This window comes from Acidovorax sp. 56, assembly GCF_002749705.1.
Classification (GTDB): domain Bacteria; phylum Pseudomonadota; class Gammaproteobacteria; order Burkholderiales; family Burkholderiaceae_C; genus Acidovorax.
In genome coordinates this window covers 343,157-400,827 of the sequence record NZ_PEEV01000001.1, presented here as the reverse complement: position 1 = coordinate 400,827, position 57,671 = coordinate 343,157, and the positions used below count along the sequence as shown (strand labels likewise).

Genomic DNA, 57,671 nt, shown 5'->3' with positions numbered 1-57,671 from the left:
GCCACCGGCAGGCTTGCGGCCCGAGGGCGCGTTGCGGGGCGGCCCGGGCATGAGCTGCGAGACGATGCCCCGGTTGCTGCTGGCAGGCTTGGCTGCAGACTCAGCCCCCGCCTGGGCCGGGGTAAAGCGCAGCGCGGTGTTGGGCACCAGCAGCACGTCGTTGCGTTCGGTCGAGGTGATGGTGGCTGCCGCCGTCATGCCTGGGCGCAGGCTCAGATCGCTGTTGTCCACGTCCAGCCAGGTGATGTAGGTCACCACGTTGTCCGTCTTGGTGGAGCCAAAGGACACGCGGGTCACCTCGGCCGGGTAGCGGCGTGAGGGGTAGGCGCTGACGGTGAAGCTGGCCTTTTGCCCCACGGTGAGCGAACCCACATCGGCCTCGTCCACGCTCACATCCAGCCGCAGGCGCGTCAGGTCTTCCACCACGGTGAACAGCGTCACGGCTTGCAGCGATGCGGCCACGGCGTTGCCAGGCTCTACGCTGCGGGTGAGGACCACCCCGTTGATAGGCGAGCGGATGGAGGCCTTGGACAGGCTGGTTTCGTCGGTGGACAGCGCCGCTTTGGCGTCATCGACCGAAGCGCGGGCGCTGAGCTCGTCGGCTTTAGCACGGTCCAGCGTGGCACGCCCGGCGTCCAACTCGGTGGCCGATGGCACCTTGCCACCGGACAGGCGCGCCACCTCTTGCAGGCGCGCAAAGCCAGCCTCGGACTCCTTGGTCGTGGCCTGGGCTTGGGCCAGCTTGGCCTGCGCAGAGGCAAGAGACGCCCGCGAGCGCAGCACCTGCGCTTCGAGCTTGGCAGTGTCCAGCTCCACCAGCACCTGGCCTTTTTTGACCTTGTCGTTCACGTCCACCAGCACGCTGCGCACCGTACCCGACAGCTCACTGCCGATGGTGACCGTTCGGGTGGGGTTCAGCGTGCCATTGGCAGCCACGTTGAGCGTGAGATTGCCGCGCCGCACCTCTTCGGTCACGAAGCTGGGGGCCGCGCTGGCGGCCTTGCTGGCTTGCCAGGCATACACACCACCTGCCGCCACCAACAGGCCCACCACGCCCAGCCACACCGTGGTGCGCTGCCACCAGCGGCGCCGTGGCGCACTGCCCAGCAAGTCGTTCAGGCCATTTGCCGCCGTGGTCTGGGGTGCGGCAGGTTGAGGGGAAGATGAATTCACAGAAGCGTCAGGATGGTTCATGGAATGGGAAAAATCGGGTCATCAAAATGGGAAGGACGTGGGCCAGGGAGCCATGCACTGGCAAGTGCTTGGGGTGCTGTAACACCGGCACGCCAGACAAGGCAGGGCCAGTGCGAGCCCCGCCACGGCTACTGCCAGCCGCCGCCCAGGGCCTTGTACAGGCGCACATGGTCGGCCGCCACGCTGGCCACGGTGGTTGCCACGCTGTCTTGCGCAGACAGCTGCGTGCGCTGGGTCTCCAGCACGGTGGCAAAGTCGATCAGGCCGCTGCTGTAGCGTTGTTGCGCCATCAGCGCGGCGTTGGCAGCGGCATCTGCGGCAGCCTGCAGGCGCGCCAGGCGCTCGTTATCGCCCTGCAAGGCCACCAGGGCGTCCTCTACGTCTTTGAGCGCCGTGAGCACGGCAGCTTCGTAGCCCACACGCACCTGCTCCAGTGCAGCTTGCTGCGACCGCACCTGGGCTTTGGCCGCGCCGCCATCGAACAGCGAGGCAGACAGACTGGCCGCCAGCGCGCTGGCGACCGAATTGCCCCCCGTCAGCGTGCCCAAGGTCAGTGCCCGCAGGCCCAAGGAACCGCTGAGCGAAAAGTCAGGGTACCGCGCCGCATCGGCCTGGGCCACCCGCGCCACCGCCGCCGCCACGCGGTGCTCTGCGGCCCGCACATCGGGGCGCTTGCGCAGCGTTTGCGCGGGAATGTCCAGCGCTAGGTCGTTCGGCGCCGTGGGCACCGGCGCGGTGGCCGCCAAGCGTGCATCCAGTGCAGCAGGCGCTTGCCCGGTCAACACCGCCAGGCTGTGGCGCGACTGCGCCAGGCTGCTTTGCAGCGCGGGCACCTGGGCGGCGGTCTGCTCAGCCGCAGCACGGGCCTGCTCGGTCACCAGCGAGGTGGTCAGCCCCGCCTGCAGCCGCCACTGGGCAATCTGCAGCGTTTCTTGTTGGCTGGCCAGGTTGCTGCGCGCAATCTGCAGGCGCTGCTGCAGGCCGCGCAGCTCGATGTAGTTCACCGCCACCTCGGCGGCCAGCGACACCTGCACATCGGCCAGGCTGGCCTCTGCGGCGCGGGCATCGGCCTCGGTGGCCGTCACCCCGGCGCGCAGGCGGCCAAACACATCGGGCTCCCAGCTCGCGTCAAACCCGGCGCTGTAGCTGTTGCCCGTGCTGCCAGAAGCGCGGCTGCGCTGCGCCGAGGCCGAGGCACCAATCTGCGGCAAGGTGCCCGCCGTCTGCACATCCACCAACGCCCGCGACTGCTGCAATGCCGCCTGTGCACTGCGCACCGAAGTGTTGGCGGCCAACGCTTCGGTGATGAGCGCCGTCAGCTCCGGGTCACCCAGCCGCCCCCACCACTGCGCCAGTGGTGTGGCCGCAACCCCTGCACTGGCAGCAGACCACCCGGCAGGCACGGGCACCGCTGGTACATCAGCGCTGTGCGGTTGCAGGCTGCTGCAACCCGCCAGCACCAGGGCCAACCCCAGAGCAGGCAACGCCATGGCCATGCGGCGCGGGCTGGGGCCTGACAACGCTAGTGAATGGGAACGGAAAGGCTTCATGGATGTATTTGACAATCATTCTCAACAACATCCATTGTCCCGGTTTCCGTTGTCGCCCTGAAGGCGCTTGTGTCAACCTTTGGTAAAGAAATGGGGGCACTCAACCCTCTGCCCTGCAGCACCGCGCGGGGCATGCTGCGCACAAGCCAAATACCGAAGAATCATTTGGTTTGGCAACCAACCCATGCCAGCTCTAATCCAAGCCGCGACTGGCCGACGACCCCCACCCGGTACTCCGTAGGCGACACCCCCACCTGCGCCCGGAACACCCGGCTGAAATACGCCCCGCTGCTAAAGCCCCACGAGAAGGCAATCTCGCTGATGGTGCGGTGGCGGCAGTCGGGATTGCGCATCTCATCCATACACGCCTGCAAGCGGCGGCGCAGGATGTGTTCGGCCAGGGTTTCATCGGCGTCGGCAAAGGCGTTGTGCAGGTGGCGCTTGCTGCAGTTCAGCCCTTGGGCCATGCGCTCAATGGTCAGCGCCGGATCTCGCAGGTGCTGTGCGATGTAGGCGCGGATGCGGTCTTTGAAGGCCTCTTGCAGCACGACGCCAGGGCCCTGCCCGGCCAGCTCTTGCAGCGACAGGCAGACCAGCTCGCCAATCAGCCGCCCGGCGCCGCGTGCGGCCTCGGGGGTCATGCTGGGCAGCTCGTTGTAGGTGCTGCGCATGGCGTCCAGCGCCACGCGCGAGATGCCCGCGTGGCCGCCCACCACACGGCCCATTAGCGTGGGCAGGTGCAGGCCACGCTCGGCCAGCTGGCTGGTGGGCACCCTCACGATGAGGTGGCGGCTGCGCTGGGGGTTGGCCACTTCGTAGCTGCCCGTGGTGTCGTAGATGGCCCAGCCACCGGGCTGCACCACCGCCTGCCGCCCGTGCTGTTGCACCAGGGCCTGCCCCTGCCAGGGGGCGACGATTTTGAGGTAGTGCTGCGCGCCTGCACGGGCTGTGCGTGGGCGGCGAATGACGCGGTGGCGGTTGGCCTCCAGCTGCGTCAGCACCACATCCCCCGCCCAGGCGGTGTGCAGGTGGCCGTCAAAGCCGGTGTCGCCGTACAGATCAGACTCCAGCCCATCAAACAGCGTGGCCATCCAGTCGCGCCAGGCCAGCGCGGCCTGCTGCGGCGGCAGGTTGTCGGTGGTGAGGCGGGTCGCTTCGGCCATAGGGGGATAGGGGTCCTGGGGTGCGGGCCATTATGGGTGGCGGACCAAGACCCTGCGCTGCGCAAGTGGGTTGCTGGGGGTTATCCCTAGGCGGTGTGCGCTCTCGGTCAACACCGCTGTGCACTGTGGGTCAAGCGAACGCAACGTGTGCTGGCTAGCATCCACAGGGTGCGTGGCATGGGCCGTTGATCGATCCATCGCCACGGTTTTACCCCCACAGGAGACACCCCATGAGCCCCATTTCCATGCTGATTGGCGGGCAGCCCCGTGCTGCGTCCAACGGCGCCACGTTTGAGCGCCGCAACCCGCTGGACCACACCGTGGCCACCACGGCGCCTGCCGCCACCGTGGCCGATGCCGTGGCGGCGGTAGAGGCTGCAGCGCAGGCCTTCCCCGCCTGGGCCGCCCTGGGGCCAGGCGCGCGCCGCACCCTGCTGATGAAAGCCGCCCATGCACTGGAAGCCAAGGCCGATGCCTTTGCCCAAGCCATAGCGGCAGAGACAGGCGCATCCGGCATTTGGGCAGGCTTTAACGTGCACCTGGCTGCCGACATGCTGCTCGAAGCCGCCGCCATCACTACGCAGATCAATGGTGAGGTGATTCCCTCGAACGTGCCGGGCTCGGTGGCGATGGCGGTGCGCCAGCCTGCGGGCGTGGTGCTGGGCATTGCGCCGTGGAATGCGCCGGTGATTCTGGGCGTGCGCGCCATCGCCACGCCACTGGCCTGCGGCAACACCGTGGTGCTCAAGGGCTCAGAGCTGTGCCCCGCCACGCACGGCCTGATCATCGAGGCGCTGCAAGAAGCCGGACTGCCGCCGGGCGTGGTCAACTTTGTGACCAACGCCCCCGCCGATGCGGGCGCTGTGGTGGAGGCCATGGTGGCCCACCCGGCCCTGCGGCGCGTGAACTTCACCGGCTCGACCAAGGTGGGCCGCATCATTGCGCAGACCTGCGCCAAGTACCTCAAGCAGGCGGTGCTGGAGCTGGGCGGCAAGGCACCGTTTGTGGTGCTGGACGATGCGGATGTGGACGCCGCCGTGGCTGCGGCCACGTTTGGCGCCTTTGCCAACTCGGGGCAGATCTGCATGTCCACCGAGCGCATCGTGGTGGACGAGAAAGTGGCCGACGAGTTTGTGGCCAAACTGGCCGCACGCGCCACCAGCCTGCCGCTGGGCGATCCACGCAAAGGCCCGGTGGTGCTGGGCTCGGTGGTAGACCAAGCCACCGTCACCCGCTGCAATGCACTCATCGACGACGCACTGGCCAAAGGCGCCATGCTGGTGTGCGGCGGCAAGGCAAGCAGCACGCTGATGCCCGCCACGCTGCTGGACCATGTGACCCCCGCCATGCACATCTATCGCGAGGAGTCCTTTGCGCCCGTGAAGGCCATCGTGCGGGTGAACGGCGTGGAAGCAGCCGTGGCCTGTGCCAACGACAACGAGTTCGGCCTCTCGGCCGCCGTGTTTGGCCGCGATGTGGCGCGCGCCTGGCAGGTGGCCGGGCGCATCGAGTCCGGCATTTGCCACGTCAACGGCCCTACGGTTCATGACGAGGCACAGATGCCCTTTGGCGGCGTGAAAGCCTCGGGCTACGGCCGCTTCGGTGGCAAGGCGGGGATTGATGCCTTCACCGAGCTGCGCTGGATCACGGTGCAGACAGCCCCACGCCACTACCCGTTCTGATATTGGGTGTTTTTGGGCTCTAGCGCTTGATAAATAAGCGCTAACAGCTATATTTTTAATAGCAAAACTCCAGTAGCGAAGCTGATCAAGCCGCAGGGGCGGTGATCGCATCCAGCGGCCAGCGCGGCTTCACGTCAAAGGCGTAGGCGGTGTTGGCCTGCTGCTGCCCGGCCTGCAGGCGCATGGCGGCGGCCATGGCGATCATGGCGCCGTTGTCGGTGCACAAGTGCAGCTCGGGGTAGTGCACGCGCACGCGGTTTTTCTCGCAGGCCGCATTGAGCTGCTCGCGCAGCAGGCGGTTGGCGCCCACACCGCCCGCCACCACCACGCGCTTGAGGCCCGTTTGCTTGAGGGCGGTGAGGGTCTTTCGCACCAGCACATCGACGATGGCCGCCTCGGTGCTGGCGGCCAGGTCGGCCTTGCGGGCTTCCAGGTCTGCGCCCAGCTTTTTGGCCTGGGTCAGCACCGCGGTTTTGAGCCCGGCAAACGAGAAGTCCAGATCGCCGCTGTGCAGCAGTGGCCGTGGCAGCTTGAAGGCCGCTGCATCGCCCTGCTGCGCCAGGCGCGACAAGGCAGGCCCGCCGGGGTAGCCCAGGCCCATGAGCTTGGCGGATTTGTCAAACGCCTCGCCCGCCGCATCGTCAATGGTTTCGCCCAGGATTTCGTAGCGCCCCACCCCGTCCACCCGCATGAGCTGCGTGTGGCCGCCCGACACCAGCAGCGCCACAAACGGAAACTCGGGCGGGTCGGCACTCAAAAAGGGCGAGAGCAAATGCCCCTCCAGGTGGTGCACGCCCAGCACCGGCTTGCCCAGCGAAGCCCCCAGCGCACAGGCCACGCCCGCGCCCACCAGCAAGGCCCCCGCCAGGCCGGGGCCCTGGGTGTAGGCCACCACATCCACGTCGGTCAGGGTCTGCCCGGCATCGTGCAGCACCTGGGTGGCCAGCGGCAACACGCGGCGGATGTGGTCGCGGCTGGCCAGCTCGGGCACCACGCCGCCGTAGGCCTGGTGCATTTCGATCTGGCTGTGCAGCGCGTGGGACAACAACGCAGGCACGCCCGTGCCCGATGAACGCACCAGCGCCACGCCGGTTTCGTCGCAAGAAGATTCAATACCCAGGATCAGCAAACTCATGCCCCGAGTGTAAGAGCCTGCCCACGGACATGGCGCCAGCAGGTTTGCGGGCCGCTGCCACCTTGCGCTTACCAGCGGTCAGAGCGCATGCGCAATTCCCAGTTGCCGCCGCGCAGCTCGTACACGCCCACGGCGCCGTAGCGCTGCTCGCCCTTGTCGTCCCAGCTCATGGTGCCGATGACGGGGGCGTAGCCGTTGATGGCGTGCATGGCTTTGGTGATCTCTTTGGGGTCGGCCGACTTGGCCTTCTGGATGGCTGCGGTCAGCACATAGGTGCTGTCGTAGCTGTAGTGGCCGCCGTAAGCGGGTGGCTTTTTGTAGGCAGCCAGGTACTTTTCGAGGAACGGCTTGCCCGTGGTGAACTCCTTGGCCTCCAACACGGGGGAGGTGGCGTAAAGCCCTTCGACCAGGCCTGCGCCCTTGAGCATGTCGGTGGTCTTGATGGTGTCGCCGCCCAGCAGTTGCACCTTGGTGTGGCCCACCTTTTGCAGTTCTTTGAGCAGTGCCAGGGCCTGGAAGTCGTTGAGGGTGGAGACGATCACCTCCACCCGGGCGGCCTTCAGCTCGCCCGCCAGCGCCTCAAACGCCACGGTCTTGTCGTCAAACGACTTGCGCACCACGACTTCCTTGTTCTCGGCCTTGAGCTGGGCGGCAGCGCCGTCGGCCAGGCCCTTGCCGTAGGGCGTTCCGTCGTCCAGCGCAGCGTAGCGCGAGGCGCCCAGTTGGGTGGCCGCAAACGAGCCAATGGCGCGCGCCTGCAAGGTGTCGTTGGCCACCATGCGAAAAGAGGTGTCAAAACCCAGCTGTGTGAACTTGGGGTTGGTGGAGATGGCGATCTGCGGGATGCTTTTGCCCGCGTAGATGGGTGCCGTCTCGATGCTCACGCCCGAGTTGAGGTGGCCGATGACCGCCACCACCCCGGCATCCACCAGCTGCTGGGCCACCTGCTTGCCCGTGGCCGCGTCGGCCTTGTCGTCCACCGCCACCACTTCCAGCTTGACGCGCTTGCCGTCCACCATGAAGCCGTCCTTGTTCAGCTCTTGCACGGCCAGGTTCACGCCGTTGAGCAAGTCTTGCCCCAGCGCCCCCAGCGGGCCGGTCAAGGGCTGGGCTACGCCAATCTTGAGGGTGTCTGGCACCTTGCTGCACCCGGCCAGCACAGCGGCTGCGACCAGGGTGGGCAGCAGGGCCAAGGCCACCGGGAAACGGCGACGCGCAATGTGATTCTTCATGCAGTGGGCTCCTGAATATGAAATGAATGATCAAGTGACCGGAGGTATAGAAGAGCAGCCGGGCCCCGCACCATCGGGTATGCCCTGCCAGGGTTACATTTATTAGCAAGTTTCAGGCCCTGTAAGCCACGGCAGCGCACCCCTTTGGCCACTGCACCGCTGCAGTGCACCAAAAAATGGCGTAAATCTTGCTTAAAGTAGCGGTATGAATGAGGCATTACGTATCGTGGTGGTCGCCCCCGACCTTGCCGTGACCGACCCGGATGACGAGCACGCCCTGCTGCAGGCAGAGCGCTCCCGCGCGCTGCGCATTGGCCTGCTGGAGAACAACTTCAACCTCATTGCCACGCTGCCCGCCGACGTCTTCCTGAGCGACCGGCTGGCCCAGTTGCAGCCCGACCTGATCATCGTGGACGCCGAGAGCGAAGCCCGCGATGCGCTGGAGCATGTGGTGATGGCCACGCGCGATGCCCGCCGGCCCATCGTCATGTTCACCAACGATGAGGACACCTCGCACGTCAAGGACGCGGTGGCCGCAGGCGTGTCGGCCTACATCGTGGCGGGGCTGGCGCCGCAGCGCATACGCCCCATCTTGGATGTGGCGATGGCGCGCTTTCAGCACGAGCAGGCCTTGCGGGCAGAGCTGGCCGACGCCAAGACCGAGCTCAAGGACCGCAAGACCATCGACCGCGCCAAGGGCCTGCTCATGCAGCGCCAGGGCCTGAGCGAACAGGCCGCCTACGACAAGCTGCGCAAGACGGCCATGGACAAGGGCCTGAAGCTGGTGGACGTGGCCCAGCGCATGCTGGACGTGATGGACCTGCTCGGCTGACGGCGAGCACCGCCCCGCCCTTCGCACCGCACCACGCCACACCACCCCGCAATGGGGCAGCACCACACCGCAGCAGCACGCCCATGGAGCGGCCACGGCTCTGCGAAGGAGCAGCGATGGTGCAACGCACAAATCGCGTGCAGGCCTGCGCCATGCCACAGGTGCACAACAGGCATACCCCTTCAAGCCAAATCATGCTGCAGCGCTTTATCTACAAGCGCGAGAAGCTATCAAATAAATAGCAAACGCATTCTTTTCAAAGCTGGCACACCGCTTGCATTAGCTCCTGCATAGACCAATGAAGGTCTTGTACTGGCGGCAGGCACCCAACGGCGGGTGAATGCAGCCAAGGAGCCCCAGGCTCCACCCAGGACAAAGGCGTCCCCACCCTTGCAACGTGCTGCCCCGGCGGCCGTGCAAAGCGTGAGGACGCCTTTTTTGTTTTCTTCACCGACTTGCCCTTGAGGGATGTGCCATGACCGATTTGTTGAAAACCAGCCTCCACCGCCGCACCGTGCTGCAAGCGGCTACCGTGGGCGCCGTGGGTGTCAGCCCCGCACTGCGTGCGCTTGTCCACGCCCAGGGGTCGGATGCGCCTGAGAAGAAAGAGGTCAAGATCGGTTTTATCCCGCTGACCGACTGCGCCAGCGTGGTGATGGCCTCGGTGCTGGGCATCGACAAGAAGTACGGCGTCACCATCATCCCCACCAAGGAAGCCAGCTGGGCCGGTGTGCGCGACAAGCTGGTCAACGGTGAGCTGGACTTTGCCCACGTGCTGTATGGCCTGGTGTATGGCGTGCACCTGGGTGTGAGCGGCCCCAAGAAAGACATGGCCGTGCTGATGAACCTGAACCACAACGGCCAGGCCATCACGCTGTCTAAAAAGCTGGCGGACAAGGGCGCCGTGAACGGCGCCGGGCTGGCCAAGCTGATGGCCAGCGAAAAGCGCGAATACACCTTTGCCCAGACCTTCCCCACCGGCACGCACGCCATGTGGCTGTATTACTGGCTGGCCGCGCATGGCATTGACCCGATGAAGGACGCCAAGGTCATCACCGTGCCCCCACCGCAAATGGTGGCCAATATGCGCGTGGGCAACATGGACGGCTTTTGCGTGGGCGAGCCCTGGAACCAGCGCGCCATCATGGACGGCATCGGGGTCACGGCCAGCACCACACAAGCCATCTGGCAAGACCACCCCGAGAAGGTGCTGGGCACCACGGCAGAGTTTGCGCAGAAGTACCCCAACACCGCCCGCGCCGTGACAGCCGCCATCCTGGAAGCCAGCCGCTGGATCGACGAGGGCCTGGCCAACAAGAACAAGATGGCCGAAACCATTGCGGGCAAGGCCTATGTGAACACCAGTGTGGACGCGATCAACCAGCGCATCCTGGGCCGCTACCAGGACGGCATGGGCAAGAGCTGGGACGACCCGAACCACATGAAGTTCTATAATGACGGCGCAGTGAACTTCCCCTACCTGTCTGACGGCATGTGGTTCCTCACCCAGCACAAGCGCTGGGGCCTGCTCAAGGACCACCCCGACTACGCGGGCGTGGCCAAGGCCATCAACCGGATCGATCTGTACAAGCAGGCCGCCACTGCGTCCAAGACCCCCCTGCCCAAGAGCGACACGCGCAGCCACAAGCTGATCGACGGCGTGGTGTGGGACGGCAAGGACCCCAAGAAGTACGCCGACGGCTTCAAGATCAAGGCCTGAAGCCCCCCTTCATCGCAACACCCACGCCCCGCCCTCCCCCACGTTGAAACCAGGAGATCGCCATGGTCAGTGCTGTTTTTCACACCCCGCTGGACGCCGCGCCCCACGCGGACAAGCCCGCTACAAACTCCATAGCGCCTAGCGCTTTATCCATGAGCGCTACAGCCCCAAACACCTCTAAGCCCATGGCCTCGGCCCCCACCAAGGCCAATGGCCGCGACATGGCGGCGTGGTCACGCAACTTCTGGATGGCGGTGCTGCCACCCGCCTGCGGCGTTGCGCTGCTGTTGGCGGTCTGGTCGATGGTGTCCGTCTCCACGGGCAAGAGCATCCCCAGCCCGCTGGAGACCTGGGGCCAGGCGGTGGAGGTGTTCAGCAACCCCTTCTACCGCAATGGCCCCAACGACCAGGGCGTGGGCTGGAACGTGCTGATGAGCCTGCAGCGCGTGGCCGTGGGCTTTGGGCTGGCGGCGCTGGTGGGCATTCCGGCCGGGTTTGTCATCGGGCGCTTCAACTTCCTGTCGCGCATGTTCAACCCGCTCATCAGCCTGCTGCGCCCCGTGTCGCCCCTGGCTTGGCTGCCCATTGGCCTGCTGGTGTTCAAGGGCGCCAACCCGGCCGCCATCTGGACCATCTTCATCTGCTCCATCTGGCCCATGGTCATCAACACTGCGGTGGGCGTGCAGCGCGTGCCGCAGGACTACATGAACGTGGCACGTGTGCTGCAACTGTCGGAGTGGAAGATCGCCACCAAGATCCTGTTCCCTGCCGTGCTGCCCTACATGCTGACCGGCATCCGCCTGGCCGTGGGCACCGCATGGCTGGTGATCGTGGCGGCCGAGATGCTCACGGGCGGCGTAGGCATCGGCTTTTGGGTGTGGGACGAGTGGAACAACCTGAACGTCAAGAACATCATCATCGCCATCTTCGTGATCGGCATCGTCGGGCTGGTGCTGGAGTACGCACTCATCAAGCTGGCCACCGCATTCACGTTTGAAGAGGTCAAAACTTGACCCACCCCTGAGAGCCGCGCCATCGGCGCATCACCCCCCCGTGGCCCGGCAAAGCCGGCTCCACGGTGGTCCTCGGAAAAACCAGGAGCTCCTCATGCATACCTCTCTCACCACCAAGTTCATCGAAATCCAAGGCGTGGAGCAAACGTTCAAAACCGCCAAGGGGCTTTTCCCGGCGCTGAAGGGCATCGACCTGACTATTGCGAAAGGCGAGTTCGTGGCGCTCATCGGGCACTCGGGCTGCGGCAAGTCCACACTGCTGAACCTGATTGCAGGCCTCACCACCCCCACCAACGGGGTGCTGATCTGCGCCAACAAAGAGATCAAGGGCCCCGGCCCTGAGCGCGCGGTGGTGTTCCAGAACCATTCGCTGCTGCCCTGGCTCACCTGCTTTGACAACATCTACCTGGCCGTGGAACGCGTTTTTGGTGCCAAGGAAAACAAGGCCCAGCTCCAGGCCCGCACCGACGCCGCGCTGGCCCTGGTGGGCCTGACGCACGCGGGCCAAAAGCGCCCCGGCGAAATATCGGGCGGCATGAAGCAGCGCGTGGGCATTGCCCGGGCGCTCTCCATGGAGCCCCAGGTGCTGTTGATGGACGAGCCCTTTGGCGCGCTGGACGCCCTGACCCGCGCCAAGCTGCAAGACGAGTTGCTGGAGATTGTGGCGCGCACCCAAAGCACCGTGGTCATGGTGACGCACGACGTAGACGAGGCTGTGCTGCTGTCCGACAAGATCGTGATGATGACCAATGGCCCCGCCGCCACCATTGGCGAGGTGCTGCACGTGGACTTGCCCCGCCCGCGCAAGCGCGTGGAGCTGGCCGAAGACCCGCACTACGTGCAGTACCGCAAGGCGGTGATCGACTTTTTGTACACACGTCAAACCCACGTGGAAAAAACCGCTGCCTGAGCGTGCACCTCGCCCCATCCCCCTGGGGCGCGCCTAAACTGAATTGCGGACTCTGCAACGTGAGGGTCGCCAAATCAACACGGGAACCACGAGGATGAATGCACTGATTGCACGCTTGAAACTCTGGCAAAAATTTGCACTGGTCTGCGCAGCCTGCATGCTGCTGGCCGTTACCGCATCGGCTTTGGTGCTGCAAGCTCGCTATGAAACCCTGCGCACGGCAAAGACAGAGCAATCGGGCCTCAAACCCGCCGAGCAGGTGCTGCGCCTCATTCAACTGAGCCAGCAACACCGGGGCCTCTCGAACGGAGCCCTGTCAGGCAATGCGAGCTTCATCGCACAGCGTGAGAAAAAACAGGCCGAGGTGCAAACCGCCCTGGCCCAAGCCCAGCAGTCTGTAAGCGCCCTGGCCGCCAGCACGCAAGACCGCAAGTTGCAACCCCTCGCCCAGCAAGTGGCAACGGATTGGGCCGCGCTGGCAACGCTGGTCGTTGCGCCAGGCACCAAGGCGGCCGATAGCTTCCGCGCCCACACCGCACTGATCAGCCTGCAGCTGGACTGGCTGTACCAGGTGCTGGATACCTCCACGCTGACGCTGGACCCCGAGGCTGCCAGCTATTACCTGATGTCGGGCGCTTTGGAGCAACTGCCCGGCCTGACCGAATCGCTGGGCCAGGCCCGTGCGCTGGGCGCCGCCGCCCTCACGCGCCACGAGCTGAGCCCCGCCGACCGCGCTGCCATCCTGACGGTGGTGACCACCGCCCGCTTGCGGACTGACAAGGCCCAGGCCATGCTCAGCCGCGCTGGCGAGGCCGATGCACTGGTGCAGCGCGCACTGGCCACCGCGCAAAAACAGGCCGCAGAAAGCGCCAGCCGGGCGCTGCAGACCATGCAAGAGCAACTGCTCACGCCCACCGAGTTGAGCCATTCGCCCCAGGCCTACTTCGCCAGCCTGACCGAGGCCATCGACACCCAGTTCGCCCTCATCGCCAAAGGCTACGAAACCCTGGACACCATGCTGGAAGAGCGCGTGGCGCAGGCACAGCGCTTCATGTGGTGGTTCAGCGCCGCACTGCTGGCCGCCCTGGTGGTGACCCTGTGGGTGAGCCTGGCCACGGTGCGCCAGGCGCAAGCCGCCGTGCAGCAAACCCTGGGCGCAGCCCGGGCCCTGGCCGTGGGCGACCTGGGCCAGCCGCTGCACCTGAACACCCACGACGAGTTTGGTGACATCGCCCGCGCCCTGAACCAATCCACCCGCGCCCTGGCGGACACAGTGCAAGGCATTCAGCAGTCCATCGCCACGGTGCACACGGCATCGGTCGAGATTGCCGCAGGCACGCAAGACCTGAGCGCACGCACCGAGCAGCAGGCCAGCGCGCTGGAGCAAACCGCCGCCTCGATGGAAACCCTGAACCAGACGGTGAGCGCCAACAGCCAAAGCGCCAGCCAGGCCCATGCCCTGGCCCGCCAGGCCAGCGAAGAGGCCGAGCACGGGGGCACGCAGGTGCAAAAGGTGGTGGCGTTCATGCAGGGCATCCACGAAAGCTCACGCAAGATCGCAGACATCACCGGGGTGATCGACTCCATTGCGTTCCAGACCAACATCCTGGCGCTGAATGCGGCGGTGGAAGCCGCCCGCGCAGGCGAGCAAGGGCGTGGGTTTGCGGTGGTGGCCAGCGAGGTGCGCAGCCTGGCCCAGCGCTCAGCCCAGGCCGCCCATGAGATCAAGGCACTGATCACCGATTCGGTGCAGCGCATGGACGAGGGCTCTCGCCAGGCCGACAGCGCGGGCCAGGCCATGCAAGGCATCGTGCAGGCGATTGCCCGGGTCAGCGGCATCATGGCCGAGATCAGCAGCGCCAGCACCGAGCAGGCGTCGGGCATCTCGCAGGTGCTGGAGGCGGTGGAGCACATGGACCGCATGACCCAGCAAAACGCGGCCCTGGTGGAGGAAACCGCCGCGGCATCACAAGGGCTGCGCTCGCAGGCCGATCAGGTCAGCAGCGCGATGGCGCATTTCCGCTTGCAGCCTTGACGCCGCAGCGGGCGGCCCCCGTGCGCTGCGCGCCGGGGGCTGGCATCAACGGTGGCCGGTGATGTACTGCTCCAGCTGCTCGATGATGAATTTCTGCTCGGAGATGATGTCCTTGACCAGATCACCGATGGAGATCATGCCCACGAGCTGGTCGGCCTCCACCACCGGCAGGTGGCGCAGGCGGTTGTTGCTCATGATCTGCATGCACTGCTCGCTGGTCTGGTGCGGTCGCACAAACAGCACGTCGGGCGTCATCACATCGCGCACCTGAGTGGCGGCGGACGTGCGGCCCAGCAGCGCGATCTTGCGGGCGTAGTCACGCTCGGTGAAGATGCCCACGATGCGGTCATCGTCCTGTGTCACCAGCAGGGCTCCAATGCCCTTTTCGGCCATCAGGCGCAAGGCGTCCAGCACCGAATCAGCGGGGCGTACGGTGTACACGGTGGTGTCGGGTTTGGATTTCAGGATTTCGGCAACAACGGTCATGGCAACCTCCCGGTAGAGCGCAAAGCACGATGGATGAACCGACCTGTTCTGACCCCTTCAGGGCTCTACCCCCAAAAGCATTGAACAGGCTTCAGAACATTTCAGCCCATCTGTGCTCTGAATGCAACCGTAGATGCCTTATGAGACGTCTGGTTACCAGGCCAGGCACAGAGTGCGTGGGTGCAGGCCTGCACACGGCATCCGCCGGCGGGCCTTGAAAAGCACAAAAGCCAGCGGCCCAAGGGCTGCTGGCTTTTGCGTGGAGGGTTTGGGCTACGCCGTCAGGGTGGAAGCCCACCCAGCCCCTACTCCCTGCCCTGCGCTTACTTGGCGGCGCGTGCTTGCGCCACAGCGCCCTGCACTTCCTTCCACAGGCCTTCGCCCACGTTGGCAGCAATGCTGGCGTTCACAGCACCCAGTTTTTCGCGCATGCGGTTGGCTTCTGCTGCGGGCAGGTCGTTGACCTGCATGCCCTTGCCCTTCAAGTCCGCCAGCGCCTTGTCGGCTTCGGCACGGGTGTCCTGGCGTTCAAAGTCGCGGCTCTTCTTGGCAGCGTCCAGCAGCACCTTTTGCTCGGACTTCGACAGACCATCCCAATACTTCTTGCTCACCAGCACGATCCAGGGGCTGTAGACGTGGTTGGTGACGGTGAGGTACTTCTGCACCTCATAGAACTTGCTCGACAAGATGGTGTTGAAGGGGTTCTCCTGGCCATCCACGGTGTTGGTTTCCAGCGCGGTGAACAGTTCAGAGAACGGCAGCGGCACAGCATTGGCGCCCAGGGTCTTGAAGCTGTCGAGGAAGACGTTGTTCTGCATCACACGCAGCTTGATGCCGTTCATGTCCTCCAGCTTGGCCACGGGACGCTTGCTGTTGGTGAGGTTGCGAAAGCCGTTCTCCCAATACACCAGACCCACCAGGCCTTTTTCCTGCAGCTTGTCCATCACCTTCTGGCCCACCGGGCCGTCCAGCACCACATCGGCTTCCTTGGTGTTGTTGAACAGGAAGGGGGTGTCCCAGATGGCCATTTCTTTGGTGATGCCCACCAGCGTGGCGGTCGAGCCCACCATCATCTCTTGCGCGCCGCCAATCAGCGCCTGCTGCATTTGCAAATCAGAGCCCAGCGCGGCCGCGCCAATGGCACGCACCCGCATCTTGCCGCCCGAGGCCTTTTCGACCTCTTCGGCAAACAGCTTGGTGGCGCGGCCCTGGTTGGAGACTTCGTTGAGCCCGTAACCAAAGCGGATGATGCGCGGCTTGAAGTCTTGCGCAGCGGCCTGGAACGAGCAGGCCAGCGCAGCCACCGACAAGGCGGCCAAAAGGGTGCGACGGAAGGTTTTCATGGTTGTCTCCATTGTGGTGAGGGGTGAGGAACAGAGGAAAGGAATCAAAGGACATAGACGACCGATACCGACGCGGTCTAGGCCAGTGCCCCCGCGCAAGGGCCTACGCCGGCCGCACCGCCCCGCCGCGCTGGGGGCGTCCTCCTCCCGCATTGCGCAGCAATGCGAGAGAGGGGTGAAGGCGCGAAGCGACTCAGGGGGTGCTTCATCTCAGCCAGACGACGGGGGCGGTCACGATTTGCGGAAATACGACCAGCAGGGCGAGGATGAGCACGTAGGTCAGCAAGAAGGGGTTCACCCCCTTGATGACGCTGTGCATGGAAATGCGCCCCACCCCCGCCACCACGTTGAGCACGGTGCCCACGGGCGGCGTGATCAGGCCAATGGCGCCGTTGAGCACAAACATCAGGCCGAAATACACCGGGTCTATCCCCGCCTTCACGGCAATCGGCAGCATCACCGGGGCAAAGATCAGGATGGTGGGCGTGAGGTCCAGTGCGGTGCCAATCAGCACCAGCACGATCATCATCACGGCCATCAACAGGCGCGGGCTTTCCACCAGCGGTCCAAGCCAGCTGGTGAGCACATTGGGCAGGTCGGCCAGCGTGATCATGTAGCTGGCCACTTGGGCGCCAGCGCACAGGAACATGACGACGGAGGTGGTTTTGGCCGCGCGCACCAGCACGCCATAAATCTCGGGCACGCGCATTTCGCGGTGGATGAACAGCGCCACCACCAGCGCATAGAACGCGGCCACCACGGCGGCCTCAGTGGGCGTGAAAACGCCCGACTTCATGCCCCCGATGATGATGAGCGGCATGAGCATGGCCCAGAAAGCGCGGGCCGTGGCGCGCAGGCGGTCTTTTACCGGCAGTGGCTCGCCCTTGGGCAGGTCCAGGTCGCGCAGCACCCAGCGCCAGGCAAAGATAAGGCCCACGCCCATCATCAACCCTGGCACGATGCCCGACACGAACAGCGCCGAGATCGAGGTGTTGGTCGTCACACCATAAATCACAAACGGCATGGACGGCGGGATAATGGGCGCGATGATGCCGCCCGAGGCAATCAACCCGGCCGAGGTGTTCATGGGGTAGCCCTGCTGGCGCATCATGGGCAGCAAGATGGTGGCCAATGCGGCTGTATCGGCCAGGGCCGAACCGCTCATGCTGGCCATAAGCACTGCAGCGCCGATGGCCACGTAGCCCAGGCCGCCGCGGATGTGCCCCACCCAGGCCTGGGCCATGTCGATGATGCGGCGGCTGATGCCGCCTGTGTTCATCAACTCGCCCGCCAGAATGAAGAACGGCACCGCCAGCAGCGGAAAGCTGTCCACCCCCGCCACCAGGTTTTGCGCCAGCAGTTGGGTGTCCCAAAAATCCAGCACCCATGCCATGCCAGCGCCCGTGAGCACCAGCGCCAGCCCCATGTTCATGCCCGTACCCATCAGCACCAGCATGCCCACCGAAAAGACCACAAAGGCCATTGCTTCAGGCGTCATTCCAAACATCACTCCACCTCCGCACCGTGGCCCAGGTCCAGCGGCTTGCGCAGCACCAGTTCCACCAAAGCCATCACGCCAATCGCCAGCGCACACAACAAGGCAGGCAACGGCAGCAGGGCCGAGGAGTACCCCAGCACCACCGAATGGCTGCCCATGCCCACCACCACTTGCTGCCAGGCACCCCAGCCCAACATCACACAAGCCGCAATCACCAGCAGCCGAATCACGGCCGTGAGCAGTCCAAACGCCAGCGGCTTGTGGGCCAGCAGACCGGCCAGGCTGGTAAAGGCCATGTGCTCACCGGCGGGGTAAGCCGCCGCAGCACCGATGAACACCATCCAGACAAACAGCAGGCGCGACAGCTCTTCGCTGGCGGGAATGCCACTGCCAAAGCCGTAGCGCAGCACCACGTTAGAGAAAACAGCCACGGCCATGGTGCCCAGGCACAAGGCCATCAGCACGCTGGCGACGCGGGTGAAACGGCTGTTGGCCGCGCGGCCCTCACCCTGTGGAGTGGTGGGGGTGGAAGGAGATGCGGCGCTCATGCGGCCTCCAGGGTGGTGAGCCATGCGCAGGCCTGCTGCTCCAGGATGGACAAAGGCAAGGCGGCGTCCAGCGTCAGCACGCCAGGCTCGCCCGTGGGGGATTCGAGCGTGGCGAACTGGCTGTCCACCAGCGCTGCCGAGAAAAAATGGGTTTGTGCGCGGGCTTTGACGCGGGCTTCCGACTCAGCCCGGTCGATCTGCAAGAAAGCAAAGCGCAGCGAGGGGCAAGCGGCACGCAGCCGGTCGCGGTAGGCTTTTTTGAGCGCTGAGCAGGTCAACACAGCCCCTTGAGGGCGGGCCTGCAGCAACTGGCCCAATTCCATCAGCCAGCCCTCGCGGTCGGCATCGGTCAAAGGCACGCCCTGGCTCATCTTGGTGCGGCTGGCGGCGCTGTGGTGGTCATCCCCCTCAATCAGCGGCAACTGCAGCGCTGCTGCCAGGGACTGACCCAGGCTGGACTTGCCGCAACCCGCCACCCCCATGACCACCAAAAACACCGAAGAACTGTTCACAGACATATTGGTAGCGCTATCCAATCAAATTCTAAAAAAGCACACCGCCTACTGGTGTGCTGTGAAACTGAAACCCTGCCGAAATTGCCACAAAATAGGGAATTCCGCCTTGTTCCAGAGCAAGGACAGCGCTATCCTAAATCCACATCCTCAAACCCCAACGAGGGAAAACCCTTGACCAAACCCGACAGCAAACGCCGCTCCAGTGGCCGCATCACCCTGAGCGACGTGGCCAAAGCCGCTGGAGTGAGCCCCATCACCGCATCGCGCGCTTTGCGGGGCGAACGCGGCGTCGCGCAAGACTTGGTCGACCGCGTGAAGGTCGCCGTGCAGCAACTGGGCTATGTGCCTGACCCCGCAGCGCGCGCCCTGGCATCGCAGCGCAGCGTGCAGGTGCCCGTGCTGGTGCCGCTGCTGTCCAACGCTTTGTTTGTGGATGTGCTGGATGCCGTGCACCGCGTGCTCTTTCCCTTGGGCTACCAGGCCTTGATTGGCGTGACCCACTACGATCCGCTGGAAGAAGAGCAACTGCTGCGCACCTACCTGGCCCACCGCCCGGCAGGCCTGCTGGTGACAGGCTTTGATCGCACCGAAAACGCCCGCCAGATGATTGCCGCCAGTGGGGTGCCCTGCGTGCACCTGATGGAGGTGACGGCTGCCCCAGGCGTGTACTGCACCGGCTTTTCGCAGCAAGACGCGGGCTATGCCATGGCTGAGCACCTGCTGCAGCGCGGCTACCGCCACATCGCCTTTGCGGCCGCCCAACTGGACCCCCGCACACTGCAACGCGCCGAGGGCTACCGGCGGTGCCTGCGCCATGCGGGCCTGTACGACGCAAAGCTGGAAGTGCTCAGCCCCGAGCCCTCCTCCATCCGCCTGGGGGCCACCTTGCTTGAAGACATCGTGCGCACCCGCCCGCAGGTGGACGCCATTTTCTTTTGCAACGACGACCTGGCCCAAGGCGGCCTGCTGGCCGCCCAGCGCCTGGGCATCGCCGTGCCGGGCACCGTGGCCATTTCAGGCTTCAACGACCTGGCAGGCAGTGACCAGATGCTGCCGCCCCTGACCACGGTGCGCACCCCCCGCGCCGCCATGGGCGAGGCCGGGGCACGCATGCTGCTGGCCCTGATGCAAGGGCAATTGCCTGAGAGCAATTCGGTGAACCTGGGGTTTGAGTTGACAGTGCGCGCAAGCACTTGAGGCATCCCTGCATACCGACACCGCGCCCAAAGCAGGTCCGCAAGCGGGTCTGCAATTTGCCAAAGGCAGCCACCGGACGTGTCTGCGCTCGGCCACCCAGCGACTGAATCATCCGTGAACTGGGCCGCTGCTTTTGGGGGGCGCCGCATGGTGCATAGGCGTCCAGCGGCAATGCGAAGGTCCCCAGGGCTGCAAGTCCACGGTACTGCACTCAACATGACCCACTGCCAGGGGGTTGCTGGTGGCGCGGATGGTCACGGGCAAACCGCTGGCAAAGCCACTGCGTACAACAGTCAGGCTTGCCTCCAACAGCAGCAGAAGCAGCCGCCAAGTGATGTCTGTCGTTTCAGAACTCTTTGGCTGAAAACCATGGTGCGCCTTTGATGCGCGCGGGGTCAACGTAAAAAGTCTTGATGGGCACGAGCTCCGCGCGGCCTTTGAGGTCGGGGTTGGTATTTTCGCCTTCTTGACCGCCCGTTGGCGTTTTGCCTGCCGCCAGCGCGAATATCGGGCGGATGCAGCCTTCGCGTGCTTCTTCAGCCCGTTCACTTGAGATCGGTCTGCGCTTGGCAAGGGGCTGAGCGCTGAGGTGCAGCGTGTCGCCCAGCATCCGTGCTGGCTGGCTCAGGTCAATGAGGTTTTGCTCGGCGTTGAAGCCCACCAGCACTTTGCCCGGGCCCCGCAGCTCGTACTGCACAACCTTGTGGCGCTTTGGGCCATTGCGGGCAGCTGAGCCGTAGGGTGCATCAGGATCGTTCTCGGCGCTGCCGATATAGAAGTAGCGCGCCTGAGCGGCAGGTACGGGCGGGAGTGTGTACCGCTCGGCCCAGCTGTTGTGCGTGGGTGCAAACAGTGGTCGGAACTCGGTGGGCTCAGCGTTGGTTGCTGAATAGGCAAACACCGGCTTCACAGCGTTCGACATCGAATAACCATCGATTTCGAACGTATTGTTGACTCCTCCTTGGCTGGGAGTGGCAAACGCGGGGAACTGCAGTTTTGGCACTTTCACTTCATCGAACTGGATGCCCTTGCCATCGGGGGCGAGCTTCCAGTGCCCGGCCAGCAACAAGTCGACTGAGCCGCCCACGAAGGCGAAGCAGAAGGTGCGATCGTCCAGCACAGCCATCTGGGCTATTGTTTCACGGCCTGACTGCACATATTCCCCCACGAGGCTGCGTTCGGCGGGCACAAGTGGCGTGGCCGCTTCGATTGATGGGGTCACGGTGGCGGTGACGAAGAACACCAGGGTCAGCGCGCTGGTGAAGGCGGTGGTGCGTTGCATGAAGCGGTAAGTGGTGGGCATTGGGGAGCGTTGTTCGGTGGACATTCAAGGACTGTGGTGCCTTGCGGCAGTGACCACTGCAGACGTAGCAGAGCCTACGAGCAGGCTGCCTCTTGGACTGCTGCTTGTCGCAACTGTTCTCGGAGTACCCGGTACAGTGGTGTCCGTCGCGTCAGGAACTATTGCTACTGGGCTGTTGCGCAAGGATTTGGAGGCATCGCAACGGTAGCCGTGGGCGCTTGAGCGACCGCAGTAGAAGGATCGCCACCACCGCCACAAGCGGTAACCAGAAGGCCGATGCCCAAGGCCATCGCTCATCATGGCGCGCACGCCAATGCGCCCATCGCGCGGCCGTCAGATGCGGCGCCACAGGCTGCCGAAGTGGCCTTGGGGCGATAGTCTTTCAGGCCCACATTGGTGAGCAGCGCAGTGGTCTTCTTGGAGTGCGCGTCCTTGCCGTAGGTGGCACGCCATGCAGCCCAGTCTAGATTGGTGGCATACCAGCCATAGCCAAAAACGTAGGCATATGACGAGTCAATAAGGTTGTAGTCAAAGCGGCCTTCCGGGCCCAGCGTCTTGTTTTGCGACGACAGATCCAGGGTGTTGTCAGGGAACTTGCAGTTGATGGATGCGTAGGCAAAGAAATTGTCAGGGACGAGAATGTTGTCCCGAACGATGAAATTCTTGCTATTCGGATCGCCCACCACGCATCCGAAGTCAATGCTTCCCAACAGGGTGTTGTGGCGTATGTCGATGTCGCGTATGTAGCCGGGCTGCTGCCCAATCGAGACGCCGCCGATCAGCACATTCCAGGACACTTCTATGCGGTCCTGCGTGAATTGGCTGGCCAAATGGATAGCGCCTGAAGCGCAGTCGTGGAAGTAGTTGCCCCGGAAGGTGTTGCGCTGGCCGTTGTCCTTGTCCTTGAAGCAGGGGCCGTCAATCGCCCAGACCTCGTTGTTTTCCACCAATGCACTGCGCACGTTGTACATGACGGACGCGCCACCGTGGTAGTTAGCCGTTGTATCGCCGTGAAGGCCCGATCCGCGGTCAAACAGGTCGTGGAAGATGTTGTCCTGGATGATGATGCGGTCGTAGTACTGATTGTCCGCAAAGAAAATGAAGGATGGATTCTCGGATTGGCTCGGGTCGTACAGGTGGTGCATGTGGTTGCGCCGAAAGACAAGGTCGCTCTGGTTGCCATCCACATGGAAGCCATGGTGGCTGAAGTTGAAAATCTCCAGACCCTCCACCCAGGTGCGCGAGGAACGCGGGTTGATGTTGGTGAAGTTCAAGTCGATGGCGGGCATGGCATCGCCGGGGTAGCCCACAAGGCGCGTGATCTTGTCGAGCACAAAGTCAAAGCCGCCGGTATAGCTGCCACCGCGCACATACAAGGTGTCGCCAGTCGCACCTTTTGTGAGGGCGCTGGCAATGGTCTTCCAGGGGGAGGCCAGTGTTCCTGTGCCGGTGCTGTCATTGCCGGTGGGCGATACAAAGTAGAAGCCGTTGCTGGTGACTTGCACACTGAGCGTTTGGTCGACAGCCGATCCCAGCGAATCGGTGGCACGTAGCTTGATGGAAACAGGGCTTGCCGCACTGGCGGGGGCTGTCCACGACAGCTCACCCGTGCCTGCTGCAATAGTCACACCTGGCGGTGCCGTAACGACGGAATAGATGTATGGCGCCTGCCCGCCTATGACCCCGACACGGTAGCGATAGGGGACGCCAGGATAGGCGGTAGCCGGTGCCCAACTGATGATCTCCACCGGACCAATTACCGACACAGGATAGCCCCCGATCGGAGCTGCAGCCGAGGTTGTGCTGACGTTGAGCGCAGCACTTGCCGCAGACGCATTGGCCGCCGCATCGATCGCTTGCACCGCAATCGCATAACTGGTGGAGGCGGTCAGACCGGTCAAGGTGTAGTTGGTGGCACTGGTTGAGCCAACCAGCGTACCGCCTCGGTATACCTTGTAAGCCACGACACCTACGTTGTCTGTACTGGCCGTCCAGTTGACCGTCAGGCTGGTGCTGGCGACATTGCTTGCCGTCAAACCAGTCGGTACGCTCGGGGCGGAGGTGTCAGGAGCAGGGGTTACGGGTGTCGGGGTTACAGGAGGAACAGGCTGTACAGGCGGCACGGGGGTTACCGGTGCTGCTTCCGTGCTGACCACGACGGTGGTGCTGGCGCCAGAAACATTGCCTGCAGCATCAAAGGCCTTGATGGTCAAGGAGTACGTCGTGTTGGCCGTCAAGCCAGTCAATAGAAGAAATGTCTGGGCTGTGCTGCCGATCAAGGTGGTGCCATTGCGGTACACCTCGTAGCGGACGACGCCTGTGTTGTCGGTGCTGGCCCCCCAACTGAGGGTCAGGCTTGTCGCGGTGACTTGGCTTGCGCCGGGCGCAGTGGGCGCAGTGGGCGGGGTGGTATCGGCCGGGCTGGCGATGGCCAGTGTGCCCACATTCAGATTCGCACCAAACGCGGAGAAATTGCCGGCGGCATCCACCGCGCGCACCGCATAGGTATACGTGGTGCCGGGTGCCAGCCCCTTGTCCTGAAAGATAGTCTGTTCACCTGGGGTGGCTTGAAGACGCTTGCCGTTGCGCCAAATTTCGTAGCCGATAACTCCGACGTTGTCGGTGCTGGGCAGCCAGCCTATGGATACGGTGTCGCTGGTGCTGCTGCTTGCAGTGAAAGCTCCTGGAGCGCTTGGTGCCGTGGTGTCCGCCGCAACCGGGCCGCTGGCCCCTACGGTAGGGTTGGGGGCAGGTGTGGGCGCAGGAGCGCCGACAGCAGAAGGGCCGCCGTCTCCGCCGCAGCCTGCTATCAGAACACTGATGCCGAAAACGACGGTCCATGCCAGTTTTATGAAAGCGCGCTGCATTGATACCCTTGTTGAGTGTGATTTTTCTTAAGCATGAAGGCGGGGATTGCGGGCGTGCACGCCCGCAATGGATAGGCGGCGCCAATAGATCTCGCGCCGACCGTGAGACGTGCTTGCCAACTTTTGGCCGTGCGCGAGGGATAAAGGGGGGGCATGACCGAGGTTTTGTTCGATGGAAAAACAAAAGCCTCGGATGTTAGGGAGCTGCGCAGATGCGGTCTTGAATCAAAACGACATTTGCGATGCACTTTCGGAGATCGGATGCGGCAAGCATTGCGGGCACATCTGCGTGCCTGCGGGCTGGATGCAGGGCTGTCAACGCACCTTCAGCGCCTGCCTCAAGCGGTAGGGCCAGTAGGACTCCTGGGTCTCAATGGCACGCTGCAATTCAGTAGGACTCAAGCCGGAGAAACGTTTCACCTCTCTGGAAAAGTGCGCTTGGTCAGAGAACCCCATCGTGTGGGCCACATCCACCAAAGACGGAGCACCAAACGCGTTGGAAGCGTGCCCTCGCGTCAACGTGGACTCCATGCGCACCAGTCCGCGCAGCGCGCGCATGGGCAAGCCTAATTGTTCTTTTGTCAGCCGTTCTCGTTGGCGCGTGCTGTGCCCAGGTATTGATGCAGACGTACGCGACGCTGTAGCGTCAAACCAGTCGTTGAACAGCATCAATCCATCCGACAGCGTTGTCGCAGGCTGCTGAACGCGTCTTTGCGTCCAGCGAGGCATTAAAAAAGCTTCGATAATTTGAATGCGCGCCAGGTCATCACTCGCCTTCAAAACTGCAATGGCCATCTTCTGCCATTCTTTGTCGAGTACGGATTGCAAGCTCTTTGCCTGGTCTACCAAACTGGCTACGTTCAGATGGGTCAGTGCATGAAATGCATCAGGGAATATCGTCAGTGAAAATCCCGCGGCGGGGCCGCGGTCCTGCCAAACGCTGGGTTCTGCGCGAGGGCCACGCAAGACAACGCGCCTGGACGACGAGGGGAGTTCATCACCATCGATATGCACTGACGATCTTCCGCCGTGAATCAACCAAATCAGACTGACCAGCGGAGACACCGGCAAATGACTCAAGCTTTGTTTGGGGCTCAGTTGGGCGCCCAAGGTGTCGCGAGCCACATAGGCACACACGCAATCTGCCAGCGAGAGCGAAGGCAGGTATAGCGATGTGCGCGTGCCGGGGTGGATTGCCCCGTCATCCACATCAAGATGGTTTACAGCCATGCGTTGCTTTCCTCCCTGGATCGATCAATGTTCCTGCGGCCTATGCCTTGACAGGAATATTAGCGGCTGTGGTCGATGCAGGCGTGCAGGTGACGGTGTTCAATTCAATCAGATCGTTAGGCAGCGTCTAGCTGTCCAGGCCCACGTCGGTGAACGGCAATAGCAGATGACGCTGCAAGCCAAGGAAAGCTGGGCGACGCGAACATCCATGGTCACTCGAAGCGAATGCGTAGCTTCGCCTAAGGCTGCGGGCCAGAAATGAATGTGCTCGACGACCCAGCGATGGAGCCCAAGCCGATCATTGCGCTCGATGCCTTTGCGGGCGATGCGGTCTTAGATACGGCGGCTTTTGAGGTGAGTGCGGCACCGCTGGCAAGGCTTCAATCAGCTCATGGAAGACCACCGAATCGTGAAGGTTGGTTTCGGTGGCGCAAGACAGCAATAGGGTTCCTTGGCGGTCCGTGATGGGATGGCGCTTGCTCCCAAGTTTTCCTCTGTCCGTGAGATTGAGGCCCGTGTAAGGCCTCGGGGTCTGGCCACGCATGGCCCCATGCACGACGACGATGCTATCGAGCAGCCGGCTCGTCACTCAGGCTGGGCCGACCGCCTCTGGCTGAAGGCGTGAATACTGGCAGCAGCGGTTCGATCTTCTTGAACAGCGCAGCGCTGATTGCTTTGTTCTTTGTTTCGAACCATGCGTCTTCAGCGCCCACCAGGCATTGAACTATGACAGGGTCTTGTTAACCACTCTAAGTCGGCGGGGCAGCCCCACGCTCCTGCAACAGCGACCGAAGCGTGCTGATCGCCGCGAGCTGCACAGGCAACACCGCGAACACCAGAACGGGAGACAAAAACGCATCCCAAAACAGCGCAGTGACAGCGGCCAGGCCCCAAACAAAGCCGACGAGCAACAGAGCCGCCACGCACTGCGCCAGTGGTGGTCCCTTTCGAATCAAGAGCAAACCGGCCCCCAGGACGGCGACCAGGCTCCACCCGATGAAGGGGTTGCTGGTCAAACGATAAGGCATGGTTTTGGGCTTCCAGTCAACCACGAGCCCCCCACTGTGCAGCAAGAGAATGGCGGCCAGCATGACGACCACTGCCAACAAAACGGCAGAACCTAGGTGATTGAGTTGCTTCATGATTCGCATGCGGGCATTGTGTGCTGAACCCTGCGCAAAGGCCGCGAGCACAGACAAGGGCGGCCCCCAGGCCTTACGCCGCAGCCAACGCCCTCTGGCCTGAATCTGCCTTCATGGACTTGCGCAGCGCCACAGCATCCACGCTGTGTGCGCTGGACGATGCATCGATGCGGAACACCTGCACCGTCTCTGAGACAGACTTGGCTTGGGTGCTCAATTGCATGGCAGATGCGGCATTTTCTTCAACCAGTGCTGCGTTTTGCTGGGTGATGGTGTCCAACTGCGCCACGGCAGAGTTCACTTGCGAGATGCCACTGAGCTGCTCGCTGGAAGCTCCGTGGATTTCGCCCATCAGTGCATTCACCCGGCGCACAAGGTCCAGTGACTCAGACATGGTTTTTTGCGCCATGTCCGTCTTCACGTTGCCTTCTTGCACCTTGTTAGCCGAGTCGTCAATCAATTGCCGAATCTCTTTGGCCGCTGACAGGGTGCGGTGCGACAGGCTGCGCACCTCCGAAGCCACCACAGCAAAGCCTCTGCCCTGCTCGCCCGCACGGGCGGCCTCCACCGCAGCGTTCAGCGCAAGGATGTTGGTCTGGAAGGCAATGCTGTCGATCAACTGCGTGATCTCGCTGATACGCCCGGAAGCGAATTGGATCTGCTTCATCGTAGCTGCCACGCTGTTGACGACTTCGCTGCTGTGCTCAGCCACCGAAGTGGCTTGGGTGGCCAACTCGGTACCACGGCGGGCAGACTCGGCCGTTTGCCGCACGGTGCCGGTGATTTCTTCCATCGAAGCCGCCGTCTGCTCCAGGTTGCTCGCCTGGGATTCGGTGCGCGCTGACAGGTCCTGGTTGCCTTGCGCGATTTCCTGGGTGGACAATTGCATGCGCTCGGCCTCCTGGCGTGCATCGCGCACGATGGAGAGCAGGTTCACATTCAGTTGGGACAAGGCTTTTTGCAGGTGACCGGCCGTGTCATCGCGCGACGCTTGAATCTTCTGGGTCAGGTCCCCCGCCGCCATGCGGTTGGCCCACAGCAGCATCTGGTTCAGGGGGGCAATCGTCACGTTGTGCATGTAGGCGGCCGCTCCCACGGCCAGGGCCAGAACACCCAGCCAGGCCAAGCCAGACACCAGCGACAGGCTGTGCCCCCCTGCCGATGCAGCCAGCCAGGCGGCAAGCACCACAGCGCCCATGCACACCAGCATCTTGCCCAGCGCGCCCATGCGCAGCAGCTCGGTGGTGCGCCCCCAAAGGTTGTCTTTGATCAGGCGCCCGGCACGCAGCTTGTGCACCAATGCCCCGGCCTCTTTCTCGGCTCGCATGGTCTTGTACAGCTGCTCGGCCTGCTGGATCTGCTCGCGGGTGGCTTCGGTGCGCACCGACATGTAGCCCACGGGCTGGTCCCCCTGCATGAGGGGCGTGACATTGGCCATCACCCAGTAGTAGGTGCCGTTTTTGCGGCGGTTCTTCACGGCGGCGGACCAGGGGATGCCCTTGGCGATGGTGTCCCACATGTCGCGAAAGGCCTCTTCCGGCATTTCAGGGTGGCGGATCATGTTGTGGGGCTGGCCCAGCAACTCTTGCTTCTCGTAGCCACTGACCTCCACAAACATGGGGTTGCAGTAGAGGATGCGCCCTTTCAGATCGGTCGTCGAGACCAATGTTTCGCCTTTGGGAAAGGGGTACTCCTGAGAGACAACGGGCAGGTTCATTCGCATAGATAACTCCTGAAAAGCCACTTCACGCTGACATGCCAGTGAACTCTTTGCTCAAGGGGCTGCTACCGCCCCGAGCCAAGAGCACTGCCGCACAACCAGAATAAATGAAAAGAATTGTTTCTTACATAACTATTTGGACATGCCAAAGCATAAAAAACACACTTCGCGCCATACCCAAAATCACCTATATCAAATTAAATATTTAAATCAATCAAAATTCGTCATACGACCTGAAATTACACCAAACTGGTGCAAACCACCAATAAAAAGTGGCCATCACGCTTCAATTTTTGGCATGCGGCTTGCTTGTGGTGTTTTGCAGCCAACGAAGGCTGCAGGTTGACCCGGTGCAAAGGCGGATTGGGTGAACAAGACGCAGGCGTCTTCGCGGTGCAAGGGCTGGAAGTGGATAGCCCAGAGACCGCGCAGGCGCCTTTTTTGTTTTTGACACGGGCAACACATGGGCTGCGCAGGCAGGCCACCAGCCCGTGGCACCTTTGCACAGGCGCGCTCCATGCTCCAGTTCCGCGAATTCCTCAAGTCGGGCCACGCCCCCACGCTGTGGTCCTCGTTTCTTTACTTCGGCTTTTCGTGCGCCGTGTGGGTCATCAACGGGGCCATGGCTCCGTTCATCCGGGAGGACTTCCAGCTCACCCCCACCCAAATGGGGTTGATGCTGTCGCTGCCTATCTTTGCAGGCGCGCTGATGCGGTTCCCGCTGGGCATCCTCGCGCAGTACATCGGCCGCAAGCGCGCCACGCTGGTCGAGATGGCGGGCATTGCCGTGGCCATGGCTTTTGGCTACTTCTTTGTGCACACCTACAACGACCTGCTGGCCATGGGCGTTCTGCTGGGGGTGGCGGGGGCCAGTTTTGGGGTGGCGCTGTCGCTGGGTTCGGGCTCGTTTCCACCGCGCTACAAGGGCCTGGCCATGGGCATTGTGGGTGCAGGCAATGTGGGCACGGCCGTGGCGGCGCTGCTGGCGCCCGCCCTCGCCCAAAAGTTTGGCTGGCAAACGGTGTACGGTTTTGCGGCGATCAGCGTGGCGATTCCGGCCATCGTGATGGCGGTGTACGCCCAGGAGCCCCCAGACCTGGACGCCCACGCCAGCCTGCGCGAGCACGTGGCCTGCCTGTTTGAAAAAGACGGCTGGGCTTTCAGCCTGATTTATGCCGTGACGTTTGGGGGCTTCATTGGACTCACCACCTTCTTGCCCAGCTACTTCAATGGGCAGTTTGGCGTCAGCAAAGTGCAGGCCGGGCAGCTGACCATGTTGGCCGCCTTTTTGGGCGCAGCGCTGCGGGTGTTTGGCGGCTGGCTGTCAGACCACTGGGGTGGCGTGAACACCCTCACGGGCGTGCTGTGCATCACCGCTGTCAGTCTGGTGCTGTGCGGGTTTGCGCAGGAGTCTTTGCCCGTCACGGTGCTGCTGTTTCTGGTGTGCTTTGCCGCGCTGGGCGCAGGCAATGGGGCCCTGTTCCAACTGGTGCCTTTGCGCTGGCCTTTGTCCACGGCGGTGGCGGGCTCCATGATTGGCGAAATCGGGGCACTGGGCGGCGGCCTGATCCCGAACGCCATGGGCTTTTCCAAGCAATACAGCGGCAGCTACCTGTGGGGCTTTGTGTCCATCGCGGTGTGCGCTGCGGCCATGCTGGTGCTGCTGCGGGTGATGCAGATCCGCTGGACCAGAACGTGGGCAGAGAAAGGTGGACGTGCGCGCAGCGCGTGAATTGCGTGAAGCACGTAAGCGCGATAGCGCTTGCGCCCTTTCGTTATTGGTCCGGCACGAACCTACTTGAACCGTTCACGCTGAGCTTGTCGAAGCGCCGCGCAAGGTTTCGACAAGCTCAACCCGAACGGATATCTCAAGCGCAAAGAGGCCTGCTGAATAAAAGGGCGGCCGTGCGCGCAGCGCATGGCGGGTTTCACCAAAAGCCGGCCATACACATTGCATGAAATATGCTGCTAGCGCTTTATTTATAAGCGCTAGCAGCTATATTTTCAATAGCACCCCTCAGCGCGGCAAAAACAGAAGCCAGTAAACCAACAACAAATTCACCAGCACGCTCACCGCCAACGCAATCTTCCACACTGCGGTCGCATCGCGTTGCAATAGGGATTGCGCACCGCCCACGGGCAGGGGCCGTGAGGCGCCGCGCTCCAGAGCCAGCAGCATTTCCTCGGCGGTTTCAAAGCGTTGGGTGCGCTGACGGGCCACGGCCTTGAGGGCGATGTGGTCGAGCCAGATGGGCACCTGCGGGTTGTGGCGGCTGGGGGCCTGCGGGTCGCGGTGGTAACGGCCCAGTTGGTGGGCCACCACCTCGCCGTAGGGCAGGCGGCCATGGCTGAGCAATTGGTACAGCGTCACCCCCAGCGCAAACAAATCACTGCCTGCATCGGGCAGTTGGCCCTGTGTGTCGCTGCTGCGCTCGTAGCCCGCCCACTGCTCGGGGTTCATGTAGCTGGGCGTGCCCGCATGCAGGCGGCGTGTGGCCTCGGGCTCACGGCCGCTCAGGGCCACGCCCAGGTCCAGCACGCGCAGCACACCGTCGTCGCCCAGATGCAGGTTGTCGGGTTTGATGTCGCGGTGCACCACGCCCTGGCGGTGCAGCCAGCCCAGCAACTGGGCCGCCTGTGTGACGGCGCCGACCGCCTGCGCCACGCTCAGCGGCTGGCCGTGGGCCCGGTGGCGCAACCAGTCGCCCAGCGTGCGGCCCGCGTGCCATTCGTACAGCAGGTAAAAGCCGCTGGCATCGCGCGCCGCAGCGCCGGGTGCCGGGCGCAAGGGCCAGTCCACCAATCGGGCCAGGTGCGCACCGGCCGCGCCCGTTTGCATGCGCCGGACCACCCAGGCCTCGTGGGCCAGCGTGGCGCGCTCTTGCGCATCATGGGCGCGCTGGGGCAACAGGGTCTTGAGGGCGTACAGGCGCCCTGCCCCACCCCTTTGCGCAGAGGCCTCTACCTGCTCTACCTGCTCTACCTGCTCTACCTGCTCTACCTGCTCTACCTGCTCTACCTGCTCTACCTGCTCTACCTGCTCTACCTGGTACACGCGGTGCACGCCGTTGTCGGCCACCACGGCACGCACGGTCAGGCCATCCACCGTGTCGCCCACCTTCAAAAGCGGCAGCACCGGCAGGGCCAGGGCGCGGCGCGATTCGTCTTGCAGCGTGCTCTCCAGCACGCCCTTGACCTGAATCACCATGGCAGTGAGGTTGTCGGTGCTGCCGCTGCGCAGCGCCGCATCCACCAGCTGCTCGCTCAACACCTGGGCAGGCTGGGCGGCCTGCAGCAGGGCCTGCAACTGGCGCTCGGGCACAAAACCATGCACCCCGTCTGACAGCAGCGCAAACAGGTCGCCGCTTTGCACCTCGCCCTGGCTGTAGTCCACCACCACATGGTCGTCCAGCCCCATGGCGCGCGTGAGCTGGTGCGCCATGTCGCGCTGGGCGATGACGTGGTCGGCCGTCAGCCGCTGCAGGCGCCCGTCGCGCAGCAAATACGCCCGCGTGTCACCCACATGCGCCAGGGTGTAGGACTGGCCCCGCAGCACCAGCGCGGTGATCGTGGTGAGGCCCACTGCGGGCTGGCGGCGCCGGTTCATCGCGGCCAGCCAGCTGTTGTGGGCGGCCAGAATGCGGTCCAGCGCCACGGTGGTGTCCCAGGTGGGGGGCGTGGCGAAGTAGTCCGTCACCAGCGCATTGACGCTGGTCTGCGCGGCCTCACGCCCGTGGCCGCCGGTACTCACGCCATCGGCAATGGCAGCAATGGCGCCGCGCGCACGCTCATGCCCACGGCCCTCGACCAGGGCGGCAAAGTCTTCATTGATGTCCTTGCGCCCCTGCAGGGACACCTGGCCAAAGTCCAGTTCAAAGCTCATGCACCACGGGCACGCAGGTTTCGTGCCCAACGTGGTGCACGCGGCGGCGAACAAGGCGGCAAGCCGGGAGCCGCCTCGAGCGCGCCCCGGCTGGGTGCGGCCCGCCAACCGGATCGCACCCGCCAGCCCGCAGCGCCTGCACCAGGCATGCCCCACAGCGGTGCACACAAGCTGGCACACGCATTGCTTAACACCAGCAACGGCCCAAGCGGGTCGCGCAATTCACCGGTGCAACGGCGCACAGAAGGGTTGCACGGACGAAGGCGTCCCCACATGCGGTTTCGAGGTCCGAAGCAGCATCGTGTGGACGCCTTTTTTGCTTTTCGATTCGCCCCTGGCGATGGAACCGACGGAGTCACGATGAAAAAGCCCAAACTGGTGATGGTGGGAAATGGCATGGCCGGTGTGCGCACGCTGGAAGAGCTGCTCAAGATTGCCCCCGATCTGTATGACATCACGGTGTTTGGCGCCGAGCCACACCCGAACTACAACCGCATCCTGCTGTCGCCCGTGCTGGCAGGCGAGCAGACGCTGGACGAGATCATTCTGAACGACTGGCAGTGGTACGCCGACAACCACATCACGCTGCACACCGGCTTCACGGTCAATGATGTGGACCGCGTGCGCCGCGTGGTGAGCGCCACCAGCAAGGACGGCGATGTGATCACCGCCGAATACGACCGCCTCATCATCGCCACAGGCTCCAACCCCTTCATCTTGCCCATCCCCGGCAAAGACCTGCAAGGCGTGCTGGCCTACCGCGACATTGCCGACACCCAGGCCATGATCGACGCCGCAGCCACCTACAAGCACGCGGTGGTGATCGGCGGTGGCCTGCTGGGCCTGGAGGCAGCCAACGGCCTGATGAAGCGCGGCATGCAAGTGAGCGTGGTGCATGTGGGCGACTGGCTGATGGAACGCCAACTGGACGACGTGGCCGGCAAGATGCTGCAAAAGTCGCTGCAAGAGCGCGGCATGCAGTTCTTGATGAAAGCACAGACCCAAGAGCTGGTGGGCAACGCCGAAGGCCGCGTGGCCAGCGTCAAGTTCAAAGATGGCACCGAGGTGCCCGCCGACCTGGTGGTGATGGCCGTGGGCATCCGCCCCAACACGGCCTTGGCCGAAAAAATGCGCCTGTACGTGAACCGCGGCATTGTGGTGAGCGACACGCTGCAAACCACCACCGACGCCCGCATCTACGCCGTGGGCGAATGTGCCGCGCACCGGGGCATTGCCTATGGTCTGGTGGCTCCTCTGTTCGAGCAGGGCAAGGTGTTGGCCAACCATTTGGCCGAGTTCGGCATCGGCCGCTACCAGGGATCGCTCACGTCCACCAAGCTCAAAGTCACGGGCATCGATCTGTTCAGCGCGGGCGACTTCCAGGGCGGCGAGAACACCGAAGAGATCGTGATGAGCGACCCCTTCGGCGGCGTGTACAAAAAGCTGGTCATCAAGGACGACAAGCTGGTGGGCGCCTGCCTGTATGGCGACACGGTGGACGGCAGCTGGTACTTCAAGCTGCTGCGCGATGGCCGCAGCGTGAGCGACATCCGCGACAAGCTGATGTTTGGCGAAAGCAATATCGGCGACGTGGGCCACCAGGGCCACAACAAGGCCGCCGCCATGGCCGACACCGACGAGGTCTGCGGCTGCAACGGCGTGACCAAGGGCGCTATCTGCAAGGCCATCAAGGACAAGGGCCTGTTCACGCTCGATGAAGTGCGCAAGCACACCAAGGCCAGCGCATCGTGCGGATCGTGCACGGGCCTGGTCGAGCAGATCATCATGTTCACCGCGGGCGGTGACTACAGCGCCACGCCCAAGACCAAGGCCATGTGTGGCTGCACCGACCATGGGCACCAGGCCGTGCGCGAGGCGATCCGTGCCAACAAACTGCTCAGCATTGGCGACGTTTTCAAGTTCATGGAATGGAAGACGCCCAACGGCTGCGCCACCTGCCGCCCCGCCGTCAACTACTACCTGATCAGCACCTGGCCCAAGGACGCCAAGGACGATCCGCAAAGCCGCGCCATCAACGAGCGCAGCCACGCCAACATCCAAAAGGACGGCACCTACAGCGTCATCCCGCGCATGTGGGGCGGCGAGACCACAGCTGACGAGCTGCGCCGCATTGCCGACGCGGTGGACAAGTACAACATCCCCACCGTCAAGGTCACGGGCGGCCAGCGCATTGACCTGCTGGGCGTGAAGAAGGAAGACCTGGTCAACGTGTGGAAGGACATCGGCATGCCCAGCGGCCACGCCTATGCCAAGGCGCTGCGCACCGTGAAGACCTGCGTGGGCAGCGAGTGGTGCCGCATGGGCACGCAGGACAGCACGCAGATGGGCAAGGACCTGGAGCGCGCCATGTGGCGCATGTACGCCCCGCACAAGGTCAAGTTCGCGGTGAGCGGCTGCCCGCGCAACTGCGCCGAGGCCGGCATCAAGGACGTGGGCATCATCGGCGTGGACAGCGGCTGGGAGATGTACATCGCTGGCAACGGCGGCATCAAGACCGAGGTGGCGCACTTCTTCACCAAGCTGAAAACTGCCGAAGAAGTGCTGGAGTACACGGGCGCGTTTTGCGAGCTGTACCGCCAGGAAGGCTGGTACCTGGAGCGCACCGTGCACTACGTGAGCCGCGTGGGCCTGGACTATGTGAAAAAGCGCATTCTCGAAGACCACGAAGGCCGCAAGGCGCTGTGGGAGCAGCTGCAGTTTGCGCTGGACGGCGAGCCCGACCCCTGGTTCGAGTTTGACAAAGCCGCCGTGGACACACGCCAGTTTGTACCCCTGGGCGCCTAACGCCGCTGCCTGCTGCCCCGCTGCCCGCCCCCTCACCACCAAGGAGCCCACCCATGCTGCAACGCCGATGGATTCTGAACGCCAGCGCTGGCGCCCTGCTGGCAGGCGCCGTGGGCGCCCCGGTGGCGGCGTGGGCCCAGGTGCAGGATGTGAACGACGCCATCAACAAGGCGGGCCGCCAGCGCATGCTGAGCCAGCGCATGGCCAAAGCCTGGCTCATGCTGGCCCACCAGGCCGATGCCAACCCGGCGCGCCAGGCGCTGGCCCAGTCCATCAAGCTGTTTGAGCGGCAGTTGGCCGAACTCAAGGCCTACGCCCCGCAAGCAGACATCCGCACCACCTACACCGAGCTGGAAGCCGCCTGGGGCGCCTACAAAACCGTGCTGACCACGGCCCAGCCCTCCAAAGACGCGGCCAGCAGCCTGCTGCAGGCCGACGCCAAGGTGCTGGCCCTGGCCCACCAGGGCACCGTGCAATACGAAGCGGCCTCGGGCAAGCCCGTGGGCCATCTGGTCAACGTGGCCGGGCGCCAGCGCATGCTGAGCCAGCGCATGGCCAAGTTCTGCCTGGCCGCGATGCTGCAGGTGGACGCTGCCACCAGCACCACCGAAATTGACAAGGCGCGCAAAGAGTTTTTGAGCGCCAACGAATTGCTGCGCACCGCGCCGCAAGCCACCGACCGCATTCGCCAGGAACTGCAACTGGCCGACGGGCAATGGGTGTTTTTTGACGCCGCGCTGCAGCGCATGCAAACAGGCGCCAATACGTTTCGCCAGGTGTCCGAGGTGTTTGTGACCAGCGAGAACCTGCTGGCCAGCATGGACCGCGTCACCGGCATGTATGCCTCCCTGGCCGCTTGACACAGAGCCCAGAGCCCCCCAACAACCACAAGGAATCGCCACCATGACTGAATGGACACTGATCTGCCGCATCGAAGACATCCCCGTGCTGGGCTCGCGCCGCGTTGCCCGCCCCCAGGGCCTGGATGTGGCGGTGTTCCGCAACGACGCGGGCGGCGTCTTCGCCCTGCTCGACCGCTGCCCGCACAAGGGCGGCCCCTTGTCGCAAGGCATTGTGTTTGGCACCCATGTGGCCTGCCCCATGCACAACTGGACCATCGGCCTGTGCGACGGCCAGGCATCGGCCCCCGATGAGGGCTGCACCCCCAAGTTCACCGTGAAGGTGGAGGACGGTGCCGTGTACCTGGACGCTGCAGAGCTGGCCACCGTGGCCACGGATTTGACGCGGCCCATCGCCGGGCCTGCACGCCGCACGGTGGGTGCGTAGGCGCAGGGTGCCTTGCGCGCCCGCCCCTTGCCAACAAGCCCAGCCCCCAGACCCCTGCACCAGCCCCAACGGGCTCCATAGCTATAAAAATAATAGCTGCTAGCGTTTATAAATAAAGCGCTAGCGCCGTAAAACATTCAAAGCCACACGCCATGCAAGAAACCAAATCTACCTGCCCCTACTGCGGCGTAGGCTGCGGCGTGATCATCGAAAGCGACGGCCCCCAGATCACTGGGGTGCGGGGCGACCCGAACCACCCCGCCAACTTTGGCCGCCTGTGCACCAAGGGCTCGACGCTGCACCTCACGGCCAGCAGCCCCATCACGCTGCAGACCCGGCTGCTGCAACCCTTGCACCGCGCGCAACGCAGCGATGCCCCTCAGCCGTTGTCGTGGGATGCGGCCCTGGGCCTGGCCACGGACAAGTTTGCCCACACCATCCAGCAGCACGGCCCCGACGCCGTAGGCTTTTACGTCAGCGGCCAGTTGCTGACCGAGGACTACTACGTCTTCAACAAGCTCGCCAAGGGCCTGATCGGCACCAACAACATCGACACCAACTCGCGCCTGTGCATGAGCAGCGCCGTGGCGGGCTACAAGCAGACGCTGGGCGCCGACGCGCCCCCCGCCTGCTACGACGACGTGAAACACGCGCAGTGCCTGTTCATTGTGGGCAGCAACGCGGCCTGGGCGCACCCCATCCTGTTCCGCCGCATCGAAGACGCACGCGCCGCCAACCCCGGCATGAAGGTCATCGTGGCCGACCCGCGCCGCACCGACACGGCGGGCATGGCCGACCTGTTTTTGCCCATCCAGCCGGGCAGCGACGTGATGCTGTTCAACGGCATGCTGCACATCATGCTGTGGGAGAGCTGGATCGACGCCGCCTACATCGGCGCGCACACCACGGGCTTTGACGAACTCAAGGCCCTGGTGCGCGACGCCACGCCCGAGCGCGTGGCCCAGGTGTGTGGCATTTCGGTGGCCGACCTGACCACTGCAGCCCAGTGGTTTGCCACCTCGAAAGCGACCCTGAGCCTGTACTGCCAGGGCCTGAACCAGAGCAGCAGCGGTACCGCCAAGAACGCCACACTCATCAACCTGCACCTGGCCACCGCGCAGATCGGCAAGCCCGGCGCAGGCCCCTTCAGCCTGACCGGCCAGCCCAATGCCATGGGCGGGCGCGAGGTGGGTGGCCTGGCCAATCTGCTCAGTGCCCACCGCGACCTGGCCAACCCCCAGCACCGCGCCGAGGTGGCCGCGCTGTGGGGCGTGGCCGATGTGCCCAGCCAACCCGGCAAGACGGCGGTGGAGATGTTCCAGGCCGCCGCCGACGGCGAGATCAAGGCCCTGTGGATTGCCTGCACCAACCCCGCGCAAAGCATGCCCGACCAGGCCACCGTGCGCCGCGCACTGCAGCGCGCCGAATTTGTGGTGGTGCAAGAGGCCTTTGCAACGGCCGAGACCGCGCGGTACGCCGACCTGCTGCTGCCCGCCACCACATGGGGTGAAAAAACCGGCACCGTGACCAACAGCGAGCGCCGCATCTCGCGCGTGCGCTCTGCCGTGCCCGCACCCGGCGCGGCACGCCACGACTGGGCCATTGCGGTGCAGTTTGCGCACCAGCTGGAGGCACGCCTGCGCCCCGGCCAGCCCACGCTGTTCCCCTACACCACCGAGCATGCGGACCAAGGCTCTGAAACCGTGTGGAACGAACACCGCGAAAGCACGCGCGGGCGCGACCTGGACATCACCGGCCTGTCGTGGGACATGCTCGAATCCCAAGGGCCTCAACAATGGCCATTGCCTGAGGGCTCCACCACCGGCAAGGCCCGTCTGTACGAGGACGGCATCTTCCCCACCGCCGATGGCCGCGCCCGTTTTGCCGCGCACGCATGGCAGCCCACGGCGGAGCAGCGCGAATCGCGCTACCCCTTCAGCCTGACCACGGGCCGCCTGCGCGACCAGTGGCACGGCATGACCCGCACCGGCACCCTGGGCCGCCTGTTCGGCCATGTGGCCGAGCCCAGCGTGCAGCTGCACCCGCAGGACATGGAGCGGCGCGGCCTGAAGAATGGCGACCTGGTCTACGTGACGAGCAAGCGCGGCACCATCGTGGTGCCCGCGCAGGCCGATACCACGGTGGGCCTGTCACAGGCCTTCATGGCCATGCACTGGGGCAGCGAATTTTTGAGCGGCTGCTCGTCCACCGGCGAGCGCTTGGCAGGCGTGAACGCGCTCACCACCTCGGCCTATTGCCCCACGTCCAAGCAGCCCGAGCTCAAGCACGCGGCGGTGAAGGTGCTCAAGGCCGAGCTGCCCTGGACACTGCTGGCCATGGCCTGGCTGCCCGCCGACAGCGCCCAGGCCGCACGGGAAGCGCTGTCCGCACTGATGGCGCAGTTTCCGTTTGCCAGTTGTGTGCCCTTCAGCAACAACACGCCGCTGGGCGAACCCGGGCGCGAGCGCGTGGGCGTGCTGCTGCGCGCCGCCGCGCACGAAGCCCCGCCGGACGCCACAGTGGAACGCATCGAAGCACTGATGGGCCTGGCCACCACCGACACGCTGCGCTATGCCGACAAAAAACGCGGCCAGCGCCGCGCCGCGCGGCTGGCACGCCACGGTGACACCACCACGCTCGAAGGCATCGTGCTGGCGGGCGACACCAGCGCCGAGGGCTGGCTCAAGACCCTGCTGCAGGAAGAGCTGCCCGCGCAGACCTATGGCCGCCTGCTGCTGGTGCCCGGTGCCAAGGCCCCCGTGGCCGTGCAGTCGCGCGGCAAATCGGTGTGCACCTGCTTTAACGTGACGGACGCCGCCATCACCGCCGAGCTGGCGCACTGCCACGGCACCGACGACGACCGCCTGGCCCAGCTGCAAGGCAAGCTGCGCTGCGGCACCAACTGCGGCTCGTGCCTGCCCGAACTCAAGCGCATGGTGCGCACCACCGGGCCGCTGGCGTCCAAACCCGCGACACAGGCCGTCATATAACCAAAAGTTGTCTGGGTTGCGCCAAAATAGCGCCCCACCCACCTCACTGCCACAACCACCGCACCAGGACTTGTGCAATAGGGCTCCAGCTAGGCATTTTCGGCGCAGACAGTACGCCTGTACGGCAAGCCGAAATAACGACGCTGGAGCCCTATTTCACAAGTCCCGCCACACAAAACCATGGCTATCAGTCAGTACATCAAGGAAATCGGTCGCGGCCCGCGCGGCTCCAAGCCGCTCACGCGTGAGCAAGCGGCCGACCTGTTTGGCCAAGTGCTGGACGGCAGCGTGACCGACCTGGAGATTGGCGCCTTCTGCCTGGCCATGCGCATCAAGGGCGAAACGCCCGAAGAGATGTGCGGCTTTCTGGATGCCACGCACCAGCGGCTGGCCAAGTTGCCCGCCACCAGCCGCCCCACCATCGTGCTGCCCAGCTACAACGGTGCCCGCAAGCTGCCGGTGCTGACCCCACTGCTGGCCCTGCTGCTGGCGCGCGAGGGACTGCCCGTGCTGCTGCACGGCATGCGCACCGAGGCGCGCCGCATTTTGGCATCCGATGTGCTTGAAGCGCTGGATATCAAAGCGCTAGAAGCTCCTAAAACGATAGCAAACGGAGAAGTGGCACACATCCACACCGAGCGGCTGCACCCCGGCCTGGCGCGCCTGCTGGCCGTGCGCCAGGTGGTGGGCCTGCGCAACCCCGGGCACAGTGCCGTCAAGCTGATGAACCCCTGCGCGGGCCCTGCGGTGGTGGTCACGGCCTACACCCACCCCGAGTACCTGGACATGCTGCACGCCACATTCACCGGCATGGGGATGAGCGCACTGCTCTCGCGCGGACTGGAGGGCGAAGTGGCCACCGATCCGCGCCGCACGCCCCGTTATGACGCCTTTGTCGCCGGCAAGCACCAGCTGCTGGAAGAGCAGCAACCCGGCACCGCCACCGAGGTGCCCGGGCTACCCACCGAGATCGACGTAGCCACCACCGCCGAGTACACCCGCCAGGTGCTCGCGGGCGCCCTGCCTGTGCCGCCCGCGCTGGCGCGGCAGGTGGAACACATCTTGCGTCTGGCTGAGCAAACCACGAAAGAGACACTGCCATGAGCCGCCCCACACACACCCATCCTTCAGGCACGGCACGCCCCCATCTGGGCACCGGTGGGCAATGCACTCTGGTGGGCGCAGGGCCCGGCGACCCTGAGCTGCTGACGATCAAAGCCCTCAAGGCCATCCAGGCCGCCACGGTGCTGCTGGTGGACGACTTGGTGAGCGACGCCATCGTGGCCCACGCCTCGCCCAGCGCCCGCATCGTGTACGTGGGCAAGCGCGGCGGCTGCAAGAGCACGCCCCAGGCGTTCATCGAAAAGCTGATGCTGATGGCCGTGAACGAGGGCGAGAACGTGGTGCGCCTCAAAGGGGGCGATCCGTTCATCTTTGGGCGCGGCGGTGAAGAGGTGGAGCACCTGCGCGCAGCCGGTGTGCCCGTCACCGTCATCAACGGCATCACCGCGGGGTTGGCCGGCCTCACCTCGCTGGGCGCCCCGCTCACGCACCGCGAGCATGCGCACGGCGTGGTGTTTGTCACCGGCCATGCCAAACCAGGCGACACCGGCACCGACTGGGCCGCACTGGCGCGCACCGCCCGCGACGCCAAGCTCACCCTGGTCATCTACATGGGCGTGAGCGGCGCCGCCGCCATCGAGCAAGAGCTGCTGAGCGGTGGCCTGCCCGCCAGCACGCCCGTGGCCATCATCCAGCACGCCAGCCTGCCACAGCAGCGGCATGCGATAGCCACACTGGGCACGCTGCACACCACCCTCGTCCAAGAGGAACTGGGCAGCCCTTCGGTGATCGTGGTGGGCGATGTGGTGCGGGGCGTGGCCCTGGCCACGCAAGAGGCTGCCGACGCCGCCCCTCTGGCCCGCAGCGCGGGCTGACAGCCGCAGCGGCTGCGATGGCAGCCGCCGCTGCACCGCCCCGCGTGGGGGCATAAACCACACATTTAACAGAGCCTTACAAGCCCAACGCGCCTTGCAGCGCGTGGCGGCTGGGCTGCGCATAGCATTTGAGAAGCGTTTGCAATTGGTTTGCAATCCACTCCCCCCGCTTTGGCGCACCACCACAGCCCATGCCACCCACTGGCCGCTGCCCTGCGCGTGGCAACCAAAGCATGTCCATCCCATCCTTTGGAAAGAAGCCCCTGCATGAAAGCCCACACGCTTTGGAAACAACTCGCCCTGGCCGGTTGCCTGCTGACCAGCAGCCTCGCCTGGAGCTACGAAATCAGCGCTGGCAAAGTGCTCAACGACGCAGGCCAGCCGGTGCAACTGCGCGGTGTGAACTGGTTTGGCTTTGAGACCAACAACAACGTGGTGCACGGTCTGTGGGCCCGCAACTGGAAGGACATGATCACCCAGATGCAGGGCCAGGGCTTTAACGCCGTGCGCCTGCCGTTTTGCCCCACCACCCTGCGCGGCAACGCGCCCAACAGCATCGACTACAGCCGCAACGCCGACCTGCAAGGCCTGAGCGCGCTGCAAGTGATGGACAAGGTCATCAACGAGCTGAGCAACCGCGGCATGTACGTGCTGCTGGACCACCACACGCCCGACTGCCAAAGCATCAGCGAGCTTTGGTACACCTCTAGCTACAGCGAGCAGCAGTGGATTACCGACCTGACCTTTGTGGCCCAGCGCTACGTGAACGTGCCCGGCGTGATTGGCCTGGACATCAAGAACGAGCCCCACGGCAGCGCCACCTGGGGCACCGGCAATGCCGCCACCGACTGGAACCGCGCGGCAGAGCGCGCCGCAGCCGCCGTGCTGCAGGTGGCCCCCAAGTGGCTGATTGCGGTGGAGGGCATTGGCGAGAACCCCAGCTGCTCCAGCAGCGGCGGGCACTTCTGGGGCGGCAGCCTGGAGCCCCTGGAGTGCACACCGTTGAACATTCCGGCCAACCGGCTGCTGCTCGCGCCCCACGTGTACGGGCCCGATGTGTACGTGCAGTCGTACTTCAATGCCGCCAACTTCCCGGCCAACATGCCCGCCATCTGGGACCAGCACTTTGGCCGCTTCGTTCAGTCTGGCTACGCCGTCATGCTGGGTGAGTTTGGTGGCAAATACGGCCGTGGCGATGCCCGCGATGTGCAGTGGCAAAACGCCCTGGTGGACTACCTGGTGGGCAAAGGCATTCGCAGCGGCTTTTACTGGTCGTGGAACCCCAACAGCGGCGACACCGGCGGCATCTTGAACGACGACTGGAGCACAGTGCGCACCGACAAAGTGCAGTTGCTGCAAAAGCTGTGGGGCGATGGCACAACGCCTACACCCACCCCTAACCCGACACCCGATCCAACGCCAACGCCGACTCCCACTCCAACCCCTGACCCAACACCGACCCCTGCGCCCAGCCCTAACTTTGCTGTGCTGCAGACGGTGGACAGCGACTGGGGCGCTGGCTACTGCCAGCGTGTCAAGGTCAGCAACCTGGGCAGCGCCAGCGGCACCTGGGCCATCACGCTGCCCATCAGCGGCCAGGTCAACAACCTCTGGAACGCGGTGTGGACCCAGTCTGGCAGCAGCTTGAACGCATCCGGGGTGGACTGGAACAAGACCCTGGCACCGGGCGCGGCAGCAGAGTTTGGCTTCTGCGCGGCACGCTGATCGCAACGGCCAAGCCTTCCGCGCACGCCCCATCAAAAAGGCCCGGACAACATCCGGGCATGGCCATGGGAGCAGAGCTTGCGATGCCCAGGGCGTGCCTCACTGCCCCGCAGTCTGGCGCACCTGGGCAAAGCGCTCGGCCAACTCCTTGCGCAGCGTCTTGCGCATCACCGCCGCATCCCAGCGGCGGCGCTCATCGGGGGTGGAGGGAGACAGCGGCGGCACGGGCACCGATTTGCGGTTTTCGTCCACCGCCACCATGGTGAAGAAGCAGCTGTTCACGTGCCGCACCACCTGCGATCGGATCTCCTCGGCCACCACCTTCACGCCCACTTCCATCGAAGAGCTGCCGGTGTAGTTCACGCTGGCCAAAAAGGTCACCAGCTCGCCCACATGGATGGGCTGCAAAAACATCACCTGGTCCACGCTCAGCGTCACGGTGTAGCAGCCCGAATACCGGCTGGCGCAGGAATACGCTACCTGATCGAGCAACTTGAGAATGGCGCCGCCGTGCACGTTGCCTGAAAAATTGGCCATGTCGGGAGACATGAGCACGGTCATGCTGAGTTGGTGTGAAGGGATGTTCATGCTGCGATTTTAGAAACCGCGCAGGCGTCTGAGGGCCTTGCTTTGCGCTACATCACACAACCAGCATCCGCCGTAGCAGCTTCGCTACACTCGCGCAGCGCTGGGGATGTCCGGCATCACTCTCGCACGGAGGAAAACCCATGATTCAACTAGAAAAACTCAACGAATTCACCGAAAGCCACGGCGCCCTGCGCACGGGCAAGGGCCTGGTGTCAGGCGTTATCGCGCTGACACTCGCCGTCCTTTGCCTGCTGGGTGTGCTGGCGTTTCACTTTCCGCAGTACCTCACCACACCCGAGCTGCGCAAGAGCTACGACGTGAACGTGATTCGCACCATCATGCTGGCCGCCATGGCCATTGCCGGGGGCATCTCGCTGGTCAACATCCTGTTCAACCGCGCCCGCTGGCTGGCCACTTTCTCTTTCGCCATGGTGGCCCTGGCCGCCTTGCTGGGCGGGCACAAGGTGGAGGTGAACCCGAACTTCCCCGACCACACGCCCTACATCGGGCTGGACTGGTTCATCCTCGACCTGCTGGGCAGCTCGCTCATCTTCATCTTCATCGAAAAGCTGTTTGCCCACCGCAAGGACCAACCCATCTTTCGCGCCGAGTGGCAGACCGACTTTCACCACTTCATCGTGAACCACATGGTGGTGGGCTTTGTGCTGCTGGCCACCAACCTCATCGTGCACAAGTTCTTTGGCTGGGCCGCCAGTGATGGTGTGCGCGGCTGGGTGCAGGGCCTGAACTTCTGGGTGGCGCTGTTTGGCATCATCCTGGTGGCCGACCTGGTGCAGTACTGGACGCACCGCGCCTACCACGAGGTGCCACTGCTGTGGCGCCTGCACGCGGTGCACCACAGCGTCAAAAGCATGGACTGGATGGCCGGGTCGCGCCAGCACATCCTGGAGCTGATCATCACCCGCTCGATGGTGCTGGCGCCCATCTATGTGCTGGGCTTCAGTAAGGAAGTGATTGACGCGTACATCGTCATCGTGGGCTTCCAGGCGGTGTTCAACCATGCCAACGTGAGCGTGCGCCTGGGCCCACTGCGCTACGTGCTGGTCACGCCCAACTTCCACCACTGGCACCACAGCCAGGACCAGGAAGCGCTCGATAAAAACTACGCCGCGCACTTCGCCTTTTTGGACTACCTGTTTGGCACTGCCGTCAAAAGCACCAAGCTCTGGCCAGAGCACTACGGCGTGCTGGGCGACTACGTGCCCAACGGATTTTTCAAGCAGCTGAAGTTTCCGTTCACCTGGAAGGGGTGAGCCCTGGGCTTGGGTTGGCACGTCGCCAAACCACAACGCCTTGAAACAATCAAACGTGAACCATTCTCAATAAATTTACAATACACGCCTTCGTTAGCAAGCCGTGCCCCCTGAAGGAGCAGCGCAGCCAGCCAGTTGTCTGACCTTCTTCAGGATCCCGCATGCGCTCTTTGTGCCTTGCTGGCAGCCCCCGTGCTGCCCTCTCTCACCTTCACCCCATTGCGCTGGCCGCGGCGCTGCTCACCCTGAGCCCAGCGTGGGCACAAAGCCCGCCCGCAGAGCAAGCCACCACGCAAACCGAGGCGGCCTCCACCGCCGACGCCGTGGTAGAGCCCAAGTCGCTGGATCACATCACCATCTCTGGCGCACGCGAAAGTGCATCCACCCGCCTGCCGCTGACACCGCGCGAGAACCCGCAATCCACCAACACGGTGGACCGTGCGCAGATGGAGCGCCAATCGCTCACCAGCATCGACGCGGTGCTGCGCAACGTGACGGGCATTGCGGTGAGCTTTTACGACACACAGCGCCCGCTCTACTACGCGCGGGGCTTTCAGATCACCGACTTCAAGGTCGATGGCCTGCCCACGTACAGCGGCGGCACCAACCAGGAGTACGACACTGCGCTGTACGAGCGCATCGACGTGGTGCGCGGTGCCAACGGCATCCTCACGGCGATTGGCGTGCCCTCGGCCACGGTGGACATGATCCGCAAACGCCCGCAGCGAGAATTTGCTGCGTCGGTCGCGCTAACGGCTGGGTCGTGGAACCTGTGGCGCGGCGAGCTGGACCTGAACGCCCCGCTGAACAGTGACGGCAGCGTGCGCAGCCGCCTGGTGGTGGCGCCGCAAACCAAGGAGAGCTTTCGCGACCGCTACCAGGAGGACAAGACCGCCCTGCTGGCCGCCATCGAGGCCGACCTGGGCAACGCCACCGTAGCCACCGTGGGCTTTCAGCGCCAGCGCAATGTGCCCGAGGCGCCCATCTGGGGCACCATCCCACGCTTTGCCGCAGACGGCGGCTTGGCCAACCTGCCGGTGTCCACCAGCTTCTCACCATCATGGACGCGCTGGGAGCGCACCTCGTCCACGCTCTACGCCAACGTGGACCACCAGATCAACGAGGACTGGAGTGCCAAAGTCAGCCTGAACCACACCGAAGGCGACTCCTTTCGGCTGGCCACCTACGGCTCGGGCTACCTCAACCGCAGCACAGGCGCAGGCCTGACACTGCGCGCCGCCGTCAGCGGCGGCACAGAGACCCAGGACACCCTCGACGCCTACCTGTCGGGCAAAGTGCAGCTGGGCGGGCGCAAGCACGACGTGGTGGTGGGCATGAGCGCATCGCGCGTAGAGGCCCACACCGACAGCTACAGCAGCCTGACGGGCTGGACCTACAACATTCCTAACCTCTACACCTGGGACGGCAGCGCGCCCGCGCCCACCTACCGCGCCACCGGGGCCTTCACAGAGCAGATCACGCGCCAGACGGGCCTGTACGCATCGGCCCGCTGGCGCCTGAGCGACCCGCTCTCGCTGCTGACCGGCGCCCGAATCACCGACTGGCACCGGCAGACAGACGCCTACAACACCAGCGGCGCCTACACCAGCACCTCAGCCATCCAGGACGAAAACCGCAAGATCACGCCATTCTTGGGGGTGGTGTACGAGCTGACGCCCACGCTGTCGGCCTACGCCAGCCACAGCCGCATCTTCAACCCGCAAAACTACAAGGACGTGAACAACCAACCACTGAGCGCGGTGGTGGGTTCCAACACCGAAGCAGGCCTGAAGGCCGAGCTGCTGGAGCGGCGTGTGCAGGCCAACCTCGCGCTGTTCCAGACCAAGCAAAACAACTATGGCGTGCGCGACAGCAGCGTGCCCGAAGCCAGCTTGCCCGATGGCACCAGCGCCTACAAAACCGTCAACGGCACACGTTCGCACGGTTTTGAGATCGAAGTGTCTGGCTTGATCAACCGCCAATGGCGCGCGAAGGCGGGCTTCACCCGCACCATGGTCACCCGCGCCGCCACCGACCTCATCTACGCCAACCTGCCCGAATACCAGCTGCAACTGGGCTCTGACTACCAGTTCACCGGCGCACTCGCGCCCTTGTCGATAGGCGGCGATGTGCAGTGGCAAAGCAAGATCGTGGGCTACAACATCCCCCACCCCACGCTGGGCACGGTCACCGTCACCGAGTCGCCCATGGCCCTGGTCAATCTGCGCGCCACATGGAAGTTCAACCCCAAGCTCAGCGCCACACTCGCCATCAACAACCTGACAAGCAAGAAATACTGGGCCAACCTGGATTACCCCAACTACGGTGACCCGCGCAACGTGAGCGTGACGCTGCGAGCGCAGTTCTGACGCCTGCTTGCCCAGCAAGCCAGCCCGCCAGTGGACAATCACGCGTTTTGTCCATCGGTGGGTTGTTGTGTCTTCCATTCCTTTTTTTGACGCCGTCATCATCGGCGCTGGCGCCGCTGGCTTGTTTTGCGCAGGCCAGGCGGGCCAGCGGGGCCTGAAGGTCTTGCTCATCGACCACAGTGACAAGGTGGCCGAGAAGATCCGCATCTCAGGCGGCGGGCGGTGCAACTTCACCAACCGCGATCTGGATGTGCGGGCGCCGCACAAGCACTTTGTGGGGCAGAACCCGCAGTTTTGCCGCTCGGCGCTGTCGCGCTACACCCCGACCGATTTCATCGCGCTGGTGCAAAAGCACGACATCCCCTTCCATGAAAAGCACAAGGGCCAGTTGTTTGCCGACCGCTCGGCCGAAGACATCATCCAGATGCTGCTGGCCGAGTGCGAGGCGGGCCAGGTCACGCGGTGGCAACCTTGCAGTGTCAAGAACATAGCCTTTTTGCCTTCTAGCGCAGATGGATCAAGCGCTGGCAGCTATCAAATTGATACCAACCGAGGCCCGGTGCACACGCGCAGCGTGGTGGTGGCAACGGGGGGCCTGTCGATTCCCAAAATCGGTGCGACGGACCTGGGCTACCGGCTGGCGCAGCAGTTCAACATCCCACTGGTGGAGCGGCGCCCCGGGCTGGTGCCACTGACTTTCGATGGTGCGGATTGGGCGCCCTACGCCCAACTGTCAGGGCTGGCGCTGCCGGTGCAAATCAGCACGGGCAGCAAGAAAGAGCGCATGGCGTTTGACGAGGATTTGCTGTTCACCCACCGTGGCCTGTCAGGCCCGGCGGTACTGCAAATTTCCAGCTACTGGCGCGAGGGCACGCCGCTGGCTGTGAACCTGGCCCCCACGGTGGATTTGCCCGAAGCGCTGCAGCAGGCCAAGGCCCGCTCGCGCAAGCTGATTGCCAATGAGCTGGCCACGCTGGTGCCCAGCCGCCTGGCCGATGCGTGGGCGCAGCGCGAGGCCGACTGGCAACGCCCCGTGGCCGAAGCATCAGACAAAGCCCTGGCCAAGCTGGCCGAGCAACTGGCCCGCTGGGAGCTGACGCCCACGGGCACCGAGGGCTACAAAAAGGCCGAGGTGACGCTGGGCGGCGTGGACACCAAAGCGCTGTCGCAGCAGACCATGGAGTGCAAGGCCCAGCCGGGGCTGTACTTCATTGGCGAGGTGGTGGACATCACCGGCTGGCTGGGCGGCTACAACTTTCAGTGGGCCTGGGCCAGCGGCATGGCCTGCGCGCAGGCGCTGCCAGGTTCGCAACCCACCGAGGCCGCGTAAAAATCCACCAGCACGGATGGCCCTGCCGCGCCAGGATCCGCTGCGCCGCCACGGTGTTGCGATCACCCCGGCGTAGTGACCTGGGAGGCACTGGCTGCCAGTTGCGGTGGTGGGGGTGCCGAGGACAGGAATGTCGGGTTCTGCAACGCCCACACCTCCAGTTGCTGCGGTGGCAGGGGGCGGCTGAAGTAGTAGCCCTGCAGCTCTTCACAATCGAGCGCACTGAGCACCTGCGCCGTGACCAGGTCTTTGACGCCTTCGGCCACGATCTTGAGCCCCAGGGTATGCCCCAGCGCAATCACCGCCCGGGTGATGGCCATGTCGGCCGGGTTGGTGAGCATGTCGTGCACAAACGATTTATCGACCTTGAGCCGGTCGATCTCGAAACGCTTGAGATAGCCCAGGCTGGAGTAGCCGGTGCCGAAGTCGTCAATCGCCAATTGCACCCCCAGCGCCTTGAGGGCGGCGAGCTGCTGCGCGGCGGCGTCGGCGTTGTCCATGAGCTGGGATTCGGTGATCTCCAGCTCCAGCCGGTGGGCGGGCACGCCCGTGCGCTGCAGCAGCGCCGCTATGTCGGGCACGAGATGGGGATCGGCCAGCTGGGTGGCCGAGAGGTTGACTGACACGGCCACGCCACACAACGGGTGCGTCAGGCCATCGACAGCGGGCAAGGCCTGCCATTGCACCCACTGCAGGCACGCCTGCTCCAGCACCCAGGCGCCAATGGCGCGGATCATGCCGGTCTCTTCGGCAATCGGAATGAAGTCCATGGGCGGCACGGAGCCCAGCACCGGGTGGCGCCAGCGCAGCAAAGCCTCCACACCCTGCAAGCGCCCGCCACGGGCGCTGACGCGGGGCTGGTAGTGCACGTGCAACTCGTCCCGCTCCAGCGCGCGGCGCAGGTGCTGCTCCATTGACTGGCGGGCCTGGGCGCGCTGGTCGGTCTCGACCGAATAGAACATGGCCATGTCACGGCCGGTGGTCTTGGCCTCGTACATGGCGGCATCGGCGCGACGCATGAGCTCGTCCAGGTCGGCACCGTCTTCGGGGTACACCGCAATGCCCACGCTGCACGATACGTTCAGCTCATGCCCTTCCACCGGGTGGCTTTGGCGGATGAGCGGAATCAGGCGGCGCTCGACCAGTTGCTGCACGTCGTCACGGCCCGCCACGTCGCGCATCACTACCACAAACTCATCGCCTCCCAGACGGCTCACGGTGTCCAGCGCGCGCACCGCCTGCACCAGCCGCGCCGCCACCGAACGCAGCAACCCGTCGCCAATGTGGTGGCCCAGCGTGTCGTTGATGGTCTTGAAGCGGTCCAGATCGATGAACAGCACGGCCACCTGGGTGCCCGACTCTTTGGCCTGCACCAGCGCCCGCTGCAGGTGCTGCACGCACAGCGAGCGATTGGGCAGCTCGGTCAGCACGTCGTGGTGCGCCAGAAACTGGATGCGCTCTTCGTTGAGCTTGCGGTCGGTGATGTCAATGGCGATGCCGATGTGGTTGGACACCAGCCCGTCCTTGCCCTCGCGCACGGCCGACACCATGAGCCAGGCCGGGTACGTCTCACCCGAGCGGCGGCGAAAACGCACCTCGCCCTGCCATGACTCCTTGTCGCGCATGGTGTTCGCCATCTGCACTTCCAAGGGCTCGCCCGTGCCTTCCTCCAGCAGCATGCCCAGGCTCTCGCCAATCAGCTCGTAGAAGTCGTAGTGGGTGCTGCGGCAAAACGCCTTGTTCACGCTGAGCACCTGGTGCTGGGCGTCCATGATGATGATGCCCTCGGACGAGGCCTCAAACACCTTGGCCCACAGCTCCAGGCGCTGCTCCATCACCTTGAGCACGTTGATGGGCGTGAACGAGGTCAGCACCGCATCGCGCCCCTGGTAGTGCAGGCGGCGGGCCGACAGCACGGCCCATGAGGGCTCTGCGCCGCCCTTCCAGCGCACCTCAAACTCGTCCACCGAGCCCAGATCGGCCAGGCGCTGGAAGAACCGCGCGCGCACCCCAGGCTCCAGGCCCGCCACCCAGGGGTCCCGCCCCCGGCCGTTGAGCCACGGGCTGGCGGGTGCGTTGGCATGCAGCACTTCGTGCTCAGGGATGGAGGTGACCATCAGCGCAATCGGGAAGGCCTCTACCAGCTCGCGCTGCGCCTGCGCGGCACGGGCGCTGGCGGCCAGCTCTTGCTGCAGCAGGCGCTCGCGGTCCAGCTGGGCCAGCATGTCGTTGAAGGCGGTGACCAGGCGGCCGATTTCATCGCGGCTGCTCCAGCGCGCGCGCAGGCTGTGGTCGCCGCTGTGGCGCACTTCATCTGCCACCTTGGCCAGGTGCTGCAGGGGCTTGGCGATCTGGCGAGCCACCAAGGTCACCAGGCTCAAGATGCAACCCAGCAACACCAGCGCGGTGCCCAGGTGCAGCCACATGCGGGCAAACAACCCATCGACACGCTGGGCCAGCAGACGGTCCAGGTCGGTGATGCCGGAGTCCCACGCCCAGGTCAGTGCCTGCAGCACCTTTGCCTGCTGCTGCGCCACATCGGCCACACTGCGGCGCGACTCCCCCGCCGCCATGGCCTGCAGCAGGCTCTGCAGCTCCATCAGCGATGCTTTCAGCGCCTCGCGCTGGCCACCCAGCGCCTTGTGCATCTCGGGCGTGCCCGCGATGAAAGCCTGGTTGTAGTCCGACTCGATGCCCAGCATGACGGCATCCAGCCGACCGGCCAGCGTCAGCAGCTCCGACGACCACTGGGGACCGCGCGCTGGGGGGCTGGCCTGCAAGAACACCATGGTGTCGTGCACCGCCTGCAGCAGCTCGGGGAAGCGCAACACCACCAGCGACATCACGTAGTAGCTGTCCAGCGCCGGGTCCAGGATCAGGTTGGACTGGTTGGCCACGGTGGTCAGCAGCTCACGCCCATCGCGCAGCAGCTGCCCCCGGGCTGCCGCCAGCGCAGCCAGGCTAGCCTGGGGCGCTGCCTTCAATCCTGCCTGGGCTCCCTCCTGCAAGGCCGCAAAACGGCCCAACGCATCGCTGAAGCGTTGGCTGGCGGGGGCCGTGTGCAGCTTGTCGTCGTGGGCGTCGCGCATGGCAGACAAACGCTCCTGCACGGCCAGCACCGACGGCGCCACCCCAGGGGCCTGCAAAAACTGCCCCATCAACCCATCGCGCACCACCGAGGCATAGGCCGTGCCCACGGTCTCCTTGCGGGTGAAGTCAATCGCCTCGTTCTTCTCGTGGATCAGGATGCTGGAGACATAGATGACGGCCGTGAGATCGAGCAGGTAGATCAGCATCAGCTTGCGCCCCACACTCAGGCGCCCTAGCCAAGCCGACAAGCGGTGCGTGATGGGCATGTTTGCGGGCCTTCACAGAAGATGTAGCCATTTGTAAATACTTTGCAACTTCAAAGCAAAAACCAAGCCACAGCCCCTTTGCAACGCCTTGGCAGATCCTGCGGGCCCAGAGACATGCAACACAGCCACCACGCAAAAAATAAAAGGCTATAATCCTCGGCTTTGCTGGCATCACCCCGTCGGCCAAATACTAGTTACAGACGGGGAACCCGCCACGCACGGTCTTCAGGCCCGATCTCCTGGAAACCCTCTGCCGGCACACTTTTGGAAAACATTAGCTAATGACTACGATCCGCGTAAAAGAAAACGAACCCTTTGACGTTGCACTGCGTCGCTTCAAGCGCACCATTGAAAAGCTGGGCCTGCTAACCGACCTGCGCGCCCGCGAGTTCTACGAAAAGCCCACAGCAGAACGCAAGCGCAAGAAGGCAGCCGCCGTGAAGCGCCACTACAAGCGCGTTCGCAGCATGCAGCTGCCCAAGAAGCTGTACTGATCGTTGCCGGCCCTGGGCCGACACACAACCCGCGCTAGGGACGCCAAGCGCGGGTTTTTTGTTTTCAGGATTTGCACAAAGCCACTTCAGCGTCGTTGCGCCGCCTTGCCGTAGCTGAACTACTGTCTGCGGCGACGCGCCTAGCTGAAGCGGCTTTGTGCAAATCCTGTCGCTAACCTTTAGGAGATAACGATGAGCCTGAAAGCCCAAATCACCGAAGACATGAAAACCGCCATGCGCGCCAAGGACAGTGAGCGCCTGGGCACCATTCGCCTGCTGCAAGCGGCCATGAAGCAAAAGGAAGTGGACGAACGTGTGGAACTGGACGATGCGGCCATCGTCGCCATCGTGGACAAGCTCATCAAGCAGCGCAAGGACAGCATTGCCGCCTTTGAAGGCGCCAACCGCCAGGACCTGGCCGACAAGGAAAAGTCTGAAATGGTGGTGTTGCAGGCCTATTTGCCCGAGCGCATGTCGGCCGAAGAGACCCTGGCCGCTGTCAAGGCCATCGTGGCCGAGCTGGGCGCCGCAGGCCCGGGCGACATGGGCAAAGTGATGGGCGTGGTCAAGACCCGCCTGGCAGGCAAGGCCGACATGGGCCAGGTGTCTGCCGCTGTGAAGGCTGCGCTGGCAGGCTGATCGCCCTCGAGCACCCGCACATTCGCTACTAAATTAATAGCTGCTCGCGCTTGTTAATCAAGCGCTAGCAGCTATTTTTATATGTAAACGCAGCGCTCCTGGCCTACAGAACCCGTTCATAGAAGCACGGGCGGTGCGACCTACCTCAAACCACCTCACCCCAAGAGCAACGCACACCCCAGCACCGCCATGGCAGCCCCCACCCAAGCGCCCCAGGCCGGGCGCTGCCCGGTGCGCCACCACAGCAGGGGCAACAGCAGCACGGGCGACACCGACGACAGCATGCCCACCAGCCCGGCGCTGCCGTGCTGCAGGGCCTTGAGGATCAGCGTCATGCCCACGGCCATGGCCAGGGTGGCACTGGCAAAGGTGTAGGCCAGGTCGCGCCACTGCAGGGGCGACTGCACCCGCGCCATGGGCAAGCCTGCGCACCACAACAGGGCATGGCACGCAAAGCCAGCCGTCATGCGCACGGCCGATGCGGCCACCGGGTCGAGCCCCGCCGCCATGGCGGGCTTAAGCACCAAGGTGCCCACCGATTGCCCCAGGGCCGACAACACCCCCAGCGCCACACCCACCGCCAGTTGGCCCTGGGTGGATTCGAGCTGGTGTGCCACGCCACCGCGCTTGCCAAACGCAATGGCGCCCATCACACCGCCCACCAGCAGCACGCCGCCCGGCAAGGCCCAGCCTTTGAGCGACTCGTCCAGGAACAGCGCCGCCAACACCACCGTGAACAGCGAATGCGTGGCAAACAGCAAGCCCGAACGGCGCGGCCCCAGCCGGTTCATGCAGGCGAACAGCGCCGTGTCACCCACAAAGATACCGATCACGCCCGACAGCACCAGCAGGCCCACAGCATCCCAGGCCACGGCACCCCAAGCCCATTCGCCGGCCACCCCCGGCCCCGCACCCAAACCGCCCTCCGCCAGACTGCGCCAGCTGCCCGTGGCCAGCGCCATGCCCCACAGCAGCACGGCCGCAAACACCATGCGCCAGCGGGTAAAGGCAAACGCCCCCATGCGTGCCGACGCGGCTGCAGAGAACAAACTGGCCGTGGCCCAAGTGGCTGCAGCCAACACGGCGAGGCTTTCGGGCGGCAGCCAGCCAGACCATACGGGGCTCATGCGCCGCCCTCCCCAGCCTGCAGCCCGGCATCCCAAGGCCTGCGGCGAAACTGCTCCTGCAAAAACTCCACACACACCCGCACCTTGGCCGAGCGTTCCAGCCGCGTCGGGTACACGGCCCAGATGTTGGCCTCCTGCTGCCAATCCGGCAGCACCTGCACCAGCTGGCCCCGCTGCAGCAGCGGCCCCACATCCCACAGCGAGCGCAGCGCAATCCCGCGCCCATCCACCGCCCACTGCACCACCATCTCGCCATTGTTGGCCGACAAGGGGCCACGCACCTTCACCGCTTGCTCTTGCCCCGCATGGCGCAGGCGCCACACGCCAAAGGGATGGTCGCGCTCCTTGATCACCAGGCAGTCGTGGCTGGGCAGCTCGGCCAGCGTGCGGGGCGTGCCCCGCCGCGCCAGGTAAGCCGGGGCAGCGCACAGCACGCGGTGGTTGTCGGCCAGGCGGCGGGCAATCAGGTGCGGGGCGATCTCGTCACCCACGCGCACGTCCAAGTCAAACCCCTCACCCGCCACGTCCACCAGCCGGTCAAACACCTCCAGCCGCACCTGCAGGCTGGGGTGGCGCTCGACCAGTTGCGACAGCACCGGCGCCACCACGCTGCGGCCAAAGCCAAAGCTGCAGCTCACCCGCAGCAGGCCACGCGGCTCGGCGCGGGTCACGGCCACCTCCTGCAGCAGCTGGTCCATGTCGTCCAGAATGCGCTGCGCCCAATGGAAAACGCGCTCGCCCTCCTCCGTCACGCTCACGCGGCGGGTGGTGCGGTGCAGCAGTTTCACGGCCAGGTCTTCCTCCAGCAGGCGGATGCGCTTGCTGACAAAGGCGGGCGAAGCGCCCAGCTCTTGCGCCGCCTCGGCAAAGCTGGCTTTGCGCACTACCACGGTGAACACCCGCAGGTCGTCGGGCGAAGGATTTTTATGCACGATGTGTAAACAATCAGACCACAGAGCGCTGATTGTATTTGCTGGCATTCTCGCCAAAAATGCAGCCACTGCCCAACTTGATTGCCCAAGGAGACCTATGTCCAAGACCTACCAAATCGCCGTATTGCCCGGAGACGGCATCGGCAAAGAAGTGATGCCCGAAGGCCTGCGCGCCATCCAGGCCGCCGCCGCCCGCTTTGGCTTTGAGCTGCAACTGCACACCTTCGAGTGGGCCAGCTGCGACTACTACGCCCAGCACGGCAAAATGATGCCCGACGACTGGAAGGCACAACTGTCCGGCATGGACGCCATCTTCTTTGGCGCCGTCGGCTGGCCCGCCACCGTGCCCGACCATGTCTCGCTGTGGGGTTCGCTGCTCAAGTTCCGCCGCGAGTTCGACCAGTACATCAACCTGCGCCCCGTGCGTTTGTTTGAAGGCGTGCCTTGCCCCCTGGCAGGCCGCAAGCCCGGAGACATCGACTACTACGTGGTGCGCGAGAACACCGAGGGCGAGTACACATCGCTTGGCGGCATCATGTACGAAGGCACCGACCGCGAAATCGTCATCCAGGAATCGGTCTACTCCCGCCACGGCGCCAACCGCCTCTTGAAGTTCGCCTTCGACCTGGCCCAAAGCCGCCCCAAAAAGCACGTCACCCTGGCCACCAAGAGCAACGGCATCGCCATCAGCATGCCCTGGTGGGACAAGCGTGCCGACGACGTCGCCAAGGACTACCCCGAGATCACGCTGGACAAGCAACACATCGACATCCTGACGGCCCGCTTTGTGCTGCAGCCCGGGCGCTTTGATGTGGTGGCCGCCACCAACCTGTTTGGCGACATCCTCTCGGACCTGGGCCCCGCCACCACGGGCACCATCGGCCTGGCCCCTTCGGCCAACCTCAACCCCGAGCGCAACTTCCCCAGCCTGTTCGAGCCCGTGCACGGCTCCGCGCCTGACATCTACGGCAAGAACATTGCCAACCCGATTGCGATGATCTGGTCGGGGGCGCTGATGCTGGACTTCCTCACGCAGGGCCAGGGTGCGGGGCGCCAGGCGCACGATGCGATCGTGGGTGCGATCGAAGAGACGCTCAAGGGTGGGCCGCGCACGCCGGACCTGGGGGGCACGGCCAACACTACGCAGGTCGGTGAGGCTATTGCGGCTTTGATCGCCAAGGGTTAAAGCCAAACCCGCCGCAGCCAAGCCACCCGGCAGCTCCGGCTAAGGCCAGCGATTGCCGCTGGCCTTGTGCAAACAACAGCCCAGCAGGCGCCAACTAATGCGCCTGCTGCGCAGACGCAGCCCCCCACAGCGCTCGCAAAATGCCCTGCAGCACCGCCAGCGCTGGCGCGGGCTCCTTGGTCATCTGCACGCGGACGATGGCACCGTCTACCGCCATGGCCGCCGCATCCGCCAGGGCGGTGAATGCAGGCCCTGAGGGCAGCCGGGCCGCAATCGCATCGGCCATGTCCTGTTTGTGGCGCAACGAGACCTCAACGACCCAGGGCCCCAGCCCCTCGGCCTCCGCCACACCATTGATAAAAGCGCAGCCCCGGTATTCAGGCATCTCAAACCAGGCTTGCAGCGCCTGCAGCACGCATTGCAACGGAAAGTCGCTGTCCGATGGCGCATCTGCCAAAGCGCCCTTGAACCACTGCATCCACAAGGCATGCCGATGCTCCAGGTAGGCGGCCACCAGATCGTGCTTGCTAGGGAACTGGCGGTAGAAGGTGACCTTGGTGACATGGGCCTCGCCAATGATCCGGTCAATGCCAGTGGCGCGGATCCCCTCCCGATAGAAAAGCGCATGCGCAGTGTGCAGGATGCGCTCGCGCACGCCCATCGCGGCCAGGTCGGCGTCTTTGCCTTGCAAAGCAATCAACAGATGTGTCATGGACCACATGGTAGACAAATCTGTCTACAACGGCTAGCATTCCATCATGTAGACAACTCTGTCTACATGATGGACATACCGTGATGACAAGGAACCCCACATGCTGATCCAAAAACTGCGCGGCCAGGGCGCCGCCCTGCCTGCCCGCCCACCGCTGCGGGCCATCGCCCTGGCATGGTTAGGGGGCGCCCTGGCCATCGCCACGGTGGCACTGGCAGGGCAACAATGGGCGCTGTCACTCATCCTGGGCTCGTTCGGCGCGTCGTGCGTGCTGGTGTTTGGCTTTCCCGACGTGCCCTTCTCTCAGCCCCGCAACGTGGTGGTGGGGCACTTTTTAAGCTCCCTCATTGGCCTGGTGTTTCTGCAATGGGCGGGGCCGCATTGGTGGGCCATGGCACTGGCCGTGGGCACCGCCATTGCCGTCATGATGTGGACGCGCACCGTGCACCCACCGGCCGGGTCCAACCCCGTCATCATCTTTTTGGCGCAACCCACATGGGACTTTCTGTGGTTCCCCACGCTCACGGGCGCTGTGGTGTTGGTGCTGGTCGCGCTGCTGTACAACAACCTGACCCGCCCGGGGCGCTACCCCCAGTACTGGTAAGCCACCGCCCATCGTGTGCCGCCGCGCGACCAAATGCTCCTGATTTCATAGCTGTCAGCGCTTTTAGGATAAGCGCTGAGGCCAATTTTTGCCTCAAATCAACAAAAGCACTTGTCGA

43 protein-coding genes and 1 pseudogene (1 of these 44 cut by a window edge) are annotated in these 57,671 nt (G+C 64.2%); 22 read left to right on the top strand and 22 right to left on the bottom strand.

Features of this window, described 5'->3' with window-relative positions:
* The 3 genes from CLU88_RS01635 to CLU88_RS01625 form a co-directional block, all read right to left on the bottom strand.
* Nucleotides 1-1,194: the 5' portion of an efflux RND transporter periplasmic adaptor subunit gene (locus CLU88_RS01635; protein WP_099655104.1), read on the bottom strand. 192 nt of this gene lie to the left of the window's left edge; 1,194 of the gene's 1,386 nt are visible here — the first part of the coding sequence; the start codon lies at nucleotides 1,192-1,194; the stop codon falls past the left edge of the window.
* A 128-nt stretch (nucleotides 1,195-1,322) separates the two neighbouring features.
* Complete coding sequence (locus tag CLU88_RS01630; RefSeq protein WP_369827576.1) at nucleotides 1,323-2,744, bottom strand: efflux transporter outer membrane subunit; 1,422 nt, start codon at nucleotides 2,742-2,744, stop codon at nucleotides 1,323-1,325.
* A gap of 161 nt (nucleotides 2,745-2,905) precedes the next feature.
* A complete protein-coding gene (locus CLU88_RS01625; RefSeq protein WP_099655103.1) occupies nucleotides 2,906-3,907 on the bottom strand; it encodes a helix-turn-helix domain-containing protein in 1,002 nt (333 codons plus the stop codon).
* Between the two features lie 230 nt (nucleotides 3,908-4,137).
* On the opposite strand from CLU88_RS01625, the gene CLU88_RS01620 reads away from it, so the two are divergent.
* Nucleotides 4,138-5,589, top strand: a complete 1,452-nt coding sequence (locus CLU88_RS01620; RefSeq protein ID WP_099655102.1) for an aldehyde dehydrogenase — start codon at nucleotides 4,138-4,140, stop codon at nucleotides 5,587-5,589.
* An 85-nt stretch (nucleotides 5,590-5,674) separates the two neighbouring features.
* Here the strand turns inward: CLU88_RS01620 and tsaD are convergent, their stop codons facing one another.
* Both tsaD and CLU88_RS01610 read right to left on the bottom strand, forming a co-directional pair.
* Nucleotides 5,675-6,724: a tRNA (adenosine(37)-N6)-threonylcarbamoyltransferase complex transferase subunit TsaD gene (gene tsaD, locus CLU88_RS01615; protein ID WP_099655101.1), complete on the bottom strand. Its 1,050-nt coding sequence runs from the start codon at nucleotides 6,722-6,724 to the stop codon at nucleotides 5,675-5,677.
* 68 nt (nucleotides 6,725-6,792) lie between these two features.
* Nucleotides 6,793-7,956 (bottom strand): branched-chain amino acid ABC transporter substrate-binding protein, encoded by a 1,164-nt coding sequence (locus CLU88_RS01610; RefSeq protein WP_099655100.1) that lies wholly within the window; start codon nucleotides 7,954-7,956, stop codon nucleotides 6,793-6,795.
* A gap of 205 nt (nucleotides 7,957-8,161) precedes the next feature.
* Between CLU88_RS01610 and CLU88_RS01605 the strand changes: the two genes are divergently transcribed.
* The 5 genes from CLU88_RS01605 to CLU88_RS23430 all read left to right on the top strand — a co-directional run bounded on the left by CLU88_RS01605 (nucleotide 8,162) and on the right by CLU88_RS23430 (nucleotide 14,466).
* Nucleotides 8,162-8,788, top strand: coding sequence for an ANTAR domain-containing response regulator (locus tag CLU88_RS01605; protein WP_099655099.1), 627 nt, complete (start codon nucleotides 8,162-8,164; stop codon nucleotides 8,786-8,788).
* 475 nt (nucleotides 8,789-9,263) lie between these two features.
* Nucleotides 9,264-10,508, top strand: a complete 1,245-nt coding sequence (locus CLU88_RS01600) for a CmpA/NrtA family ABC transporter substrate-binding protein (protein ID WP_099655098.1) — start codon at nucleotides 9,264-9,266, stop codon at nucleotides 10,506-10,508.
* A gap of 62 nt (nucleotides 10,509-10,570) precedes the next feature.
* The gene (gene ntrB / locus CLU88_RS01595; RefSeq protein WP_099655097.1) at nucleotides 10,571-11,521 is read left to right on the top strand and encodes a nitrate ABC transporter permease; all 951 of its coding nucleotides are present in this window, start codon (nucleotides 10,571-10,573) and stop codon (nucleotides 11,519-11,521) included.
* 94 nt (nucleotides 11,522-11,615) lie between these two features.
* On the top strand, nucleotides 11,616-12,431 hold the full coding sequence (locus tag CLU88_RS01590) for an ABC transporter ATP-binding protein (RefSeq protein ID WP_099655096.1): 816 nt from the start codon (nucleotides 11,616-11,618) through the stop codon (nucleotides 12,429-12,431).
* Nucleotides 12,432-12,525: 94 nt separating this feature from the next.
* Entirely contained in the window at nucleotides 12,526-14,466 is a 1,941-nt protein-coding gene (locus CLU88_RS23430; protein ID WP_099655095.1) for a methyl-accepting chemotaxis protein, read from the top strand.
* A gap of 45 nt (nucleotides 14,467-14,511) precedes the next feature.
* Here CLU88_RS23430 and CLU88_RS01580 read toward each other — a convergent pair whose 3' ends face one another.
* The 5 genes from CLU88_RS01580 to CLU88_RS01560 all read right to left on the bottom strand — a co-directional run bounded on the left by CLU88_RS01580 (nucleotide 14,512) and on the right by CLU88_RS01560 (nucleotide 18,859).
* The gene (locus CLU88_RS01580; protein WP_099655094.1) at nucleotides 14,512-14,952 is read right to left on the bottom strand and encodes a CBS domain-containing protein; all 441 of its coding nucleotides are present in this window, start codon (nucleotides 14,950-14,952) and stop codon (nucleotides 14,512-14,514) included.
* A gap of 323 nt (nucleotides 14,953-15,275) precedes the next feature.
* A complete protein-coding gene (locus CLU88_RS01575) occupies nucleotides 15,276-16,295 on the bottom strand; it encodes a TRAP transporter substrate-binding protein (RefSeq protein WP_099658560.1) in 1,020 nt (339 codons plus the stop codon).
* A gap of 205 nt (nucleotides 16,296-16,500) precedes the next feature.
* The gene (locus tag CLU88_RS01570) at nucleotides 16,501-17,793 is read right to left on the bottom strand and encodes a TRAP transporter large permease (RefSeq protein ID WP_099655093.1); all 1,293 of its coding nucleotides are present in this window, start codon (nucleotides 17,791-17,793) and stop codon (nucleotides 16,501-16,503) included.
* Between the two features lie 8 nt (nucleotides 17,794-17,801).
* Nucleotides 17,802-18,341, bottom strand: coding sequence for a TRAP transporter small permease (locus CLU88_RS01565; RefSeq protein WP_099658559.1), 540 nt, complete (start codon nucleotides 18,339-18,341; stop codon nucleotides 17,802-17,804).
* A complete protein-coding gene (locus CLU88_RS01560) occupies nucleotides 18,338-18,859 on the bottom strand; it encodes a gluconokinase (protein ID WP_233205342.1) in 522 nt (173 codons plus the stop codon). Before CLU88_RS01560 ends, CLU88_RS01565 begins: the two co-directional genes overlap by 4 nt.
* A gap of 168 nt (nucleotides 18,860-19,027) precedes the next feature.
* Here CLU88_RS01560 and CLU88_RS01555 point away from each other — a divergent pair, with 168 nt between their 5' ends.
* Complete coding sequence (locus tag CLU88_RS01555) at nucleotides 19,028-20,053, top strand: LacI family DNA-binding transcriptional regulator (RefSeq protein ID WP_099655092.1); 1,026 nt, start codon at nucleotides 19,028-19,030, stop codon at nucleotides 20,051-20,053.
* A 346-nt stretch (nucleotides 20,054-20,399) separates the two neighbouring features.
* Here the strand turns inward: CLU88_RS01555 and CLU88_RS01550 are convergent, their stop codons facing one another.
* The 6 genes and pseudogenes from CLU88_RS01550 to CLU88_RS01525 all read right to left on the bottom strand — a co-directional run bounded on the left by CLU88_RS01550 (nucleotide 20,400) and on the right by CLU88_RS01525 (nucleotide 28,318).
* Complete coding sequence (locus CLU88_RS01550) at nucleotides 20,400-21,335, bottom strand: hypothetical protein (RefSeq protein ID WP_143225923.1); 936 nt, start codon at nucleotides 21,333-21,335, stop codon at nucleotides 20,400-20,402.
* 317 nt (nucleotides 21,336-21,652) lie between these two features.
* Nucleotides 21,653-24,223: a fibronectin type III domain-containing protein gene (locus tag CLU88_RS01545; protein ID WP_099655090.1), complete on the bottom strand. Its 2,571-nt coding sequence runs from the start codon at nucleotides 24,221-24,223 to the stop codon at nucleotides 21,653-21,655.
* Between the two features lie 315 nt (nucleotides 24,224-24,538).
* Nucleotides 24,539-25,453: a helix-turn-helix domain-containing protein gene (locus tag CLU88_RS01540; RefSeq protein WP_099655089.1), complete on the bottom strand. Its 915-nt coding sequence runs from the start codon at nucleotides 25,451-25,453 to the stop codon at nucleotides 24,539-24,541.
* A gap of 108 nt (nucleotides 25,454-25,561) precedes the next feature.
* Nucleotides 25,562-26,166 (bottom strand): annotated as a pseudogene (locus CLU88_RS23045) (hypothetical protein).
* 36 nt (nucleotides 26,167-26,202) lie between these two features.
* Nucleotides 26,203-26,595, bottom strand: a complete 393-nt coding sequence (locus CLU88_RS01530) for a hypothetical protein (protein ID WP_143225922.1) — start codon at nucleotides 26,593-26,595, stop codon at nucleotides 26,203-26,205.
* A 73-nt stretch (nucleotides 26,596-26,668) separates the two neighbouring features.
* Nucleotides 26,669-28,318: a PAS domain-containing methyl-accepting chemotaxis protein gene (locus CLU88_RS01525; protein ID WP_099655087.1), complete on the bottom strand. Its 1,650-nt coding sequence runs from the start codon at nucleotides 28,316-28,318 to the stop codon at nucleotides 26,669-26,671.
* A 514-nt stretch (nucleotides 28,319-28,832) separates the two neighbouring features.
* Here CLU88_RS01525 and CLU88_RS01520 point away from each other — a divergent pair.
* On the top strand, nucleotides 28,833-30,047 hold the full coding sequence (locus CLU88_RS01520; RefSeq protein ID WP_099658557.1) for a nitrate/nitrite transporter: 1,215 nt from the start codon (nucleotides 28,833-28,835) through the stop codon (nucleotides 30,045-30,047).
* 285 nt (nucleotides 30,048-30,332) lie between these two features.
* On the opposite strand, the gene CLU88_RS01515 is transcribed toward CLU88_RS01520, so the two are convergent.
* Nucleotides 30,333-32,198, bottom strand: coding sequence for a bifunctional protein-serine/threonine kinase/phosphatase (locus CLU88_RS01515; RefSeq protein WP_099655086.1), 1,866 nt, complete (start codon nucleotides 32,196-32,198; stop codon nucleotides 30,333-30,335).
* A 360-nt stretch (nucleotides 32,199-32,558) separates the two neighbouring features.
* On the opposite strand from CLU88_RS01515, the gene nirB reads away from it, so the two are divergent.
* The 7 genes from nirB to CLU88_RS01480 all read left to right on the top strand — a co-directional run bounded on the left by nirB (nucleotide 32,559) and on the right by CLU88_RS01480 (nucleotide 42,942).
* Nucleotides 32,559-35,003: a nitrite reductase large subunit NirB gene (nirB, locus tag CLU88_RS01510; protein ID WP_099655085.1), complete on the top strand. Its 2,445-nt coding sequence runs from the start codon at nucleotides 32,559-32,561 to the stop codon at nucleotides 35,001-35,003.
* 56 nt (nucleotides 35,004-35,059) lie between these two features.
* On the top strand, nucleotides 35,060-35,863 hold the full coding sequence (locus CLU88_RS01505; RefSeq protein WP_369827686.1) for a type IV pili methyl-accepting chemotaxis transducer N-terminal domain-containing protein: 804 nt from the start codon (nucleotides 35,060-35,062) through the stop codon (nucleotides 35,861-35,863).
* A gap of 43 nt (nucleotides 35,864-35,906) precedes the next feature.
* Nucleotides 35,907-36,290: a nitrite reductase small subunit NirD gene (gene nirD, locus CLU88_RS01500; RefSeq protein WP_099655083.1), complete on the top strand. Its 384-nt coding sequence runs from the start codon at nucleotides 35,907-35,909 to the stop codon at nucleotides 36,288-36,290.
* A gap of 152 nt (nucleotides 36,291-36,442) precedes the next feature.
* Nucleotides 36,443-39,280 (top strand): nitrate reductase, encoded by a 2,838-nt coding sequence (locus tag CLU88_RS01495; protein WP_099655082.1) that lies wholly within the window; start codon nucleotides 36,443-36,445, stop codon nucleotides 39,278-39,280.
* Between the two features lie 180 nt (nucleotides 39,281-39,460).
* Complete coding sequence (ybiB, locus tag CLU88_RS01490; RefSeq protein ID WP_099655081.1) at nucleotides 39,461-40,384, top strand: DNA-binding protein YbiB; 924 nt, start codon at nucleotides 39,461-39,463, stop codon at nucleotides 40,382-40,384.
* Entirely contained in the window at nucleotides 40,381-41,217 is an 837-nt protein-coding gene (gene cobA / locus CLU88_RS01485; RefSeq protein ID WP_099655080.1) for a uroporphyrinogen-III C-methyltransferase, read from the top strand. Before ybiB ends, cobA begins: the two co-directional genes overlap by 4 nt.
* Nucleotides 41,218-41,484: 267 nt before the next feature.
* The gene (locus CLU88_RS01480) at nucleotides 41,485-42,942 is read left to right on the top strand and encodes a cellulase family glycosylhydrolase (protein WP_099655079.1); all 1,458 of its coding nucleotides are present in this window, start codon (nucleotides 41,485-41,487) and stop codon (nucleotides 42,940-42,942) included.
* Nucleotides 42,943-43,041: 99 nt separating this feature from the next.
* Here CLU88_RS01480 and CLU88_RS01475 read toward each other — a convergent pair whose 3' ends face one another.
* A complete protein-coding gene (locus CLU88_RS01475; protein ID WP_099655078.1) occupies nucleotides 43,042-43,530 on the bottom strand; it encodes an acyl-CoA thioesterase in 489 nt (162 codons plus the stop codon).
* A gap of 140 nt (nucleotides 43,531-43,670) precedes the next feature.
* On the opposite strand from CLU88_RS01475, the gene CLU88_RS01470 reads away from it, so the two are divergent.
* From CLU88_RS01470 to CLU88_RS01460, 3 genes are all read left to right on the top strand, one after another.
* The gene (locus tag CLU88_RS01470; RefSeq protein ID WP_099655077.1) at nucleotides 43,671-44,804 is read left to right on the top strand and encodes a sterol desaturase family protein; all 1,134 of its coding nucleotides are present in this window, start codon (nucleotides 43,671-43,673) and stop codon (nucleotides 44,802-44,804) included.
* 161 nt (nucleotides 44,805-44,965) lie between these two features.
* Nucleotides 44,966-47,173, top strand: coding sequence for a TonB-dependent siderophore receptor (locus CLU88_RS01465; RefSeq protein ID WP_099655076.1), 2,208 nt, complete (start codon nucleotides 44,966-44,968; stop codon nucleotides 47,171-47,173).
* Between the two features lie 67 nt (nucleotides 47,174-47,240).
* Nucleotides 47,241-48,503 (top strand): NAD(P)/FAD-dependent oxidoreductase, encoded by a 1,263-nt coding sequence (locus CLU88_RS01460; protein ID WP_099655075.1) that lies wholly within the window; start codon nucleotides 47,241-47,243, stop codon nucleotides 48,501-48,503.
* A gap of 62 nt (nucleotides 48,504-48,565) precedes the next feature.
* Here the strand turns inward: CLU88_RS01460 and CLU88_RS01455 are convergent, their stop codons facing one another.
* Complete coding sequence (locus CLU88_RS01455) at nucleotides 48,566-51,859, bottom strand: EAL domain-containing protein (RefSeq protein ID WP_099655074.1); 3,294 nt, start codon at nucleotides 51,857-51,859, stop codon at nucleotides 48,566-48,568.
* A 281-nt stretch (nucleotides 51,860-52,140) separates the two neighbouring features.
* On the opposite strand from CLU88_RS01455, the gene rpsU reads away from it, so the two are divergent.
* Entirely contained in the window at nucleotides 52,141-52,353 is a 213-nt protein-coding gene (gene rpsU, locus CLU88_RS01450) for a 30S ribosomal protein S21 (RefSeq protein ID WP_007833691.1), read from the top strand.
* A 192-nt stretch (nucleotides 52,354-52,545) separates the two neighbouring features.
* Nucleotides 52,546-52,992 carry a GatB/YqeY domain-containing protein gene (locus CLU88_RS01445; protein WP_099655073.1) on the top strand — a complete coding sequence of 149 codons (447 nt, stop codon included), beginning with the start codon at nucleotides 52,546-52,548 and terminating at the stop codon, nucleotides 52,990-52,992.
* A gap of 155 nt (nucleotides 52,993-53,147) precedes the next feature.
* Here CLU88_RS01445 and CLU88_RS01440 read toward each other — a convergent pair whose 3' ends face one another.
* Together CLU88_RS01440 and CLU88_RS01435 are read right to left on the bottom strand one after the other, a co-directional pair.
* The gene (locus CLU88_RS01440) at nucleotides 53,148-54,119 is read right to left on the bottom strand and encodes a DMT family transporter (protein WP_099655072.1); all 972 of its coding nucleotides are present in this window, start codon (nucleotides 54,117-54,119) and stop codon (nucleotides 53,148-53,150) included.
* Entirely contained in the window at nucleotides 54,116-55,051 is a 936-nt protein-coding gene (locus tag CLU88_RS01435) for a LysR substrate-binding domain-containing protein (protein WP_233205341.1), read from the bottom strand. The genes CLU88_RS01440 and CLU88_RS01435 overlap by 4 nt, the downstream gene beginning before the upstream one ends.
* Nucleotides 55,052-55,148: 97 nt before the next feature.
* Here CLU88_RS01435 and CLU88_RS01430 point away from each other — a divergent pair, with 97 nt between their 5' ends.
* Nucleotides 55,149-56,237, top strand: coding sequence for a tartrate dehydrogenase (locus CLU88_RS01430; RefSeq protein WP_099655070.1), 1,089 nt, complete (start codon nucleotides 55,149-55,151; stop codon nucleotides 56,235-56,237).
* Between the two features lie 94 nt (nucleotides 56,238-56,331).
* On the opposite strand, the gene CLU88_RS01425 is transcribed toward CLU88_RS01430, so the two are convergent.
* Nucleotides 56,332-56,949 (bottom strand): TetR/AcrR family transcriptional regulator, encoded by a 618-nt coding sequence (locus CLU88_RS01425; protein WP_233205340.1) that lies wholly within the window; start codon nucleotides 56,947-56,949, stop codon nucleotides 56,332-56,334.
* A gap of 100 nt (nucleotides 56,950-57,049) precedes the next feature.
* Here CLU88_RS01425 and CLU88_RS01420 point away from each other — a divergent pair, with 100 nt between their 5' ends.
* Nucleotides 57,050-57,553 (top strand): HPP family protein, encoded by a 504-nt coding sequence (locus CLU88_RS01420; protein WP_099655069.1) that lies wholly within the window; start codon nucleotides 57,050-57,052, stop codon nucleotides 57,551-57,553.
* Nucleotides 57,554-57,671: the final 118 nt, after the last annotated feature.

What these genes read in the sequence shown, in the direction of transcription:
- CLU88_RS01545 (WP_099655090.1), bottom strand. Translation starts at nt 24,223, where the DNA reads ATGCAGCGCGCTTTCATAAAACTGGCATGGACCGTCGTTTTCGGCATC.
- rpsU (WP_007833691.1), top strand. Translation starts at nt 52,141, where the DNA reads ATGACTACGATCCGCGTAAAAGAAAACGAACCCTTTGACGTTGCACTG.
- CLU88_RS01625 (WP_099655103.1), bottom strand. Translation starts at nt 3,907, where the DNA reads ATGGCCGAAGCGACCCGCCTCACCACCGACAACCTGCCGCCGCAGCAG.
- ntrB (WP_099655097.1), top strand. Translation starts at nt 10,571, where the DNA reads ATGGTCAGTGCTGTTTTTCACACCCCGCTGGACGCCGCGCCCCACGCG.
- CLU88_RS01430 (WP_099655070.1), top strand. Translation starts at nt 55,149, where the DNA reads ATGTCCAAGACCTACCAAATCGCCGTATTGCCCGGAGACGGCATCGGC.
- cobA (WP_099655080.1), top strand. Translation starts at nt 40,381, where the DNA reads ATGAGCCGCCCCACACACACCCATCCTTCAGGCACGGCACGCCCCCAT.
- nirB (WP_099655085.1), top strand. Translation starts at nt 32,559, where the DNA reads ATGAAAAAGCCCAAACTGGTGATGGTGGGAAATGGCATGGCCGGTGTG.
- CLU88_RS01605 (WP_099655099.1), top strand. Translation starts at nt 8,162, where the DNA reads ATGAATGAGGCATTACGTATCGTGGTGGTCGCCCCCGACCTTGCCGTG.
- CLU88_RS01575 (WP_099658560.1), bottom strand. Translation starts at nt 16,295, where the DNA reads ATGAAAACCTTCCGTCGCACCCTTTTGGCCGCCTTGTCGGTGGCTGCG.
- CLU88_RS01440 (WP_099655072.1), bottom strand. Translation starts at nt 54,119, where the DNA reads ATGAGCCCCGTATGGTCTGGCTGGCTGCCGCCCGAAAGCCTCGCCGTG.
- CLU88_RS01565 (WP_099658559.1), bottom strand. Translation starts at nt 18,341, where the DNA reads ATGAGCGCCGCATCTCCTTCCACCCCCACCACTCCACAGGGTGAGGGC.
- CLU88_RS01530 (WP_143225922.1), bottom strand. Translation starts at nt 26,595, where the DNA reads ATGAAGCAACTCAATCACCTAGGTTCTGCCGTTTTGTTGGCAGTGGTC.
- CLU88_RS01520 (WP_099658557.1), top strand. Translation starts at nt 28,833, where the DNA reads ATGCTCCAGTTCCGCGAATTCCTCAAGTCGGGCCACGCCCCCACGCTG.
- CLU88_RS01425 (WP_233205340.1), bottom strand. Translation starts at nt 56,949, where the DNA reads ATGACACATCTGTTGATTGCTTTGCAAGGCAAAGACGCCGACCTGGCC.
- CLU88_RS01515 (WP_099655086.1), bottom strand. Translation starts at nt 32,198, where the DNA reads ATGAGCTTTGAACTGGACTTTGGCCAGGTGTCCCTGCAGGGGCGCAAG.
- CLU88_RS23430 (WP_099655095.1), top strand. Translation starts at nt 12,526, where the DNA reads ATGAATGCACTGATTGCACGCTTGAAACTCTGGCAAAAATTTGCACTG.
- CLU88_RS01560 (WP_233205342.1), bottom strand. Translation starts at nt 18,859, where the DNA reads ATGTCTGTGAACAGTTCTTCGGTGTTTTTGGTGGTCATGGGGGTGGCG.
- CLU88_RS01550 (WP_143225923.1), bottom strand. Translation starts at nt 21,335, where the DNA reads ATGCAACGCACCACCGCCTTCACCAGCGCGCTGACCCTGGTGTTCTTC.
- CLU88_RS01445 (WP_099655073.1), top strand. Translation starts at nt 52,546, where the DNA reads ATGAGCCTGAAAGCCCAAATCACCGAAGACATGAAAACCGCCATGCGC.
- CLU88_RS01540 (WP_099655089.1), bottom strand. Translation starts at nt 25,453, where the DNA reads ATGGCTGTAAACCATCTTGATGTGGATGACGGGGCAATCCACCCCGGC.
- CLU88_RS01620 (WP_099655102.1), top strand. Translation starts at nt 4,138, where the DNA reads ATGAGCCCCATTTCCATGCTGATTGGCGGGCAGCCCCGTGCTGCGTCC.
- tsaD (WP_099655101.1), bottom strand. Translation starts at nt 6,724, where the DNA reads ATGAGTTTGCTGATCCTGGGTATTGAATCTTCTTGCGACGAAACCGGC.
- CLU88_RS01420 (WP_099655069.1), top strand. Translation starts at nt 57,050, where the DNA reads ATGCTGATCCAAAAACTGCGCGGCCAGGGCGCCGCCCTGCCTGCCCGC.
- CLU88_RS01475 (WP_099655078.1), bottom strand. Translation starts at nt 43,530, where the DNA reads ATGAACATCCCTTCACACCAACTCAGCATGACCGTGCTCATGTCTCCC.
- CLU88_RS01470 (WP_099655077.1), top strand. Translation starts at nt 43,671, where the DNA reads ATGATTCAACTAGAAAAACTCAACGAATTCACCGAAAGCCACGGCGCC.
- CLU88_RS01610 (WP_099655100.1), bottom strand. Translation starts at nt 7,956, where the DNA reads ATGAAGAATCACATTGCGCGTCGCCGTTTCCCGGTGGCCTTGGCCCTG.
- CLU88_RS01495 (WP_099655082.1), top strand. Translation starts at nt 36,443, where the DNA reads ATGCAAGAAACCAAATCTACCTGCCCCTACTGCGGCGTAGGCTGCGGC.
- CLU88_RS01465 (WP_099655076.1), top strand. Translation starts at nt 44,966, where the DNA reads ATGCGCTCTTTGTGCCTTGCTGGCAGCCCCCGTGCTGCCCTCTCTCAC.
- CLU88_RS01480 (WP_099655079.1), top strand. Translation starts at nt 41,485, where the DNA reads ATGAAAGCCCACACGCTTTGGAAACAACTCGCCCTGGCCGGTTGCCTG.
- CLU88_RS01630 (WP_369827576.1), bottom strand. Translation starts at nt 2,744, where the DNA reads ATGAAGCCTTTCCGTTCCCATTCACTAGCGTTGTCAGGCCCCAGCCCG.
- CLU88_RS01590 (WP_099655096.1), top strand. Translation starts at nt 11,616, where the DNA reads ATGCATACCTCTCTCACCACCAAGTTCATCGAAATCCAAGGCGTGGAG.
- CLU88_RS01600 (WP_099655098.1), top strand. Translation starts at nt 9,264, where the DNA reads ATGACCGATTTGTTGAAAACCAGCCTCCACCGCCGCACCGTGCTGCAA.
- CLU88_RS01455 (WP_099655074.1), bottom strand. Translation starts at nt 51,859, where the DNA reads ATGCCCATCACGCACCGCTTGTCGGCTTGGCTAGGGCGCCTGAGTGTG.
- CLU88_RS01525 (WP_099655087.1), bottom strand. Translation starts at nt 28,318, where the DNA reads ATGCGAATGAACCTGCCCGTTGTCTCTCAGGAGTACCCCTTTCCCAAA.
- CLU88_RS01570 (WP_099655093.1), bottom strand. Translation starts at nt 17,793, where the DNA reads ATGACGCCTGAAGCAATGGCCTTTGTGGTCTTTTCGGTGGGCATGCTG.
- ybiB (WP_099655081.1), top strand. Translation starts at nt 39,461, where the DNA reads ATGGCTATCAGTCAGTACATCAAGGAAATCGGTCGCGGCCCGCGCGGC.
- CLU88_RS01580 (WP_099655094.1), bottom strand. Translation starts at nt 14,952, where the DNA reads ATGACCGTTGTTGCCGAAATCCTGAAATCCAAACCCGACACCACCGTG.
- nirD (WP_099655083.1), top strand. Translation starts at nt 35,907, where the DNA reads ATGACTGAATGGACACTGATCTGCCGCATCGAAGACATCCCCGTGCTG.